We start from the raw sequence: 49,951 nt of genomic DNA, 5'->3' as shown, positions 1-49,951 counted from the left end.
CGCGGTCACTTTGTCAGTGGCGATGCATTCATTGCTTTCTTGGGGATGGATTTGCGTCCAAAAGATTCAGGGAAGAAGCACAGTCCTCGTCACTTGAGCAAAAAAGGGGACGGGGAGCTACGACGCCTGGCGCACAACGCCGCGATGGCGGCCTGTCGGTCTCCTGCCTGGAAACCTTACTATGAGGCCTTCTTGGCACGAGGCCTGGCCAGAACTCAGGCCTTGGTTATCCTCGCCCGCAAGTTGTGTCGGGTAGCATTCGCCCTGATGAAAAATCAGAGCGAATACCAACCAAATTCACGGTTGCAGGGTTCCCCTGCAACATAGAATCTCCCACAGAGGGCCTGTGTTGTGCTCAAATCTTCAGTTCACTCCATAACCCTGTGGGAGCGAGCCTGCTCGCGATGGGGCCGGCACATCCGAGATCACCTCTAACAGACCCACCGCTATCGCGAGCAGGCTCGCTCCCACAAGGGACTGTGTTGTTTGGCTTATTCCAGTGGCCCTAGTACTTGCCGATATTCCTCGACGCCTTGAGGTGTCTGGCGGGTCAGGCTGACCTCGATGCCCATCGGGTTTTCCTGGCGGTTGCCGCTGAGCTTGCGCCAACCTTTTTCCGTGTCCCAGAACCGCAGCCCGGCGTCGCTGACGTCACTGAGCACGGCCACGCCCGGGCCGGGCGCTGGCAATGGGTAGCGATCGCGAGCCTGGCCCTGGGCGCGGTAAAGCGTGTCGCCTTTGAGCCACCAGCGCACTCGCTGCAACTCGCCTTCCCGGGCCGCCGCCACGCGGATCACATCCAGGCGAAACCCCCGGCCTTCAGTGCTGCGCACGGTGAGGGCGGGCGGGGCGGTCGAGGGCTGGTCGTCGACGTCGGGTTTTACCGGTTCACTCAGTTCGATGCTGGCGCGCAAGGCGACGTCGCGTTCCAGTTGGTTCAACACCCGCAGTAAGGCTTCAGTCTGTTCGGTACTGGCCTGCAAGTGGCTGTCGGCACGGGTCACGCTGTCCAGCCCGCGCCAGGCGATCAGGCTGACCACCGCCATCAGCAGGATCGCCACCATCACTTCCAGCAAGGTGAAACCCGTCTGCCGCGTGCTCATTGGAGTTGCACCCGCCCGGCGGCACTGCGTTGCACAGTGAGACTGTTCTGGCCGTCCGACAGACGGATCTGCAAGGGTTCGCCGATCCATTCGGCATTCAACACCACCCGTTGCCTGGGCTCCACGCGAACCTCCATCGATGGGCTCTGCCAGCGCCGTGGATGCAGTTGCGGGTCGTCCTTGAAGCGATCCAACCCGGCGCCTTGATCGGAGCGGCGACTGAAGCCAAAGCCCTTGGCGTCCCAGCGCCAGGTAATCGGCCGCCCGTCGGTGCGCGCTTCGGTCTGGGCCAGTTGCAACAGTTGCACCAGCCGTTCGCCATCCTGACGCAGCAACTTCAACGGATCCGGCTTGATACTCAGGCTCACAGCGGCGCTGGCGATGCCGATGATCACCAGCACCACCATCAGTTCGATCAGGGTGAAACCGCGTTGCTTGCCGAGGTTCATGGGCGCTCCTTTGCGTGAGAGTCATCCTGCACGGTGAAGATGATAGGGATGTGAAATAAAACGGAGAGAATTGGCGCGTACGCTGCAGGCTGGAATCAAAAAGGAGATTCAGGCCATGGCGTTCATCGAGCGTGTGTCCCCGGCGCAAATCGTTCAGGCGGTGGGCCTGTTGGCGGCGTTGGCCGGGGTGGCGACCTGGTCTTCGCTGCTGCTGACATCGGCCGAGTCGCGCACGCCGGATGTCGCCCCGCAACGCCTGGCCGAGCGTTCCGATAACCCGGCGCTGCAATGGTTCTCCAACCAGCCGGCACCGGTGGACATCAAGGTCAGCGGCGTGATGGCCGGCACTCGCGCCCCCGTGGCGATCCTCAGCCTCAACGACGGACCGCCGCGCAGTTTCCTGGTCGGTGAGCGCGTGGCCCAAGGGGTACGGTTGGTGGCGATCGAGGCGCAGGCGGTGGTGATCGAGCGTGGCAACGAACAGACCCGGCTGGTCCTGGCCCGGTTGCCGGATTCAGTGAGCTTGCCTTCCCTGTGGGAGCAAGGTTTGCCCGCGATGAAGACGACGGAGTCTGCGAGGAAATGAGGCGCCTGTATCGCGGGCAAGCCTTGCTCCCACACAAGCCTTGCTCCCACAGATAAACCTCTCGCCACAAAGGATGTGTTAGCCCACACCGCTCAAGGTTTCTCTCGGCTGACCAACGTCTCCAATCGCGCCAACGGTGGCGCTTCGCGACTGCGGTCCGACACGGTCAGCTCAACCCGCAACATCCGGCCATTTTCCGCCGGGCGCAGGTTCTGTTCGCAACGCAGCAACAGTCGCCCCTGGTCACACTCGAACACTTTCGAACCCTGGGCAAACCGTCCTTCCAGGCGCAACTGTGCCAGTTGGCTGCGGGCGGCCAACAAGGCGATGGATTTGTCGCGCAGCAGGCCGTTGCTCTGGGTCATCACCGCGGCCACGCGCACAGCGGCCGACATGGCCACGGCGATGATCGCCAGGGCCACCAGCACTTCGATCAGGGTGAAGCCGGATTGTGGAGCAGGGCGTGGCATGGCGCGGGCTCGATGGGCGAAGGCAGCCCTCAAGGCTAGTTCACGTTCATGACCGATTGACGACGCAAGCTCCTGAGCAATTTCAATATCACTGACATATTTTCTTGCAACACTGCGCCTCGAATCGAATCCAGCGAAGGACCGTCGAGATGCAGATCGCCCGTTACAAAGCCCGTTCCCAAGGCCCTCGCGGGCAACTGGGGTTCACCCTGATCGAGATCATGGTCGTGGTGGTGATTCTCGGCATCCTGGCGGCGATGGTGGTGCCCAAGGTCCTCGATCGCCCCGACCAGGCCCGGGCAACGGCGGCGAAACAGGACATTGGCGGCCTGATGCAAGCCTTGAAGCTGTATCGCCTGGACCACGGCAGTTACCCGAGCATGAACCAGGGCCTCAAGGTGCTGGTGGAAAAGCCGGCCGATGCGAAAAACAGCACCTGGCGCTCTTATCTGGAGCGCTTGCCCAACGACCCATGGGGCCGTCCTTATAACTACCTCAACCCCGGCGCCAACGGCGAAGTCGACATCTTTTCCCTGGGGGCCGACGGCCAGCCTGACGGCGACGGCGTGAATGCCGACATTGGCTCCTGGCAGTTGTAAGGGCCGTGATGCGAACGGATTCGCCCCTCGCGGCGAAGCAGCGCGGCATGGCGGTCATCAGTGCCTTGCTGATTGCCGCTGTGGTAGCGGTCATCGCCGGTGGCATGCTGAGCCGCCAGACCCTGTTCACCCGCAGCCTGGAGGCCGAGCAGTTGCGCGTCCAGGGCTCGGCGCGGTTGCAGGGCGGCCTGCAACTGAGTCGCCAGTTGCTCTGGGACGCCCGTCAGCGCGATCCACTGACGCGCTTCGGCCAACCCTGGGCGAAACCTATCGTGATGCCGGAATCAGGCCAGATCGACACGCCGTTCGAAGGCCAGCTGGAAGATGAGCAAGGCAAGTTCAACCTGCGCAACCTCGTCGCCAATGAACAGGTGGATGAGGAACAAGTGCGCGCCTTCGAACGCTTGTGCGAGCAACTTGGGGTTGCTGCGACGGTCCGCAGGCGCATCGTCGAAAGGGTCGTCGAGGCTTATCCGCGCCTGTTGAATCCGCAGCGGGTGGAACAAGCGCCAAAGGGCAATACCTTCGACAGCGGCCGGGACACCTCGCCCCAGGCCGCCAACAGGGCGCTGGCGCCGACGCGCCCGATGCTGCGCACCTTGCAAGACCTGCGCAGCGTCAAGGGCGTCACGGCGCGGTTGCTGGAAACACTGGCGCCTTACGTGACGATCCTGCCGACCAACACTTGGCTCAATGGCAACACCGCCAGTGCTCCGGTGCTGGCCGCCTACGTGCCGGGGTTGTCGCTGCAACGGGCCGAGGCGCTGGTCCGGGAGCGCGACGGCGGTCACTGGTTTATCAATCGCGGCGATTTCGTCAATCGCCTGCGCATGCCGGAACTGGACACTGCCAGCGTCAAGGTCGGCATCACCAGCGACTGGTTCCGCCTGCGCGGCCAGGCGCGTAGCGGTCAGCGGCGGGTTGAACTGGAAGCCCTGCTGCAACGCACCCAGGACCGCTTGCCCCAGGTGATTTGGTCAAGGGTGGGCGTATGACGCGCTTGCGCATCGCCCTGGCGCCGCTGGGCAGCCTGGATCTCGACAGCGAGATGGCATTCGCCTGGCTGGATCGTCAGGGCCAGGTCCGCGAACAGGGCCGCGGCAGCCTGCGAGCATTGGGCCAAGGCGCCAAGAATATTTCGGTGGAATGCTTCCTTCATCCCCGCGACAGTTTGCTGACCCGCCTGGAGTTGCCACTGTTGCCAGCGGCCAGGATCACCGCAGCGGTGACGTGCGCGGCCCAGGCCCTGATGCTCGGTGCCAGCGAGCAGATGCAAGTGGCGCATAGTCCGCGTGGGACCGACGGGCAGGTACAAATCGCCTGGCTGGACCGTGAGTCGCTCGCCCACCTGGGCCGGCTTGTGCACCACGCCGGCATGAAGCTGCGCGGCCTCTATCCGGCGGCCTACGCCTTGCCGGTGCTGTCGGGGCCGGTGGCCTGTATCGAGGACGGTCACCTGCTGGTGCGCCATGACCTCCAACACGCCGTGGTGCAACCGTTGCAGCAAGAGGCGCTGGATGAATGGCTGCTGGAAATTGGGACCGGGCTGCATTGGGTCGCAGAGGCGCCGCCGCAACCGTCGATCAGTACCTTGGCCGACACCCAGCGCTGGACTGGTCCGGCGCCGGGCTGGGGCTTGCATGCCGGTCTTTCACGCAATGCAGTCGAGCGCGGCGGTTGGGGCCGGGCGGCGGCGATCTGCGCGACAGCGCTGACGGTCTGGGTGGTCGGGCTGAACCTCTACGCCGCCCGCGAAGCGGCCCAGGGCCAACGGCTCAAGGTGCAGATGAGCCAACGGGTGAAGCAGGCGTTTCCCGAGCTGCCGGTGATCCTCAACCCGTTGCAACAGGCGCGCCAGCAAATCACTGCGCGCCAGAGCGGTGCGGCGAGCGACCCGGCCCAACGCTTTGCCAGCCTGGTACAACAGGCGGGCAGTGCCATGCCGTTCATGAGCGGCAATGTCCAGGCACTGGTGTTCGAGAACGGTGAATTGCGCCTGAGTGTCGTGGCCGAGGCGCAGAAAACCACCGCCGAAGAGGATTGGAAAATTCCCCTGGCCCAGGCTGGCATCGACGTCGTTGCCATCGACCAGGGCTGGACCCTGCGAGCGGCAACGGTCGGCCAGGGCAGTCAGGACGCCCCCGACGAGAATCCGGACGCCGATGATGAATAAGCACTCCCTGGCGCTGGCGTGGGGGCGCTGGCAAACCGTTCGCACGCGATTGCGCACGTTCTGGCAGGGACTTGCCGTGCGTGAACAAGCCGCCGTGGCCCTGGCTGCGTTGGTGTTGGGCGGTTGCCTGGTCTGGCTCGCCATGATCCAGCCGCCGCTCAAGACCATCGCCTATTGGCAAGCCGAAACCCCGAAGCTGCGTTCACAGGCCGAAGCCCTCGAAGTGCTGTTGCGTGACGTTGCTGGGCCTGCACCAGGCCAGCCCCTCGAAGCCGCCTTGCGTCAGAGCCTGGAAGCCAGTGGCTTGAGCCAGCACTACCAACTGCAAGCCCCCGGCGCCGAGCGTCCCAACGCCTGGCAGCTCACGTTCGACAAGGCCCCCGCCGAGGCTGTGATCAGTTGGCTATTGGGCAACCCGCGGCAATTCTCCCTGGAAGTGATCGAGGCCCGCTTGCAGCGTACCCCGACCGATTCCGACTACCTCGCTAACCCCGACAACACCGCCGGCACACTGTCCGGAACCGTTCGCATGGATCAGGCGCAAGGCGCTAAGGAAGCTTCATGAAAGGGGCCAGATACCCACGTCATTGGCGCAAGGCTGCACCGTTGTTGTTGCTGGCGTTGAGTGCGTGCAACAGCACGCCGCCCGCGTCGCAACCACCGTTGCTGGTGGACAGTGAACTGGGCATTCCGCTGGGCAGTACCCAACGCAGTGGCGATGCACTGCTGGATCGCCAGCGGGCCCAGGACCTGCGTGAACGCAAGCCAGCGGTGCGGCATCAGGTCGATCTCACCGCCCGTGCCCGAGAGCCGCGCAGCAGTGCGCCAGTGCGCACGCCCCTGGGTGACCAACCGGTGACGCTGAATTTCGTCGAGGCGGATATCCAGGCGGTGGTGCGGGCCTTGTCCCGCTCCACCGGCCAACAGTTCCTGGTGGACCCGCGGGTCAAGGGCAACCTGACGCTGGTTTCCGAAGGCCAGGTCCCGGCTCACCAGGCCTACGACATGCTGTTGGCGGCGTTGCGCATGCAAGGCTTCAGCGTGGTGGATGTCGGCGGCGTCGCCCAGGTGGTGCCGGAGGCCGACGCCAAGCTGCTGGGCGGGCCGATCTACAGCGCCGACAAACCGGCCGGCAATGGCATGCTGACCCGCACCTTCCGCCTGCAATACGAAAACGCGGTGAACCTGATCCCGGTGCTGCGCCCGATCGTGTCGCCGAACAACCCGATCAATGCCTACCCGGGCAACAATACTATTGTCGTCACCGACTACGCCGAGAACCTGTCACGGGTGGCGCAGCTCATCGAAGGCATCGACACCCCGAGTGCCATCGACACCGACGTGGTACCGGTCCACAACGGCATCGCCGTCGACATCGCGCAAATGGTCTCTGACCTGCTGGAGACCCAAGGCGGTGACCAGACCCAGAAGATCAACGTGATCGGCGACCCGCGCTCCAATTCCATCATCATTCGCGCGGGGAGCCCCGAGCGTACGGAACTGGCGCGCAACCTGATCTACAAGCTCGATAACGCCCAGAACAACCCGAGCAACCTGCATGTGGTGTACCTGCGCAACGCCCAGGCCGGCAAACTGGCCCAGGCCCTGCGCGGCTTGCTCACCGGGGAAAGCGAAGGCGAGGGCAACGACAACTCGCGCTCGGTGCTCAGTGGCATGGGTGGCAACACCAATGGCCAGAGCGGGCAGGGCAGCAGTGGCGATGGCACCACCAGCACCACCAGCGGCAGTGCATCATCCAGCGGCAACGGTTACACCCAGGGCAGCAACGGTTCCACCACCACTTCGACGAATAACGAACAGGGCACCGCCTTCAGCGCTGGCGGCGTGACCATTCAGGCCGATGCCACCACCAACACCTTGCTGATCTCGGCGCCGGACCCGCTGTACCGCAACCTGCGGGAAGTCATCGACCTGCTGGACCAGCGCCGCGCCCAGGTGGTGATCGAGAGCCTGATCGTCGAGGTTGGCGAGGACGACGCCAGCGAATTCGGCGTGCAATGGCAGACCGGCAACCTCGGTGGCAGCGGGGTGATCGGCGGGGTCAACCTTGGTGGTACCGGGCTCAACCTCAACGGCAAGACCAGCATCGACGTGTTGCCCCAGGGCCTGAACCTTGGTGTGGTGAATGGCACGGTGGACATTCCCGGCATCGGCAAGATCCTCGACCTCAAGGTCCTGGCCCGGGCGCTGAAGAGCAAGGGCGGCACCAACGTGCTGTCGACGCCAAACCTGCTGACCCTGGACAACGAAGCGGCGAGCATTTTTGTCGGCCAGACCATTCCCTTCGTCAGCGGCAGCTACGTCACCGGTGGCGGTGGTACCAGCAACAACCCGTTCCAGACCGTGACCCGCGAGGAGGTGGGCTTGAAGCTCAATGTCCGGCCGCAGATTTCCGAGGGCGGTACGGTCAAGCTCGATATCTATCAGGAAGTCAGTAGCGTCGACAACCGCGCCTCGAGCACCACGGGGATTGTCACCAACAAGCGTGCCATCGACACCAGCATCCTGTTGGACGACGGGCAGATCATGGTCCTTGGCGGGTTGCTGCAGGATGGCTACAGCCAGAGCAACGACGCGGTGCCGTGGCTGTCGACCATCCCCGGTATCGGTGCGCTGTTTCGCAATGAGCGGCGACAGATCACCAAGACCAACCTGATGGTGTTCCTGCGGCCTTACATCATCCGCGACACGGCGGCGGGCCGTGGCATCACCCTCAACCGCTACGACTTCATGCGCCGCGCCCAGGGCCTGTTGCAACCGGATCGCAGTTGGGCGTTGCCGGACATGCAGGCGCCGCAACTGCCAGCCTCGGCCCGGGCGATCCCGGGGGCTGCGCCCGTGAGCCTGCAAACGCCCAGGGCGGTGATCAAGGCGGTGCCGATCGAAGGAGGCACTCGCTGATGGACACCAACTCTGTGGGAGCGAGCCTGCTCGCGATGACGGCGGCCCGATCGATATCCATGCAAGCTGACCCACCGCTATCGCGAGCAGGCTCGCTCCCACAAGGTGCAGATGCAACTTATGGACCTGAGGTGTCGACATGAACACCCTCCCATACGCCTGGGCCAAGGCCCAGCGCCTGGTGTTGCGCCAGTCCGACGAGGGCGCGGTGCTGATGGTGTGCCCGTCCACGCCGGGCTGGTCCATCAGTGAAGTGCGCCGGCAGTTCGGCGAGGTGCGGCTGGAGCGGGTACGTGACGAGGAACTCGACGGGTTGCTCAACACGGCCTATGCCGACACCGGCAGCGCCGCCGCCGTGGTGGGCGCGGCGGAAAACGAAGTCGATCTCGACCGGCTGATGCAGGACATCCCGGAAATCACCGACCTGCTGGACACCCAGGACGGCGCGCCAGTGATCCGCATGATCAACGCCTTGCTGACCCAGGCCGCACGGGACGAGGCCAGCGACATTCACATCGAACCCTACGAAAGCCATTCGGTGGTGCGCTATCGGGTCGACGGCACCCTGCGCGACGTGGTTTCGCCACGCAAGGCCCTGCACGGCGCGCTGGTGTCGCGGATCAAGATCATGGCCCAGCTCGACATCGCCGAAAAACGCCTGCCCCAGGACGGCCGCATCGCCTTGCGCGTGGCCGGACGTCCGATCGACATCCGGGTTTCGACGGTGCCCACCGGCCATGGCGAACGGGTGGTGATGCGCCTGCTGGACAAGCAGGCCGGGCGCCTGCAACTGGAAACCCTGGGCATGGACCCGGACGTGCTGGGCAAGCTCGACCACCTGATCCGCCAGCCCCACGGCATCGTGCTGGTCACCGGCCCCACCGGCAGTGGCAAGACCACCAGCCTCTACGCCGCCCTGGCCCGGCTGGACGCCAGCGTGCACAACATCCTCACCGTGGAAGACCCGGTGGAGTACGACCTGCCGGGTATCAGCCAGATCCAGGTCAACGCCAAGATCGACATGACTTTCGCCCTGGCCCTGCGCGCGATCCTGCGCCAGGACCCGGACATCATCATGATCGGTGAAATCCGCGACCTGGAGACCGCGCAAATCGCCGTGCAGGCCTCCCTCACCGGTCACTTGGTGCTGGCCACGCTGCACACTAACGATGCGGTGTCGGCCATCAACCGCCTGATCGACATGGGCGTCGAGCCGTTCCTGCTGGCCTCGTCGATGCTCGGCGTACTGGCCCAGCGCCTGGTTCGCAGGCTCTGCCCGCAGTGCAAACAGCCCGATCCGGCCACGCCTGGCACGTGGCGTCCGGTGGGCTGCCCGAGCTGCAACCAGACCGGCTACAGCGGGCGCACCGGCATCCACGAACTGTTCTGCATCGACGACGACATCCGCACGCTGATCCACCAGGGGGCAGGGGAGCAGGCCCTGCGCGCCGCCGCTCGCCAGGCCGGCATGTTCAGCATGCGCGAGGACGGTGAGCGCTGGGTGCGCAGCGGCGCCACCGCCCCTGAAGAAATCCTGCGCGTGACACGGGACGCCTGATGAATCGCTACCGTTTCGAGGCCGCCGACGCCCAGGGCAAGATCGAATCCGGACACTTGGAAGCCGACAGCCAGGGAGCCGCTTTCAACCTGTTGCGCAGTCGCGGATTGACCGCGTTGCAGGTGCAGTTGGAGCGCAACACGACGCAGGCCAATGGCGGTGGACTATTCAGCGCCAAGCTATCGGACAACGACCTGGCCTGGGCCACCCGGCAACTGGCGAGCCTGCTGGGGGCGAGCCTGCCGTTGGAGGCGGCGTTGAGCGCCACGGTGGAGCAGGCCGAGCGCAAGCACATCGCCCAGACCCTCAGCGCAGTGCGCGCCGATGTGCGCAGCGGCATGCGTCTGGCCGAAGCCTTGGCTGCGCGGCCACGGGATTTTCCGGAAATCTACCGGGCGTTGATTGCCGCCGGAGAGGAGTCCGGCGACCTGGCCCAGGTCATGGAGCGATTGGCGGATTACATCGAGGAGCGCAACAACCTGCGGGGCAAGATCCTCACGGCGTTCATCTATCCGGGTGTAGTGGGGTTGGTGTCGATCGCCATTGTGATTTTCCTCCTCAGCTACGTCGTGCCGCAGGTGGTCAGCGCGTTTTCCCAGGCTCGGCAGGACCTGCCCGGATTGACCGTGGCGATGCTGACCGCCAGTGACTTCATCCGTGCCTGGGGCTGGTTGTGTTTTGGCATTTTGGCCGGTGGGTTCTGGGGTTGGCGGATGTATTTGCGCAACCCGCAGGCACGCTTGAGCTGGCACGCAAGGGTGTTGCGCCTGCCGTTGATCGGGCGTTTCGTGCTGGGCCTCAACACCGCGCGCTTTGCCTCGACCCTGGCGATTCTTGGCGGCGCCGGGGTGCCGTTGCTGCGGGCCCTGGAGGCGGCGCGCCAGACGCTGTCCAACGACCGCCTGAGCCTGAGTGTCAGCGATGCCACGGCCAAGGTCCGCGAAGGGGTCAACCTGGCCGCAGCGTTGCGGGTGGAAAAAGTCTTCCCGCCGGTGCTGATCCACCTGATCGCCAGTGGCGAGAAAACCGGCTGCCTACCACCGATGCTTGAACGCGCCGCGCAAACCCTGTCCCGAGACATCGAACGCCGGGCCATGGGCATGACCGCGCTGCTGGAGCCGTTGATGATTGTGGTCATGGGCGGCGTGGTGCTGGTGATCGTCATGGCGGTGTTGTTGCCGATTATCGAGATCAACCAGTTGGTTCAATAAACCCACATATCTTGAGTCAGGCACAAACCCTGTGGCGAGGGGATTTATCCCCGTTGGGTTGCGCAGCGACCCCAAACAAGTTGCATGGGATCTGCCTGATGTACCGAGATGTCCGGGTTTGGGGCTGCTACGCAACCCAACGGGGATAAATCCCCTCGCCACAACAGCGGTAGTGCAAAAAAACTCTGCGGTGTCGTGGCATCTCCCGACCCTTGCCCGCGCCAAACTCGGGTTCCTCGTTCTGTCATGTTCGTTCGCCAGGCGACCACCCGCCGCGACCTTCACTGTCTCCTTATCCGGTTCGACCGCCAAACCAGCTCGAAACCCCAGTCCAGAGCCCTGGAACACCCGAGAAAAATGCCTTGAAAACAGCCCTCAGCTCCCGAGGTTTTTTCCTTTATCTGTCACCGGAAACTGCGAATTTCTAACCCATGGCCTCACCCCATCGCCATCGGCACAGGACCGAGCGCCATGACGGCAAGCACGCGTCACCCAACCTACGTACGAACACGATGAAAGGAGATTCTTCATGTTTAAGCGCAACGTTCTCGCGGTATCCCTGACCCTCGCCGGCCTCTGCGCCGCTCAGGCCGCCATGGCTGATGTCAATGGCGGTGGTGCTACCTTGCCTCAGCCGCTGTACCAGACTGCTGGTGTACTCACCACCGGTTTTGCCCCTTACATCGGTGTGGGCAGCGGTAACGGCAAACTGGCTTTCCTGAACAACGACTACACCAAGTTGGTGCCTGGCGACACCAGCGGCAAGAAAGTGCACTGGGCAGGCAGCGATTCGAAGCTCAGCCAGGCTGAATTGGATGGCTACGTTGCCAATCATGGTACCGCCTGGGGTCCGTTGATCCAGGTGCCTTCGGTCGCCACTTCGGTTGCCGTTCCTTTCAACAAGACCGGCACTGCTAACGTCAACTTGAGCGTTGATCAGTTGTGTGGCGTGTTCTCCGGCCGTCTGAACGACTGGAGCCAGATCACCGGTTCGGGCCGTACTGGCGCAATTACCGTGGTTTATCGTGCTGAGAGCAGCGGTACCACTGAGCTGTTCACTCGTTTCCTGAACGCCAAGTGCGCTGAACCTAACAACGCTAAGTTCGCAATCACCACCAACTTCGCGTCCAGTTTCAGCGGCGGGCTGCCCTCCGGTGCCGTTTCCGCCACTGGCAGCCAGGCTGTGATGACTGCTGTGAACGCTGCTCAGGGTCGTATCACCTACATGAGCCCGGACTACGCCGCCACCACCTTGGCCGGCTTGGACGACGCCACTAAGGTCGCCCGTGTTGCCGGTGTTTCCCCAGCCCCAGCTAACGTTTCGACTGCCATCGCTGCTGTTCCAGTACCAGCCGCCGCCAACCGCGCCAACCCGAACGCCTGGGTGCCGGTGTTCGCTGCAACCACCAACCCTAACGATCCGAGCGTCGTGGCTTACCCAACCACCGGCTATCCGATCCTGGGCTTCACCAACGTGATCTTCAGCCAGTGCTATGCCAACGCTGCCCAATCCACGCAGGTGCGTGACTTCTTCACCCGTCACTACAACGCCACTGCGGCCAGCAGCAACGATGCGGCTATCACCGCTAACCGCTTTGTACCACTGCCAGGTGCTTGGAAATCCGCCATCCGTGGCAGCTTCCTGACCACTTCCAGCGCGCAAAGCATCGGTAACACAAACGTCTGCAACGGTATCGGTCGTCCGCTGTAACACACCACGCCTGAGCGACACGCAATACCAATCAGCAACGGCGCAAGCCGTTGCTGATTTCCTCGTAGTTAATGGTGCTCGTTTCGCCCCTTTCAGCTGCGCTACAGCCCGAACGACTCGGATAGGGCGCAGCATTTCAAGACAGGAGTCTTGTCATGTCCAAGCATTTTTTCCGAACGGTTGCAGTGTTGTGCAGCGGCCTATGCGCGCCGTTGGCAATGGCGGATATCAATGGCGGTGGAACGACCTTGCCTCAGCCGCTTTACCAGACAGCCGGAGTGTTGACCGCTGGTTTCGCTCCCTACATCGGTGTGGGCAGCGGTGCGGGCAAGATCGCTTTTCTGAATAACGATTACAGCAAGTTCGTGGGTGGCATTACCACCAAGAACGTGCATTGGGTCGCCAGTGACTCAAAGCTCAGACCCGTCGAGTTGGACACTTATGCCTTCGCTCATGGCGCGGCCTGGGGTCCATTGATCCAGGTGCCTTCGGCTGCCACTTCAATCGCCATTCCGTTCAACAAGGCTGGCGCGGCAGGCATCGACTTGAGTGTCAACCAGTTGTGCGGTGTATTCTCCGGTCGTCTGATCGATTGGAGCCAGATCACCGGCTCTGGCCGTAAAGGTCCAATCACTGTGGTTTACCGTGCCGAGAGCAGCGGAACCACGGAGCTATTCACCCGCTTCCTGAACGCCAAGTGCGCGGAAACAGGCACCTTCTCCGTCACCACCAACTTTGCCTCCAGTTACAGCGGTGGGCCGCCGGCCGGTGCTCTATCGGCCGTTCATAGTGAAGGAGCCATGTATGCAGTGAGCGCGACTCAAGGTGCTATCACTTACATGAGCCCGGCGTATGCGGCATCGACCTTGGCTGGCCTGGATGACGCCACAAAAGTGGCCCGGGTTGCCGGTGTTTCTCCTGCGCCAGCGAATATTTCGGCAGCTATAGCCGCAATCGCTGTTCCTGCCACCGCTAATCGCTCGAATCCAAACGCCTGGGTGCCGGTATTCTCCGCGACTACCAGCCCAAATGACCCAAGCGTGGTGCCTTTCCCAATCACCGGCTACCCCATTCTTGGCTTCACCAACGTGATCTTTAGCCAGTGCTATGCCGACGTCGCCCAGAGCACACAGGTGCGTAACTTCTTTACCCGTCACTACAACGCTTTCCTTACCATCAATAACGACGCGGCTATCACCGCCAACCGTCTGGTGCCGTTACCAGCCGCCTGGAAAACCGCAATCCGCACCACTTTCCTGACAGCTGCCAACCCCTTAAGCATCGGTAACCCTAACGTATGCAATGGCATAGGTCGTCCGCTGTAAAACCATGCTGGGAGCAACTCAAAACATCGATCAGCAACGGCGCAAGTCGTTGCGGTCTTTGCCTGACATCCGTACCGACACAGCCACATGAAATTTTCATGACAAGCGTTCGGTCCCGCCCCTCTGTAACCGCCTATCCCCTATAACCAACGCTGGCAGCTTGATGGCACTGCGTTGCGCCCCTTAGAGCGAACCCGAAAGGATGAGTAGGATGCTGCGCTGCAAACCCCAGACGAACCTGAATGCTCCACGTCGCGATGACCAGTTGTCGATGTTGCGGCTCAAACCGCTGGCCCAGGCCATTGCCCTGCTGATGGTGGCCGGCAATGCCCACGCGGCCACGGCGTTCAGTTCGGCCTGGTTTGCCGCCAAGGGGGCGTCCCAGGCCGGTGGCGCGGGGCGGCCCACGACGGCGCAGCCAGGCATGCCGCCGCCCCTGGCGCAGCAGCAACGGGCCAATGCGCAGTTGCAGCGGTCGTTGACCAATCTCAACAACACCGTGGCCGCCATCGCGGCCCAGCAGGCGGCCCAGGCCGCGGGACGCCAAGCGGCGTTCGGGCAGGTGCAGACCGTGCCGGACGGCTTGGGCGAGGGAGGGCTCAAGGTCGACAACAGCCTGACCCAGGGTTGGCACAACGCCAAGGGACCGCAGCAGACCCAGGCCGGCGGCAAGACCACGGTGAAGATCGAGCAGACCGCCGACAAGGCGATTCTCAACTGGGAAACCTTCAACGTCGGGCGCAACACCACGGTGGATTTCCAGCAGCAGTCGGACTGGGCCGTGCTCAACCGGGTCAACGATCCCCAGGCGCGACCGAGCCAGATCCAGGGCCAGATCAAGGGCAACGGCACGGTGATGCTGGTCAACCGCAACGGCATCATTTTCAGCGGCAGCAGCCAGGTCAATGTGCGCAACCTGGCGGCGGTGGCGGCCAATGTCAGCGATGAGCAATTCAGCAAGCGTGGCTTGTACGTCGATGCCACCGGCAGCCAACCGACCTTCACCGACGCCGCCGGCAAGGTCGAAGTGCAGCAGGGCGCACTGATCGAAACCCATCGTGCCGCCACCTCCACGGCCGGGGGCGGCTATGCCTTGCTGCTGGGTAGCGAAGTGGAGAACGCCGGCTCCATCATCACCGCCAAGGGCCAGACCACCCTGGCGGCGGGTGACAGTTTTTATATCCGGCGCGGCCAGGGCACCAGCGGCAACCTGCGTTCTACTACCCGTGGCAACGAGGTCGCGACATCTCTCAAGCCCGGCAGCAGCGCCGGCACGGTGATCAACAACGGGCTGATCCAGGCCAGCACCGGCGACATCACCCTCACCGGGCACCGGGTCGAGCAGAACGGCGTGGTTGTCGCCACCAGCTCAGTAGACACCCGTGGCACCGTGCATCTACTCAATGCCTTCAACGACAGCACCGGCAGCGTGACCCTGGGGCGGGGCAGCGCCACGGCGGTGCTGCTCGATACCACGGGCGGCAGCGCCCTGGACAGCCAGCGCAATGCCGGACCGGCCGGCCTGGATGGCACACCGAACAACCTGATCACCGGCCAGTTCAACAACCTCAGCAGCGTGGTCGACCGCAGCGACCAGTCCCGGGTCGAGATCGTCAGTGGCGGCAGTGTCGACTTCCAGAACGGCTCCATCACCCTGGCCACTGGCGGACAGGTCGCGGTCAGCGCCGCCGGTCGCAGCCTGGTGCGCGATGGCGCGGTGATCGATGTGTCCGGCGCCATCGGCGTCAAGGTGGCGATGGAGTCCAACTCCATCAAGGTCAACGTCCAGGGCAACGAGCAGCGCGACGCACCGGTGAACCGCGACGGCGGCAAACTGACCAACAACGATGTCTGGGTCGACGTGCGTGACTTGATCTACGTGCCGGCGGGCACCAACGGCTACGCCACTGACCGTTGGTACACGGCGGGTGGGTTGCTGGAGGTCGGCGGTTACCTGGGCACTCGGGGCCACAGTGTCGGCGAATGGGCGGCACAAGGCGGTACGCTGACGTTCACTGGCAACGACGTGGTGACCCAGCAGGCAGCGCAGTTGAACCTGTCTGGCGGCACCTTGGATGTGCAGAGCGGCTACTTGCGCCAGTCCTGGCTCAAGGGCGCCGATGGGCGTTTGTATGAGTTGTCGAAGGCGCCGGGGGACATCCTCTACACCGGCATCTACAAAGGCTACGAAGACCACAGCCAACGCTGGGGCCAGACCGATTACTACTACAACCCGCTGATCGCCCCGCGCGAGCGCTTCGAGGCCGGCTACACCGTTGGCCGCGATGCAGGCAAGCTGGTGGTGTCGACCCGCAACGCGGTACTGGAAGGCCAGGTTGTTGGCGAGGTCTACCAGGGTGAACGCCAGACCCAGGCGCCGAACCTCAACCTCGACGGCTACCAGCAATCGCAAAACGCCTTGGCCCGACGGGCGCAGTTGTGGGTGGGCAGCTACACGCCGATCTATGGCAAGACCAGCGGCGTGATCAACAGTGGCTTGAACCCCACCTTCGATCAGGTCACCGTCGGCAAGGTCACCGAGAAGATTGCCGCAGGCCTGGACCTGACCTCGGCGGTCGGCAGCGACCGGCAAGGCAAGTTGGTGCTGGATAACGAACTGCTCAATGGCTTCCAGCTCGGCGCGGTCAAGGTGGCAGCGGCGCAAGGCATCAAAGTCGATGGCACGCTCAAGGTGGCCGATGGCGGGGATATCACGCTTTATGCGCCGCAGGTGGAAGTGAACGCCGACCTGACCGCCCGTGGTGGGCGTATTGCCTTGGGGGACGTACTTAAACAGGTCAGAGCCGATAACTTCCAGATGGGAGACGTCGTGCTTTCGCCTGTCACCGGTCAGCGTGCTGTGGTCACGTTGGGCGAGGGCGTGACGTTGAACACCGCTGGCCGGTGGAGCAACCTGCTACTCGACGGCAACGATCGCCAGGGCCTGCCGTTCCTCAATGGCGGCACTGTATCCGTGCGCAGCAGCGGCGACATCGATGTGCGCCAGGGCAGCCTGATCGACGTCAGCTCCGGTGCTGCGGTCATGGCCGATGGCAAGACCCGCGGTGGCAAGGGCGGTGACCTGACCCTGACCGCCAGTACCGGTACATTCTCCGGTAACGGCGCCTTGAACCTTGACGGTGAACTGCGCGGCACCGGCGTGAATGGCGGCGGGACCTTGACGCTGGCGGCCAGTAAAGTGCTGATCGGCAACAGCGGCTCGCCGCTTGAACCGGGTACCCTGCAACTGGGCGGTGATTTCTTCGACAAGGGTTTCTCCGCCTATGACATTACCGGTAACCAAGGCCTGACCGTGGCCGACGGAACCCAGGTCGATGTGACGATGCCGGTGTACCGTTTTGGCGAGCAGGCGTTGAGCACCGGCAGCGATGCAGAACCGGTCGAGGCTTTGCAGCGCTGGACGCCGGAGCTGTATCAGGAAGATGCGATCAAAGGCGTCCTGACCCAGCGTCGCGGCGCGAGCCTGAGCCTCACTGCCGGTTCCGCGAACGCCAGCGCCGCCGACATGGCCAGCACGGTGTTGAACCTGGGCAAGGGCAGCGTGATCAGCGTCGATCCGGGGCAGGGCATCGACGTGCGCAGCATCGGTCAATTGACTGCCAACGGTACCCTTAATGCGTGGGGTGGGCGGGTCAGCCTCACCGGGTTGAGCGTTATTGGTGCGGACGGCGAAGGGGCCAATGCCCAGGGCCACGGTCGTTCCATTTGGCTCGGCGAACAGGCGCTGATCGACGTCTCCAGTCGCGCCGTGACCGCCCAGGATATGCGCGGCCAGACGTACGGCCTGGTGCGCGACGGCGGGCAGATTGTCATCGGCGGCCAGATCGATGCCGCGAAGGGTTCGGCTTCCGCATCCGAACTGTTTGTCGTGGTGCGCGAGGGTGCGCGTCTGCAAGCGGATGGCAGCCAGGCCGTGCTGGATATCGCCGGCCAGGGCCGCACGGCGGTGGCGAGCAATGGCGGCAGTATTTCCCTGGCATCGGCCAATGGTTTGTACCTGGATGGCGAGTTCAGCGCTCGTTCGGGTGGGGCAGGGGCGGCGGGCGGCAAGTTGTCGGTGGCACTGGAAACACCTTACTACGTGAAAAATGCAGCCAGCGACCGAGTGATGAAAGTGCGTGAGCTGGTGCTGGGACAAACCGCGCCTGCGAGCTTGCTGGAAGGTAATGCCGAGACGGCGGCGGACTCGTTGGTCTACGGTTACGGGCGATTGGGCGTTGATCAGGTCCAGTCGGGTGGCTTCGACAGCCTGGCGCTGTTGAGCAACGGGCTGCTGAGCATCGAGGGTGACGTGTCGCTGTCCCTTGGCCAAAGCTTGAGCCTGTATGCCCGCAGTTTTGTAACGAGTGCAGACGCGCCAAATGCCCGGGCTCAACTCAATGCTCCCCATGTACTGCTGTCGGGCCCCGCGGCCAACCTTCTAAACAGGGACAACTATGTCCGGCCGGTGGTCGATGGCGGCGTATCGTTGCAAATGAACAAGGCCGTGTTTTCTGTCAACGCAGACCTGCTGGATGTGCAGGGTAACGTGACCTTCAGTAGCAAGGGGGCCGTGCGGCAGGCCGACGGCAGCACCGTCGAGTTGGAGCGCGCCGGTTTTGACCGGGTTCAGTTAAGCAGTCGGGGGGATGTGCGATTCCTGGCCGGGTTCTCGGGCGAAGGGTTGCCCGAAGGTTTCACCACTCAACTGGTGACGTCTGCGGACATGATCTTGCAGGCGGCCCAACTGTACCCAGCGACCGGTGTAGGCGCTCGTGTTTTGGCCGGGTATGGCTGGGGGCGCGATCCTGTTAGCAACATCCCCCTGTACGATCCGACGCGCAGCTTGGTGATCAGCCGTACCACCCAGGTCGTCCCCCAGGTACCTTATTCGGTGTTCGGTCGCTTGCAATTGGGCAGCGCGAAGATCGAACAAGGTGGGGTCGTACGTGCGCCGTTGGGGTTGCTTGAAGTCGGTACCAACAACAGCTTGGCGGGTGTGTCCGCCCGGGTGGACTTGCTGCCGGGCAGCTTGACGTCGGTCAGTGGCCAGGGTCTGGTCCTGCCTTATGGCGGCACGGTCGATGGCCAGAGTTATCAGTACGCTGGCAAGAAGGTTGTGTTGCTGGGGCAAGGCGCGGTGCCTTCCACCACTGGCGACCTTAACATCGGCGTGATTCTGGGCGGTAAGTCGGTGGCGGCCCAGGAAGGTTCGGTCCTTGACCTTTCGGGAGGCGGTGAACTGCTCGGCGCCGGTTTCATCTCTGGCCGTGGCGGTTCCACCGATGCGCGTTTCAACCCGTTGGTCCAGATTGGCGCCAACGGCGGCTTCACCCTGCCGGGACTGTCCACCAATCCGGTCTACGCCATCGTGCCAGGCAACCAGAGTGCTTATGCGCCCGTCGCCCCGGAAGGCGGTGCGGTGGATCCGCGGGTGGGCCAGCAGATCACCATCAGTGCCGGTGTTCCCGGGTTGGCGGCGGGTACCTATACCTTGATGCCTTCCACTTATGCTTTGCTGCCGGGGGCATTCCGAGTCGAGGTCAATGGCTTGGCGGGGCAAGGCTCCACAACGGGCGCGCAGCAGATGCGCAACGGCTCCTGGACCACCGCCGGGGTGCTGTCGGTCGCCAATACCGGGCAGCGTAACAGTTTGTCCAGCCAGGTCATCCTGACGTCGGGAGAGGTGCTGCGTCGTTACTCGCAATACAACGAAACCAGCTACGCACAATTCGCCATGGCCGACGCAGCACGCCTGGGCGTGCCTCGGGCGATGTTGCCGATAGACGCCAAGACCCTGAAGTTGAGTCTGTCCGCCGGGGCCGGAGACCAGGCGTTCTCCTTCAAGGGTATCGGTAAGTTCGCGCCCCAGAAAGGGGGCTACGGCGGTATCGTCGCAGTGGTTGGGAGCACCGGCAGCGCACTGGAGGTGGTTGCTGATGGACGAGGGGCCACGGCCGGTTTCGAGGGCGTGACCCTCAATGCCGAAAGCCTCAATGCGCTGAACGCTTCGCGTCAGGTGATCGGTGGGCTATTTTCGATTAGTTACGGCCAGAGCGGAAACTATGTCATCCCCCAGTTTGATATGTCGCGCAATGTGATTTTGCGGGAAGGGGCGACGCTGGCGGCGCCGGAGGTTTTCCTGCTTGCCAGTGGCGGTGAGGTGTTGGTGGAACAAGGCGCCGCCATCAATACCATTGGTCGTGGAGCAGCTGCTTACGATGCCCGTGATGGCTTTATTTATAGCTTGCTTAAAGACTTCAACATGCTGGCAGCCTCCAATGGCTTGCTCAATGTGTTGGCACCTCCGTCGGGTAGCAGCGGCTCTGTCAACATAGGCGGCTGTAGCCTGACGTCGTGCAGTGGCGTCACGCGGATTCACTCCGAAGGCAGCATTGTCGCCGCCACCGGCGGCGGTCTGCAGTTGAACGACCAAGTGCGCTACGGTACCCGCCACCTGACCCTGGCCCTGAGCAACATCAACGTCGGCACTGCCCAGGCACTCAGCGACGCGGCGACGCGTCAGGTCTTGCCGGCAGGTCTGACCCTGAGCCAGACCGTGCTCGATCGCCTGTTGCGCGGGGATATCCAATACGGTGCCCCGGCACTGGAAACCCTGGAACTGTCGGCCCGTGAGGCGCTGAATTTCTACGGCACCGTCAGTCTCGACACCTATGACCCGACAACAGGCAAGTCGCGCCTGAATAACCTGATGCTCAGCACTCCGGCCATTTATGGCGCTGGCAGTGCCAATGACGTGGCGACCATTCGCACCGCCAACCTGATCTGGAACGGCGCTGTCGGCGCGCCGGGGTCGGTGATTGCCGGTGGGGCCGGCACCGGCGCCGGTCGCCTGGACATCCAGGCCCAGCGGATCGAATTCGGCTATGGTGACTTTGCCCAGCCCAGCTCGGTCACCACCCTGAACCGCCTTGCCCTGGGATTCGCCAACGTCAACCTCAGCGCCAGCGAACGCCTGACGGCCAACCACAAAGGCAGCTTGGCGGTGTATCAAAGCCAGGGGGCCTATGACGCGAAAACAGGCTACGCCTACAACGGCGGCAACCTGAATATCCTCACCCCATTGCTGACTGGTGAAGCCGGCTCGGTCAACCGCATCACCGCGGGCGGCACGCTTAACGTGACGGGTGCGAGCGCTACGCCGAGCACCGTCTCCGGGCTTGGAGGCGAGTTGTCCCTCAAGGGTGCGAGCCTCAACCTGGCCAGTGCGGTGGTACTGCCCAGCGGCAAGCTGACCCTCAGCGCGACGGATGATCTGACCCTGGCCGATGAGGCGCTGATCGACGTGGCAGGCCGCACGGTCACCTTCAACGATGTGACACGCTACAGCGCCGGTGGCGAAGTGATCCTGCAAAGCCAGAACGGCAACATCCGCCAGGCGGATGGCTCAAGCATCGACCTTTCGGCCCGTAACAATCAGGCTGGCCGGCTCAGTGCCGTGGCCCTGGACGAGGCCGCCGGGATCGTTGATTTGCAGGGGCGGATTCTCGGCAGCAGCACGGGCGAATATGACGCCGGCGGCACCGCCATGCCGTACCTGGCCGGCGGTGTGGAGATCCAGGCCCAGCGCCTGGGCGGCAGCGGTAGCCTCAGTGAGCAGTTCGCGGCGTTGAACCAACGGCTGAACGACGGGCAGGTATTCGGTTCCCGTGGTTTTCAACTCAAGCAAGGCGACCTGGTGATCGGCAACGAACTCAAGGCCTCCACCCTCAGCGTGTCGCTGGACAATGGCAGCCTGCTGGTCAACGGCAAGGTCGACGCCAGCGGTGAGCGGGTCGGCAGTATTTATTTGGCCGCCCAAAATGCCCTGACTTTGGGCAGCGGCGCGGTGCTCGACGCCCATGGTCGACGCCTGCGGGTGGACAGCTACGGCAAGATCATCGAATCGCCGAACCGTGCCATTGTCGACTTGACCGCTCGGGAAGGCCTCCTGACCTTGGGTAACGGCGCCCGCATCGACCTGCGTCACGGTACCGAGGTCGCGCTAGGCGGTGCGCCCGGCATGAATGACGGTCGTGCTCGCGGCACGTTGCAGCTCAGTGCACCACGATTGGGTGGCGTGTCGGGTGGCGACGTGGCAGTCGATGCCAGTGGCGCCCTGGATATTCAAGGTGCCCGCTCGATCTCGCTGGTTGCCATGTGGCAATACAGCGACGCGCCGCTGATTGACGTGCCGGCGGCCAGCGGCAAGCCTTATCAGGTCATCAATCAAGCGTGGCTGGATGATGTGCATGACGACAACGCTGCTTTTATCACTAACGCCCTCGACAACGATGATCTGTTGCAGCGCAAACTCGTCGGGTTGAACAACAGCCGCTATCGCGACGTGTTGCATCTGCGCCCCGGTGTGGAGGTGGTGAGTGCGACGGCCGACGGTGACCTGGTGGTCCAGGGTGACCTGGACCTGTCGCGCTATCGTTATGAGAGCCTCAATCCGCATAGTGTCCTGAGCGGAGTCTACGGCTCTGGCGAATCCGGCAGCCTGACACTGCGGGCCGGGGGTGACCTGAACATCTACGGCAGCATCACCGACGGGTTCGCCCAGCCGCCCGGCACCAACGACGACAAGGGCTGGGTGCTGTTGCCGGGCATTGATTTCGCGGCGGGCGATATTGTCGTGCCCGGTACCGGTGTGACCCTGGCGGACGACACGGCGTTTCCGGCCGGCTCCGTGCTCAACTTCGACGTGCCGCTCAAGGGCGCCACCCTGGCGGCGGGAACACGTCTGCCTGTAGCCGCGACGCTGGATCAGCCCTTGGTGCTGCCGGCGGGCACTGTGCTGGCGGCGGCGGTACATGACGCCTCGGGTAACCTGTTGTTCGCGGCCGGCACGTTATTGGCTTCGACTCAAACCCTTGAAGCGGGCACAGTATTGGGGGCGGGCAGTTTGCTGGGTAGCAGTGCAACCATTGGCAGCCTGATCTGGCCCAAAGGTGTTGCCTTGCCAGGCATTGCGGACGCGAGCAATGGCTTGACCAATGTCCTGCGGCTCAACGGTACCCTGGCGTTGAGTGTGGGGTCGAAAATCCCGTCGGGTACCGACATCAAGTTGCCGGCCGGAGTGGAGTCGGTGCAGTTGCGCCCGGAAGTGGCGGGGAGCAACTGGGCCATCGCGCCGATGCTGGCCGAAGGTTCGCAGTCTTGGTCACTGCGACTGGTGGCCGGTGCCGATACGCGGGCGGCGGACAGTCGGGTCGTGCAGCCTGTGTTGGCGGGTGGTGATCTTCATTTGGCCGATAGTCACTACGGCATGTTTGGCAAGGCCGGGGCTGGGGGGTTGGTGTGGACCGAAGAAGGGGCGGAAAACTTCGGAGACCCGAGCCTGGCAGGCAAATTCATTGATTTTGAGAACGTTGCTTACCCGGGAATGTGTGAAGACAGCCCGTCATTTTGCAAGGCCAGTAGCGGTTTTGTCTGGACGGAGGAGGGGGCGGAAAACTTCCTGGGGGATCCGAGTTACGCGGGTCAGCCGATTGATTTTGAGAACGTTGCCTATCCGGGAATGTGTGATGAAACGCCATCGTTCTGCAAAGCTGTAGGGCAAACAGAATATAAGCCTGGCAGCCAACGTTGGAGTGTCATCCGTACCGGCGCGGCAGACCTTGAGCTGCTGTCGGCAGGTGATCTGAAAATGGATTCGCTGTACGGCGTTTATACCGCCGGTAGTTCAGCCAGCGAGACTTATGCCAACGACCCGTACAATCAGCCCAAGGCGCTGGGGGCGGCGGGTAAGGTGCTCAATGATGCGCTGGGTGAAAACGAGCAGTTTGTGGATGGCGGTACCAACAGTCTTTATCGTGCCTGGTACCCGGACTTCGGCGGCAACCTGACTTTGAATGTCGGCGGTAGTCTGACCGGCAATACAATGGATGTGCTGACTGGCAGCGGTAACACACGACCTAATCCCGGTGACTTGGGGTATGACACAGCCAGTGTCGGAAATTGGCTGTGGCGCCAAGGCAATGGTTCAGTCTCCACCGGTACCCAGGCACAACCCGCTGCCTGGTGGATCAATTTCGGGAGCTATACCGCAGCACAGAATGGCAAGGCTGACTTGATGGTCGGATTTACGGGGTTTGGTACCTTGGGCGGCGGTAACCTGAATGTTCAGGTCGCGGGCGATGCCGGGGTGCTTGAAAAAATGGCAGGGAGTCTCCTCGACCCGCGCAGCAACAGCCGCAGCCAAGGATTGGTGTTTGCCGTGGGCAGCACTGGTCGCGTGGGCACAGATGGCAGCCTGCAATTGACCGGCGGTGGTGATCTCAATCTGCGTGTAAGTGGCGCCTTGAACCCCAATAGCGTGTTCGCGACCGGGCACCTCAATGGCGCGGTCATCAATTTGCGAGGACACGCCCAAATCGATAGTGGCGCCATTGGTCGTATCGACCTGCTCTACGGCAACAGGGCCCCTGTGCAATCTCCTGGAGAAACGCGGGCCTACGACTCCTTCAAGTCCACACGAGGATCTGCAACCGGTGGACTGACCCTCATGCCAGGTGATGCTACCTTCGATCTGCGTACGTTGGGCGACCTGGTCGTGATGGACGTTGCCGACCCGGGCCGGGCGCCGATGATGAGCGTCTCACCCTTCAAAAGTGGTGCGACGAACGGATCGGGTACGAGTTGGTTTACTTTGTGGACCGCCAATACGGCGATTGATTTGTGGTCATCCGGAGGCAATCTGACCCCTTTGGTGTCAGAAATCGAGACGGACCTGGCGGTGGTTTATCCGTCGATCCTGCGAGCTGTAGCAGCCAGCGGCAGTCTTTATTATGGCGAGGCCATGCGTCTGGACAGGGGGAACTATGACGGCAGCAATCGCCCTGCGTTGTTGCTCGCACCCGGCATCAATAGTGAACTGCAGTTCCTCGCCGGCGATTCCATCTATGGCGGCGACCTGACGGTCAGTCGCTCCGGCGCCTCGTCTACAGCCATGGCCACACCGCTGCGACCAGCCTTTATGGGACGCGTCAATGGCAGCGTGGTGGTCAGCAATCTCTCCGCCGATGCTAATCGTGTTCCTCCAGACGCAAGTACGTTGCCCTTGTTTGCCTTTGACAGCAGCAGCGCCTCCAGCGAATGGGCCCTCAACTCCGATCCAGCTCGTTTCTACGCGATCAAGGGCGACTTGCTGGCCGTCAATAGCGGGCGGGCGATGACGTTTACCACCACGAGCGACAGCCGACTCGGACAGACTTATTACGAAGGCACAGGCTCTGTGCGAATGATGGCCGGACGAGACATCGTCAGCAGCGGTACACCGCTGAGTGGTGGTAAAGGAGGTCTTCCCGACGTAGGGGCCTACACCAGCGCCGGCAACCTCTTCATCCACAACAACCCCACCGACATCTCCATCGTGTCAGCCGGGCGCGACATCCTCTACAGCAACTTCAACGTCGCCGGCCCCGGCCTGCTGGAGATCACTGCCGGGCGCAATATCCTGATGGACGACAAAGTCAGCATCACCAGTATCGGCGCGGTGGTGCCAGGGGATTCGCGCTCGGGCGCGAGCCTGGTGCTGCAAGCCGGCGCGGGCCTCAACGGCGCGGATTACCAGCGCTTCGTCAAGGCTTACCTGGACCCGGCCAACCAGGCCTTGGCCGGTGTGCCCCTGGCGAACCAGGACGGCAAGGTCGCCAAGACCTACGAGGCCGAGTTGGTGGACTGGCTAGAGAAACGCTTCGGCTTCAGCGGTGACACCGAGCAGGCCCGCAGCTTCTTCGCGGCGTTGCCGGCCGAGCAGCAGCGGGTGTTTGCCCGCGATGTGTACTTTGCCGAACTCAAGGCCGCTGGCCGTGAGTACAACGAAGCCGGCGGTGTGCGCCAGGGCAGCTACTTGCGCGGGCGGGAGGCCATCGACTTGTTGTTCCCGAGCAAGGATGTGGCGGGTAACGCGATTACCTATAAAGGCGATATCACGATGTTCGGCGGAGCGGGTGTGCATACCGATTTCGGTGGCAGTATCCAGATGCTCACCCCGGGTGGCGGGCAAACCTTCGGCATCGAGGGCAACGCGCCGCCGTCCACCGCCGGGGTCATCACCCAGGGCGAGGGCGATATCCAGTTGTATGCGCATGACAGCATCCTGCTGGGGCAGAGCCGGATCATGACCACCTTCGGCGGTTCGATCCTCGGCTGGTCGGCCCAGGGCGACATCAACGCCGGCCGTGGTTCGAAGACCACCGTGGTGTACACGCCGCCCAAGCGCTTGTACGACACCTGGGGCAACGTGACCCTGTCGCCATCGGTGCCGAGTACCGGCGCGGGTATCGCCACCCTCAACCCGATTGCCGAAGTGGCACCGGGGGATATAGACCTGATCGCGCCGTTGGGCACCATCGACGCGGGCGAGGCGGGGATTCGGGTGTCGGGCAACGTCAACATTGCGGCGTTGACCGTGGTGAACGCGGCGAACATTCAGACCCAGGGCAAATCCACCGGCGTGCCGCTGGCGGCCTCGGTGAACACCGGGGCCATTACCTCGGCCAGTTCAGCGGCGTCTTCGGCGACGCAGGCGGCTGAAGACGTGGCCCGCCAGCAGCAGAACGCGGCGCGGCAGAACCAGGCGTCGGTGTTCACCGTGCAGGTGGTGAGTTTCGGCTCCGAGCAACTGGCCCCGTCCCGCGACGGCGCCAGCCGCGAGGCGCCTCGGGCCTACGACCCGGCCAGCCCGGTGCAGGTATTGGGCGCAGGACCTTTGGACGAGCAGAATCGCCAGCGGCTGACGGAGGAAGAGCGGGGGCGGTTGAGCTTGTAAGGGGATTGAGCTTGCAGCGAGGGTGGCTGTGCCGGCGTCATCGCGAGCAGGCTCGCTCCCACGGGGTACTTGAGGTGTTCATGAGTTTTGCATGCACCACAAGGTCCATTGTGGTAGCGGGCTTGCTCGCGAAGACGTTGGCACAGCCAACCTATATGCCAGCAGGTCCATTGCCTTCGCGAGCAAGCCCGCTCCCACAGGGTCATTGGGTGACCTCAGGTTTTGGGTCCGATACAGGCCCATTGTGGGAGCGAGCCTGCTCGCGATAGCGGTGGGAAGGTGAGTTACAGCCACCGTGGCGTGGTGAAGAACAAGGCCATTTCCGAGCGGGCCAGTGCCGCGCCGAAGTAGGGGCCCTGGACATGGTCGCAGGCTACGTTGCGCAGTTGGCTGAATTGTCGGGCGTTTTCGATGCCTTCGGCGGTGACCATGAGCCCTACGCTGCGGCTCAACCGGATCATCGCCAGGACGCCTTCCTTGTCGTCCTCCAGGCCCAGCTGCGAGAGGATGTTGCGATCGAAACGGATGCCATCGAACGGCTGGTCCAGTACCTCGCGAAGGGAGGCGATGCTGGTGCCGAATTTGTCGATGTTGATCCGCACGCCGAGGTCCTTGAGCGCATGGAGGGTGCTGGCGACGGTCTTGTGGTCGGCGAGCAGGACCCCTTCGGCCACTTCCAGGGTCAGCCGGTGAGGCTCCAGGCCACTCGCTTCGAGGGCCTCTTGCACCTGGTTGAGCAGGAAGCTGCTGTTGAACCAGCGGGGTGAAACCGCGATGGAGACATTGACGGCGCTCGGCCAGGTGGCGGCCTCTTCACAGACGTTGATCAACATCCAGGTGCCCAGTTCTTCGAGCTGGCCCGAGGTTTCGGCCACCGGTATGAAGTCGGCCCCACCCAGTTCACCTTTCTCGGGATGGTGCCAGAACGTCTGGGCTTCGAAGCCATGCAACTGCTCGGCGCTCACATCGAAGCGAGGCAGGTAACGCAGTTCCAGCTGGTCCCGTTGCATCGCATCGCGCAGTTGCTGTTCGTACCGCCGGCGGTCGCGGGCCAGGTTGCCCATCGCTTCAACATACACGCGCCAGGTATTGCGGCCGGCTGCCTTGGCCGCATACAAGGCGATATCGGCGCGGCGCAACAGTTCATCGGCACGTTCGTCACCGGGCTGTGACCAGGCGACACCGATGCTCACTCCCAGGTACAGCGTATTGCCGTCCAGGTGCATGGGCCGTTGCATGCAATCGATCAGTCGTTCACAGAGTTGATCGAGAGCGTCGGCATCGCCCGGATCGGGCATGATAATGACAAATTCATCACCGCCCAGGCGCGCTACCAGATCAGTGCCGCGCACGTTTTGCTGGAGGATATGCGCCACTTCCTTGAGCACTTTATCGCCCACGGCATGACCCAGGGAGTCGTTGACCGGCTTGAATCGGTCCATGTCCAGGTTCAGCAGCGCCAGGGGCGGGTGATCCGGGTGGCCCAGGTGTTCGCGCAGGCAATCGAACAGACGGTTTCGGTTCGCCAGCCCGGTCAGTGGATCATGCAGGGAAAGATGCTTGATCTGGGCCAGCGCCCGCAACTCATCGGTGATGTCGGTGGCGGTGCCGCGAAAGCCCAGGGTGCCGGCTTCGATGGCCCGTACCGAGAGTTTGCAGGTGCGGACGCGCTGGTTGCGCGCGGTGTACTCGCACAGCAGCGGCGCCGAAGAGAGGCTGTTGGCACCGCCGAGCAGCCATTGGGCAATCGAGATCGAGCCGCCATGGGGGTGGAGCAGCCGGTGCAGCGGTTTGCCCAGCCATTCCGTGGGGCTGAACCCGGTCACTTGTTCAAAACGTTCCGACAGGTAAGTCAGCGTTCCGGTCGAATCGACTTCCCACAACCAGTCAGAGGACACTTCGGCAATGTCGCGGAAACGCTCTTCACTGCGTTCCAATGCCTTGCGGTGGGCCAGCAGGCTGGCGTACTGGCGCTCCTGGGCGCGGAGCATGGCCAGGGCATGGCGTAGAACGGCCAGCGCCAGAATCCCCAGCACCAGTAACGCCAGGGCCAGCAAGGGCAAGAGGATCTTGCGCAAGTCCTGGCCCGGGGTTTGCGGTCGCCAGGCCAGGGCTTCCAGGGTCAGGTTGTCGAGCAGCAGTTGGGCGGTATCGGCCGGGCCCGGGGTCCTGGCGATATGGGCATCGGGCAGGGCGAAGTCCCGCGCCAGGTTTTGCAGGGAGGCGGGATCAAGCACTTTGACGAAGAGCATCAGGCTGGGCGGGCCGGGAATTTGCGCCACGCTGTTGTCCGTGCCGGTGGTGATGGCGGACACGGCGACGAACGCCGGGGCGTCCTGGTGGTGCAGCATCTCGACGACCACTTCGTCGTGATTTTCCGCAGTGCTGGCTTTGTTCCACAGGGCGCGCAGGTCGCCGGTCAGCCAGGTGTCGGCATCGACATCGCTCATCTGGCCATCGATCACCGAATAGACGGTCTTGCCAGTCGGAGAAATGACAAACACCGCCTGGTAACCGTAGAGCGAATACACGCTGCTACCGACGTTTTCCTGGTCATAGGCCCATTCCTTGTCGACCTCGACATGCAGGTGCCGGTAGGCGTCGCTCCACTTGGAATAGTCGCTCAGGTCCCGACCGATGCCGGTGCGGATCCCGTCGATGGCCCGCTGGGCGAAAAACAGGCTCTGTTCACGGGCGCGCCGGTCCTGGGCGCCGGTGATGTTGAGCAGTACGGCAATCGCCAAGGCGGACATGACAAACAGCAGAAGCATGATGGCCGGAAAAGTGCGACGGGTGAAGCTTCGGGTTGGCGAGCCCGGGGAAAGGACAGTCGAGTCATTGCCAGTATTTTCAATCATAAAGATAAGTCATCAGCCAAAAAGCGATTTCACCCGCACCTGTCTTATATCGGCGGGTAGGCTGAATTACTTAGTCGTGTTAACGAAGGGGCCGACAGGCTGTGTTGTCTTCGTCATGTGCGGGCCTTGAAGCGTGAGGCCCACTCGAGGGCGAGATCCCGTTGACGCAGGTAATTGACCCCGGCGGCGGCCAGTAGGGCGATGAATGCGGCAAGCGCGGCCAAGGCCATGTCCTTTTGCGAGTCCCACGGGTCTTGTTGGGCGCCGACAAAGGCCTTGGCGGTGTCGCCGCCGATATAGGCACCGCCCAACCACTCGATGATCTCGTAAATGGCCGACGACGCGAGGATCAGGCTCCAGGCCAGGAAATAGCCCCTGAATCCCGTTGCTGGCGCAACCCGCAGCAAAACCTCGCGCAGCGGATAGGCCAGCAGCAGGCCGTAGCTGAAATGCACCAGCCGATCGAATTGGTTGCGCTGGAAGCCCATGAGTTGGTCCAGCGACTGGCCCCCGGTCAGGGCCTGCCACCATTGGTTGTAAGGCACCTTGGCATAGGTGTAGTGGGCGCCGACTTCATGGATGCAGAGGAACACGAACAGCAGTGTGGCGGACAGCCGGGAAAAGCTGAATCGCCGATGAACGCTCACCAGGACGATCAATAACGCAATGACCAGCAGGTTCTCCGCCAGCCAGTCGCTGCGTTTCAGCGGCGCGATGGCCAGCCATCCCCACGGCACGCAGAACACCAGCAGCAGGGACCGTTCATAGCGACGATGCAGCTCAACGGTTGGCATCGCGTCACGCCTCACTTTTTCTCCGTGGGATGGTCCGGCAGCAGGCTGCTCAATACCTGCTTGGCGGTCTCGACCACGATGCCTCGCTCGTTCGGGTCGCCCTGGAGCAGGGTCGAGGCAAACTTCTTCGCCTGTTCCAGCTTGATGTGCGGCGGCAGCGGTGGCACGTCGGGGTCGGTGCGAAACTCGATCAGCACCGGACGGTCCGCCGCCAGCGCGGTTTCCCAGGCGGTGGCCACGTCGTCCTCATGCAGCACCAGGATGCCCTTCAAGCCAATGGATTCGGCGAACAGGTGGTAGGGCACGTCGGGGATGTCCTGGGAGGCGGCGAATTTCGGATCGCCCTCCATGACCCGCTGTTCCCAGGTGACCTGGTTCAAATCCCGATTGTTGAACACCGCGCAGATCCAAGTGCCGTTGGCCCAGGTGCGCCAGTATTTGGCGACGGTGATCAGCTCGGCCATGTTGTTCATCTGCATGGCGCCATCGCCCACCAAGGCGATCACCGGTCGCTCTGGATGACAGAACTTCGCCGCGATGGCATAGGGCACGGCCGCCCCCATCGACGCCAGGCCACCGGACAGTGAACACATCATGCCGCGACGAATCTTCAGGTCGCGGGCGAACCAGTTGGCGCAGGAGCCGGAATCGCAGGTGATGATGGCGTGTTCCGGCAGCCGTGGCGACAGTTCGAAGGTGACCCGTTGCGGGTTGATCGGCTTGGCGGATACTCGGGCGCGTTTTTCCAGGGTCCGGTCCCAGCGTTCCCGCCAATGTTCGATTTTCTTGCGCCAGCTGCGGTCGGTTTTTTCCTCGATCAACGGCAGCAGGGCGCGCAAGGTATCGACGCTGTCGCCGTGCAGGTTGACCTCCATGGGATAGCGCAGGCTGAGCATGTCCGCCTGAATGTCGATCTGCACGCCCCGGGCCTGGCCTTCAGGGGGCAGGAATTCGGCGTAGGGGAAGCCGGAGCCGATCATCAGCAGCGTGTCGCAGCCGGCCATCAGGTTGTCGCTGGGCTCGGTGCCGAGCAGGCCGATGGTGCCGGTGACCCAGGGCAGGTCATCCGGTAGGGCGGCCTTGCCCAGCAGCGCCTTGGCCACGCCGGCGCCAAGCTTTTCGGCGATGGCGATCACTTCGTCGGTGGCATGCAGCGCTCCGGCACCGACCAGGATGGCGACTTTCTTGCCGGCATTGAGGACCTCGGCGGCTTTGCGCAGGTCCTCTTCGTAGGGGACGATGCTGGGTTTGCGATAGCCGACGCCGGAGTGAACCGTCCCATGCTTGTGAGGTGGCGGGGTGTATGCCATGTCCTGGAGGTCGTTCGGCAGGATCAGTGCCGTGACCCGGCGCTCGCCCACCGCCGTGCGTACGGCGCGGTCCACCAAGTGACGCACCTGGGCGGGCACGCTGGCTTGCTGTACGAACGCCCCGGCCACGTCCTTGAACAGGCTGACCAGGTCCAGTTCCTGCTGGTAATGCCCGCCCAGCGCGGTGCGGGCCTGCTGGCCGCAGATGGCGAGCACGGGCATGTGGTCCATCCGCGCGTCGTAGAGGCCGGTCACCAAGTGGGACGCGCCGGGACCGGAGGTGGCGATGCAGACCCCCAGCTCGCCGGTGAACTTGGCGTGGGCACAGGCCATGAACGCGGCCATTTCCTCGTGGCGAGCCTGAATGAAGCGGATTTTTCCCTGGGCGCGGTTCAAGGCGCCAAAGACGCCGTTGATGCCATCGCCCGGATAGCCATAGATACGGCGAACCCCCCATTCATAAAGACGTTCCACCAGAAAATCACCGACGGTCATGCTCATGTCTGTCCCTCGTTTCGGGCCTCAGTCGCTTGGCGCGACCTGCAGCGGTTGACGTTCATACAGGACTTGACCGGTGCAGGCCTGCCAAGGTTTCGATTTTTTCAACGTCAAGGACCTGAGGCCGGGCAGGCGTGTATCGCAGTGTGTACCGCGCGGGCCCGGATACATCGGCTTGAGGAAGACCCGGAGCGGCGACACAGGCCGGATACACATCGGCGATTAACTACGCCAGCCAGCCGGCACCGAGCCTCGGTGCGGGTGACTGGCGTATTGATCGTTCGAGGACTACCCCATGCTCAACTTCTCCCGAAATTCGTCCCTTGCACTCGGCCTGGCCCTGGTCGGCGGCCTTGGTCTTTCCACGGCGGCTTCGGCCTTGACCATGAACGACCTGGCCCAGGGCTACACCCTGGCGGCAGCCGATACCGTGAAGAAACCCGCCGAAGGCAAGTGTGGCGAGGATAAGTTCGCCAAGACCGATACCAGCCACGATGGCAAGGTCTCGCGCGACGAGTTCATCGCCGCGGCACCGGAGCGCGCCGCTGAATTCGACAAGATCGACGCCAACCACGACGGCGGTATCTCGTTGCCGGAAGCCAAGCAATACCTGTCGGCCCAGGCGAAGACTGCGGAAGGCAAATGCGGCGAAGGCAAGTGTGGGGCGGCTATCGAGTCCTGATTCGCCCGGTGGTGAGCCTGATGAGCTGATGCCAGCCCACTGATGCGGCATCGGACAAAGGACCCGTGGCGAGGGAGCTTGCTCCCGCTGGACTGCGCAGCAGGCCCAAAAAACCGGGGCCGCCGCGCGACCCAGCGGGAGCAAGCTCCCTCGCCACGGGTGTTCGGTTTCCATCGAGTGGTGGGGGATCGCTCCATGAGGCTCTCCACATCTCGTTTCCCAGGAGATGTGTCATGTTGAATTTACCTCAACCCTCTGCAGGCCTTGGCCTGCGCCGGGCCTTGCTCGCTGAACTGCGCCAGGCGCCGGCCGGGGATTTCGACTTTCTCGAAGTCGCCCCGGAAAACTGGATCGGAATCGGCGGCGCCCATGGCGCCGCCTTGCATTCGCTGGCCGAACGTTATCCGTTGACGTGCCATGGCCTGTCATTGTCCCTGGGTGGACCGGCACCGCTGGACTTGGCGTTTCTCGGCCAGGTGCGTGCTTTCCTCGAACGTTTCAACGTGCCGTTGTACAGCGAGCACTTGAGCTACTGCGGCGATGAAGGGCATTTGTACGACCTGCTGCCGCTGCCTTTTACCGAGGAAGCGGTGCATCACGTGGCGGCGCGGATCCGTCACGCCCAGGATGTACTGGAGCGGCGCCTGGCGGTGGAAAACGTCTCCTATTACGCCGCCCCCCAACACGACATGAGCGAGCTGGAATTCACCCGGGCGGTGTTGCGCGAAGCCGATTGCGACCTGTTGCTGGACGTCAACAACGTCTATGTCAACTCGATCAATCACGGTTTCGATCCCCAGGCGTTCCTGCAGGGCCTTGAACCGGGGCGCGTGGTGGCGATGCATGTGGCCGGGCACTACGACGAGTCCGACACATTGAAGATCGACAGCCATGGCGCGCCGGTCAAACCGGTGGTCTGGGCACTGCTGGAGCAGGCCTATGCCCGTTTCGGCGCGCAGCCGACCTTGCTTGAACGGGATTTCAACTTCCCGCCCTATGCCGCGCTGGTGGCTGAGTTGCAGACGATTCGCCAGTTGCAACACCAGGCCGTCACCCGGCAAGCGGTGACCCATGACTGAAGTCCGGCAGACGCTACACCAACAGCAACAGGCGTTGACCCGTTACCTGCGCGATCCTGAACAGTGCCCGGCTCCGGCCGGCATGGATGTGGCGCGGGCGCAGGTGTACCGCGACCTGATCTTCGAAAACATGCGCTCGCTGCTCAGTGGCACTTTCCCGGTACTGGTGAGCGTGCTGGGGCAGGACAAGTGGCGTGCCTGCGTGCGGCGTTTCTTGCGCGAGCACCGCTGCGTCACGCCCAGGTTCGGTGAAATCGCCCAGGAGTTCGTGGGCTACCTCGCGGCCCACCCGTCGCCGGACTGGCCGTCATTCGTGGCGGAGCTGGCGCACTATGAGTGGGTCGAGATGGTGCTGTTGCAAGCCGAGGCCGAGCCGCTGTCGAGCCATGACGAGGCCTCCTTGCTCGACTCACCGCTGCGTGTCTCGCCCCTGGCCTGGCCGCTGGCGTACCAGTGGCCTGTGCATCGCCTGGCGCCGAACTACCAGCCCTCGACGCCACCGGCCGAGCCGACGCTGTTGCTGGTGCGGCGCACGCCTGGGTTTGAGGTGCGCTTTTCCGAACTCAGCCTGTTGGCCTGGCGGCTTCTGCAGCGCATCGAGGAGTATCCCGGGTTGGCGGGGCGAGAGCAGTTGCGGGCGTTGGCGCAGGAGGCGGGGGTGGATTCGCTCTCGTTCATGGACAGCGCCGTGGCACTGTTGCGGCGGATGCAGGCGGAAGGGGTTGTTGGTGTGCAGCAGTAGTCTGCCCATTGAAATGCTAGCCCTTGTGAGGGGCTGCTGTGGGAGCAAAGCTTGCTCGCGATGGGTCGCCCTCGGCCTGACTGACTGACCGAGTCGTCTGTATCGCGGGCAAGCCTTGCTCCCACAGCAAGCTCGCTCCCACAGGGATTTTGTCAGGCCTTGTTTGGGTGATGCAGGCCAGTCCTCAGCACAGCATCCACACTCAACTTCCCCGCCCCCTGCAACACCAACGGCAACAACGCCACCAGGTAGATCAACGGCAGCTTGAAGTTGCCATGGCCTTTATTGGTGATCGCATAGCCCTGGGCCAGTTCGCTCAAGCTCGACCAGTCCGCCGGCCAATGCACGGCAGCAGTCGCCACCACGGTGACGATGATCAACACCAGCGCCGACAGGCGCGTGCCCAGGCCGATCAACAGGGCGATGGCACAGACCAGTTCGGCCCACATCGACAGTTCCCAGTTCCAATGGGCCGGTACATGGTTGAAGGGGAAAGGGAAGGCGGACTGGATTTCGGCGAACCAGTTCGTGCCGTTCCATTTCTCCAGGCCGGACTCGAAGAACTCCCAGGCCAGGAACAAGCGCAGGCCCAACGGCGCGAGCCATGCTCCAGCGTGATCGAGCTGGATGGGCAGGGTTTTCAGGCTTCTTGCAGACATGATGATCTCCCAGGGCTCAGGCCGCACGTTGCGGGGTGTGGAGGCGCTTGTTGGCCTGGGCCAGCTTGCCCACCAGGCGGATGGCGGTGGCGGCGCAGATCAGGCCGAAGGGCAGCACATACCAGGCGCTCATGGGGATGCGTTTGAAATTGGAATAGGCAAAGATCGCCGCCAGCACCCACATACCGGTGACATGCAGGCGTTTCCAGGCCTTGAAACCGATCAGGCGCGTGGTGCTTTTGAATGAGGTCAGGGCCAGCAACAGGATGAACACGTAGCCCACGGTGCCGGGCACGTTGCCGAGGGTGGTGCGGCCGGGCCAGAACTCGGTGTTGAGCTGGCCGTAGCTGTAGATCAGTACCGCGTGGACCAGATGGGAGAAGGCAAAGGCCAGCCCGATGAAGCGTCGTTCACGCACCAGCGACCGGCTCAGGGGCGCGGGAACCAGTACCGCGAAGGCCGAGGCGGTGAAGGCCAGCAGGAACAAGGCGAAGGACGAGCGAGCCGTGGCGCGAATGGCACTGCGTACGCCTTCGGTCAGGTCCGGATTGAGGACCAGGATCAACCCGGTCATCAGCAGCACCAGGGCGGCGAGCAGGCTGAACAGCGACCAACCCTGGAAACGAAAGGGGGATGCAGTTGCGGTAGGCATGTAAAGGCTCCTTGGATGTCTAGGCCCGGTCGTGATAGTCGCCGGGGATACGAGGGAGTCTTTCAAGCCGGTGTAAGTGGGGTGTGTCCGCAATGCAGGACTGTGCAAGTTTGTGTATGCCGATTAGCCGCAGACACACTGGCATACAAACCCGCATCCAATTAAATACCCAACCCCTGTGGGAGCGAGCCTGCTCGCGATGGCGTCAGGTCAGTTGAATGGATGCCGGCAGACACACCGCTATCGCGAGCAGGCTCGCTCCCACAGGGGGATTGGGTGAAGCATCAATATTTGTAGCGCCCCGGAACAGTGTGGGAGCGAGCCTGCTCGCGATGGCGCCAGGTCAGTTGAATGAGTGCAGGCTGACACACCGCTATCGCGAGCAAGCTGAACTCCCACAAGAGGCTGTGTCAGCTTGCGAATGCCAGGCGCAACTCGGCGCACAGGCCGCCGCCGTCGCGGTTGCTCAGGGTCAGTGAGCCGCCCATGGCGATCGCCAATTGCTGGGCGATGGCCAAGCCCAGGCCGGTGCCGCCGGTTTCCCGGTTGCGCGAGCTCTCCACCCGGTAGAACGGCTTGAGCACCTCGGCCAGCTCCTGCTCGCTGATGCCGGGGCCATGGTCCAGCACCTGGATCGCCAGTTGCCCGTTGTCGGTCTGTTGCACCTGGATCTGCGCTGCGCCGCCGAATTTCAAGGCGTTGTCCACCAGGTTGACCAGCACCCGGCGCAAGGCATGGGGGCGGGTGTCGATCACGGCGGCGTTTTTCCCGGACAGTTGCACGTCCTTGCCGGTGTCCTGGTAGTCGAACACCAGGCTGTCGAGAAATGCATCCAGGCTGATCCGGCAACTGGCCTCGGTGGCGCCGTGAATGCTACGGGCATAGGCCACGCCTTCACGCACCAGATGTTCCATTTCGCTCAAGTCGCTCCACAATTTGTCCCGTTCGATCCCTTCGTCCATGAATTCGGCGCGCAATTTCATGCGCGTGATGGGCGTCTGCAAGTCATGGGAAATCGCTGCCAGCAACTGCATGCGCTCCTTGAGGTAGGCGGCGATGCGGTCCTGCATGGCATTGAACGCCTTGGCCGCGTGCACCACTTCGGTCGGGCCTTTTTCGTCCAGGCGCACGCTATGGGCGTTCGGGTCGAGGGTTTCCACCGCCTGGGCCAGCCGGGTCAGGGGACCGACGGCGATGCGCACGGCCAGCCAGGTGCAGCCGATCAGCAGCGCCAACTGCCCCAGCAACACCATCGGCAGCCAGGGAGAGAGGGGTGTCATCGCCGGGCGTACGTCGATGGTCAGCGGGCTGCCGTCCCTCAGGCGCAAATGCGCCTGATAGTGCATTTGCGGCCCGGGGATCTGTTGGAAGGTCAGGCCATAGGCCTGCCCGATGGCTTCCTGGATCGAACTGACCGAGATCGGCGCGTCGGCCAGGTCCATCGGTTGGCCGGGCTGGCCTTCACCGAGCAGGTAGCCGTAGTTGCGCCGGGCGAGTTTTGGCAGCCAGGCCGGGCGCTCGGCGGCAGGCAGGCGGTCGAGAATGGCGACGGAGGTCGAGACGTCGGTTTCCAGGTTGCCGAGCATGGTCGATCTGGCGCTCTGGTAGCGCTCGTAGTACTGGACGCCGAAGGACAGCCCCTGGGCCAGGATCAGGCCGATCAGGAAGATCAGCGACAGCCGGGAGGCGAGCGTCCGCGGCCAGCGCAGCGACAGGCTCATACCGATGCCTCAAGGATCTCCACCGGCAGCGAGAACACGTAGCCTTCGCTGCGCACGGTCTTGATGTAGGCCGGCTCCCGGGCATCGTCCAACAGACGCTGGCGCAGGCGGCTGACCAGCAGGTCGATGGAACGATCGAACAGGTCGGCGTCCCGGCCCTGGGTCAGGTTAAGCAATTGGTCGCGGTTGAGCACCCGTTGCGGATGGTCGAGAAACACCCGCAGCAAACGATATTCGGCGCCGCTCAAGGCCACCATGGTGCCGTCAGTGTCCAGCAGGTGGCGGGCGGTGGTGTCCAGGCGCCAGCGCCCGAACGCCAGCAGGCGACCGCTTTCGGTGACCACCAGGTTGGGCGGCAGCATGCGGGTGCGGCGCAGCACGGCATTGATGCGCGCCAGCAGCTCGCGGGCGGCGAAGGGCTTGACCAGGTAATCGTCGGCGCCCATCTCCAGGCCGATGATGCGGTCGGTCTCGTCGTTGCGGGCGGTGAGCATCAGCACCGGCGTGGCCTTGTGCTTGCCGGCACGCAGTTCCCGACACAGCACCAGGCCATCATCGCCGGGCATCATGATGTCCAGCACGATCAGGTCCACCGGGGTGGTTTCCAGGAAGGCGCGCATCTGCCGGCCATCGGCAACCACGGTGGTGCGCAGGCCGTTCTTTTTCAGGTAATTGCCAACCAGCTCTCTGATCTCGCGATCGTCATCCACTATCAACACGTGATCGACATGATCCATGGTGTTCAGCCCCCTCGGCGTTTCGTTGTGATCAGTCTACAGACGCCGGCCGGCCCGGCTCGCGACGGTTTGTATTGCAGTGTATCTGTCGCGCGGTGGATACACAGCGATGCAAAAAGCCCCCTGGCTCGATACAGGCGCGATACCTGCGCGGCATTCAATGGCACCCATCGAGGCGACACAACAGGCCTCGGCAGATAAACACCCATTGAATCGAGGAATCGCCATGAACACCAAAGCCATCTACGCCGCCTGCCTCTTCGCTGCACTGAATATTTGTACGCTGTCGGCCCGGGCCGAAAGCAACGTGCCGGCGCAAACCTACACCTACGGCACCCACCTGGACATCCAGAAAGTGCTCTCCCTTAGCGAAGACGCCCAGCCGACCTGCGGTGTGGTCAACGCCCACATGACCTATCTGGACTCCACGGGCCACAAGCAAGCGCTGAACTATCGCAAGCTTTCCGATAACTGCAGCAACCAGAACTGACCTGTTTTTGTGGCGAGGGAGCTTGCTCCCGCTGGGGCGCGAAGCGGCCCCCTGTATGGGTCTGACACACCGTGTTGTCAGTCACTTTCGGGGCCGCTTCGCAGCCCAGCGGGAGCAAGCTCCCTCGCCACAGGGTTTGCGTCGGCCTTTTATAGTGAGGTATTGCCATGCTTCTGATCGCTTTTCTCGGCGGGATCCTGACGATCCTCAGCCCCTGTATTCTTCCGGTGGTGCCGTTTCTGTTCGCCCGGGCCGATCGCTCTCGCGGCTCGGTGCTGCTGACCCTCGGCGGCATGGTGCTGACGTTTGCCCTGGTCTCCAGCCTGGCGGTGGTCAGCAGCGAGTGGGTGGTGCGCGCCAGCAGCGTCGGCCGGCAAGTCGCCTTGGCGGTGATGGTGGTGTTCGCCTTGTCGCTGATCTTCAGCCGGGTCGGAACCTGGCTGGCTCGGCCGCTGGTCAGCCTGGGCAATCGCCTGGACGCCGGTGCCGGGCGCATGGCCGGACCGGTGGCGTCAGTGCTGATCGGGGTGGCCACCGGGCTGCTCTGGGCTCCGTGCGCCGGACCGATACTCGGAGTGATCCTGACCGGCGCCATGTTGCAAGGCGCCAGCACACAAACCAGCCTGCTGTTGCTCGCCTACGGCCTGGGCAGTGCCTTGTCCCTGGGGACGTTGATCCTGGCAGGGCGGGGACTGGTCGGTCGCCTGAAACTCTCGCTGCCGATCACCACCTGGCTGCGCCGGGGAACGGGAGTGGTGGTGTTGCTGGCGGCCGTGGCGATTGGCACCGGGACGGATGACCGGTTGTTGGCGGCGACTTCATCTCAACAGTCGACCACCTTGGAAAAAAGCTTGCTGGAAAACGTGCCCAAGGCCATCGACTATGTGGTGAGCAAGGCCGGGGCGAGTTCCATGCCGACCCTCGAATCCCAGGGCACCATGCCCGCGTTGGACGGTGCGGTGCAGTGGTTGAACTCGCCGCCGCTGAGCAGCGAGTCACTGCGGGGCAAGGTGGTGCTGGTGGATTTCTGGACCTATGACTGCATCAACTGCCAACACACCTTGCCCTATGTGAACGGTTGGGCGAAGAAGTATGAAAAGGACGGGCTGGTGGTGATCGGCGTCCATACCCCGGAATACGGCTACGAGAAGATCATCGACAACGTGCGCGAGCAGGTGCGCAAGCTGGACATCCACTACCCGGTGGCGATCGACAATCAGTATGCGATCTGGCGTGCCTTCAACAACCAGTATTGGCCAGCCCATTACTTCATCGATGCCAAGGGGCAGGTGCGCTACAGCCACTTTGGCGAGGGACGTTATGACGAGCAGGAGCAGGTGATCCAGCAACTGCTGCAGGAAGCGAAGGCGGGCTGATGAACCGTGGCGAGGGAGGTTGTCCGCTGCTTATCTGACATATCGAGTTGTCAGTGCTTTCTTGGGGGCTGCTTCGCAGCCCAGCGGGAGCAAGCTCCCTCGCCACAGGATAGGTATTTTTCATTAAAGTTGTTTTATTTCAATTTGTTAGTCATTTTCTCTCTACCATTTTCTAGATTTTCGCGTCACTAGGGTAGGTAGTTGGAATTCAATTTAAATTTGTTTATTTTCAATAAGTTAATCTAATAACCTCTACCTGTTTGTAGGATGGCTATCGCCTGGGCAGCCATTGCAGTGGATGAAGGCAAGCCAATACCCGTGGCGAGGGAGCTTGCTCCCGCTGGGCTGCGAAGCGGCCCCAGGAACGCAACGCCAACGCGGCGTGCCAGGCAGATAGGGGGCCTGTTCAAATGCTGGCCCCTTGCTCATTTGTATACGGTCAAACTTCTTTCCTTTCAGAAAGTTGGGCGACAAACCTATGCGTATTTCTATGTGGGTCGTAACGACGTTTCTCCTGGCCGCCGTCTCGCTTGAGGCCCAGGCCAGGGCGCTGACGCAGAACCAGCAATCGGTGTGCCGCTGGGGTTCGGACATTGCGGCGGGCGCGCAGGCGTCGAAGCTGTCTGGCGTCAGCCTGTACGGCGCGCGGAAGAAGCTGCAAGTGCGCAAGTTTCCCCGGCCCTGGATGCGCATGACCGCCCTGGGCATTACCGAGCAGACCTACAACAGCGCCTCGCGCCTCAAGCCGGTCGCGGTCAAGCAGACCTACTACGAACAATGTGTCCGGCATGAACTGGCGCGACGATAGGTTCTCAGGCGGGGCTGCGGCCAGGCATTTCGATGCCGTGCTGGTGCACCCGTCGATACAGGGTCGCCCGGGAAATGCCCAGGGCCCGGGCGGCGGCGGTGGGTTTCCAGCGATGGCGCACCAACGCATCGAGCAAAGCCTGGCGTTCCGGGCTGGCGCTTGGCTCCGGCCCATGATCGGTGGCGTCGGCGCTGTGCATTGATTCGGGCAGGTGGCTGAGTTGGATCACGCTGGCTTCGCACACCGCGCAGGCATAGCGCAGCACATGGCGCAACTGGCGGACATTGCCCGGCCAGTGGTAACCGAGCAGACATTCCAGGGCTGCGCCGCTCAATTGCACCGTTTCTCCGCACAGCGCTGACTCCTCGACAAGAATCCGATTGATCAGCGCCAACCGATCGCTGCGTTCGCGCAACGGTGGCAGTTGGAAGCGTGCGCCACCCAAGCGGAAATACAGGTCCTCGCGAAACTCGCCGGCGGCCACCAGTGTTTCCAGGTCGCGGTGGGTGGCGCAGATCACCTGGATGTCCACGGCCTTGCGGCGCGATGCCCCCAGCGGCGCCACTTCACCCTCGGCCAGTACCCGCAGCAGGCGGGTCTGCAAGGCCAGCGGCATGTCACCGATTTCATCCAGGAACAAGGTACCGCCATCGGCCTGTTGCAACAGGCCCTGCATGCCTTTGGCCGAGGCGCCGGTGAAAGCGCCGGCGACGTAGCCGAACAATTCGCTCTCGATCAGGCTTTCGGGAATGGCGGCGCAGTTCAACGCCACGAATGGACGATCACGACGCTGGCTGGCCTGGTGCAACTGGCGGGCGAAGACTTCCTTGCCGGAACCGGTTTCGCCCTGGATCAGCACCGGCAGGTTGCGATCCTTGACCCGCACCGCCAGACGCAGGCTGTCGGCCAGGCGCGGGTCGATCTCGGACGGGTTCAGCGCAACCCGCGGACGCGTACTGGCCCGATGGCGTGGCGCGCTCAAGCGGCCATGCATGGCGTGGTCGAGCGGGCAGAGGCTTTCGTCCCGGGCACGGTGCAGCAGTTGCTGGTCGAACACCTGGCCGATGTGTTGCGGCAACTGCCCGTAATGTTGCAGCAGGTACTGGCGGGCGGCGGGGTTCAGGGCTTGCAGGCAGCCGTCGTCGTCCCAGGCGAACAGGAAGTCCGGCTGGCTGTCGACGTAGCCGGGGTTGCGATGGGCCCGCAGCACCCAGTAGCCCTGGGCGCTGCTCATGAAAAACGCCTGTTCGATCTCTCGGGCGCTCTGTACCACCATTTGCCGTATCAGGTGCTGCGAGCGTCGATCGTCCGGCGAGCGCACCGCCGAGACGTCCAATACCCCGAGCAATTCACCCTGGGGGTCGAACACCGGCGCGGCGGAGCAGGTCAGGCCAATGAACGCCGCGCGGAAATGGTCGCGCTTGTGCACCGTCACCGGGGCCTTGGCCGTGAGCACCGCCGCCACGCCACAGGTGCCTTCTTCGCCCTCCGACCAACAGGTGCCCAGGTACAAGCCGGCCTTGCGGCAGTCGTTGCGGATCGTGGTTTCCACTCGATAGTCGATGGTCTGGCCCTGGGCATCGGTCAGTAGCACGCAGTAGTCGGCATCGCGCACTCGGCCATGCAGGCGGGCGACTTCTTCGCTGGCGATATTGAGGAACAGCTCGGAGCGTTCGCGGCATTGCTTGAGCACGTCCTGGGACAGGATGCGCGGACCCTGCAACGAACCGGGGTCCAGGTGATGTTGCTCCAGGGACCGGCGCCAGGAATCGAGGATCAGGTCCGGGACGGGCAGTTGTGGCAATTGGTTCGCGTTTTTCACCACGCGACTGACGCAATCCACGTGCGCCCGGGAGTGAGCGGAAAGCATAGGGGCCTCCGATTCAGCTTCTTATCGTTGTGCGCACATTAAGCGCCGTTCGCCGGGGACAGACAAGCTCGACCGGTTGTTCGGCCCGTGTGAGACGCCACGTCTCAGGGTCTCGCCGAAGCCTCGTGCAACCTGACATGGAGCGTCTCACCAGAGCTCGCTCCGCTGCATTGAACAAACCGATGGGACCGCTCTGGTCCGGGCTTTTCGAAGACTTTTTTCGTTACTGGCACCGCCCTTGCTCTACCTCTGCAACCCGCTCGACGGGGCATCCAATAATAACAACGAGGTGCCTATGTTTTCCTGCCCAGGGTCTGGCTGCCCAGACCGTTCGCCTATCCCCGCCACGGTGGCGCCATGAGTCGCCGGCCACTGACCGTGGGCATCATCGCCAACCCCGCCTCGGGCCGTGACGTGCGGCGCCTGACCGCCAATGCCGGGCTGTTTTCCAGCACCGACAAGGTCTCGGTGATCCAGCGCCTGCTGGCCGCGTTCGGCGCCACCGGCATCGAGCAGGTGTTGATGCCCACCGACATGATCGGCATGGCCGCCGCCGTGCTGAAGAACAGCCACAGCCGGCAGGCCCGCAGCAGCCATTGGCCGGCCCTGGAGTTCCTCGACCTGACCCTGCGCCAGACCGTCGAAGACACTCGTCGGGCCGCGCGGCTGATGGCCGAACGCGAGGTGGCGCTGATCGCCGTGCTCGGCGGCGATGGCACTCACAAGGCGGTGGCCGCCGAAGTGGGAGACATCCCGTTGCTGACTCTGTCCACCGGCACCAATAACGCCTTTCCTGAATTGCGCGAGGCCACCAGTGCCGGACTGGCCGGCGGGTTGTACGCCAGCGGACGGATACCGACGCAGATCGGTCTGCGACGTAACAAGCGCCTGCTGGTCTGCGATGCCGGCCGTGGCTTGCGCGAAGTCGCCTTGGTGGACGTGGCCGTGTCGCCGCTGCGCTTTGTCGGCGCCCGGGCCATCAGCCGGGCACAGGACCTGGCCGAAGTGTTCGTGACCTTCGCCGAGCCGCAATCCATCGGCCTGTCGGCGCTGTGCGGGTTGTGGTTCCCGGTGTCACGCCAGGCACCGGGTGGTGCCTGGATGCGCCTGGACCCGCAATCGCCCGAAGCGCTGTTGGTGCCACTGGCTCCCGGCCTGTTGCAAGGCTGTGGCGTGCTCGCCGCCGGCCCCTTGGAACCCGGCGTCGCCCACGGCCTGTCGCTCTCCAGCGGCACACTGGCCCTGGATGGCGAGCGGGAAATCGAATTCAACGTCCATGACCGGCCCACGGTCACCCTCGATGCCGGCGGCCCGCTGAGCATCGATGTCAATGCGGTACTGGCCTACGCCGCGCAACAGCGTTTGTTGGCCATTGGCCGTGAACACCCGCAACACCCTCTGAATCTTCAAGAAGACACCTCGGGAGAATAAAAATGTCGACACCGCTCACCCACGATCAATTGCTGCACGCCTACCAGGTGATGCGCACCATCCGCGCTTTCGAAGAGCGCTTGCACGTGGAGTTCGCCACCGGCGAGATTCCCGGTTTCGTCCACTTGTATGCCGGCGAAGAAGCGTCGGCCGCCGGCGTCATGGCCCACCTGGGCGATGACGATTGCATCGCGTCCAACCACCGTGGCCACGGCCATTGCATCGCCAAGGGCGTGGATGTCTACGGGATGATGGCCGAGATCTACGGCAAGAAAACCGGCGTCTGCCAAGGCAAGGGCGGCTCGATGCACATCGCCGATTTCGAGAAAGGCATGCTCGGTGCCAACGGCATCGTCGGTGCCGGCGCGCCTCTGGTGGTCGGCGCTGCCCTGGCGGCCCGGCTCAAGGGCACCGACAGCGTCGCTGTGGTGTTCTTCGGTGACGGCGGCTCCAACGAGGGCGCGGTGTTCGAAGCCATGAACATGGCCTCGGTGTGGAACCTGCCGTGCCTGTTCATCGCCGAGAACAACGGCTACGCCGAAGCCACCGCTTCCAATTGGTCGGTGGCCTGCGATCACATCGCCGACCGCGCCGCCGGGTTCGGCATGCCTGGGGTGACGGTGGATGGCTTTGACTTCTTCGCCGTCCACGAAGCCGCCGGGGCTGCTGTCGAACGCGCCCGTGCCGGGGAAGGGCCGTCGCTGATCGAGGTCAAGCTGACGCGCTACTACGGCCACTTCGAGGGCGACGCCCAGACTTACCGGGCCCCCGATGAGGTCAAGCATTTCCGCGAGAACCAGGACTGCCTGATGCAGTTCCGTGAGCGCACCACCCGGGCCGGGCTGCTGTCGGCCGAGCAGTTGGACCAGATCGATAAGGAAGTGGAGCAACTGATCGAAAACGCCGTGTACAAGGCCAAGTCCGATCCCAAGCCCACCGCGGCGGACCTGCTCACTGACGTCTACGTCTCCTATCCCTGAACGCCCTTTATAAAACAAGAATAGAGAATCCCATCATGGCGAGAAAAATCAGCTATCAGCAGGCAATCAACGAGGCCCTGGCCCAGGAAATGCGCCGCGACTCCAGCGTCTTCATCATGGGCGAGGACGTGGCTGGCGGTGCCGGCGCGCCTGGTGAAAACGACGCCTGGGGCGGTGTGCTTGGTGTCACCAAGGGCCTTTACGACCAGTTCCCCGGCCGCGTGCTCGACACGCCGCTGTCGGAAATCGGTTACGTCGGTGCGGCTGTGGGAGCCGCCACCTGCGGCGTGCGTCCGGTGTGCGAACTGATGTTCGTCGACTTCGCCGGGTGCTGCCTGGACCAGATCCTCAACCAGGCGGCGAAGTTTCGCTACATGTTCGGCGGCAAGGCCTCCACGCCCCTGGTGATCCGCACCATGGTCGGTGCCGGCCTGCGCGCCGCCGCCCAGCATTCGCAGATGCTCACATCCTTGTGGACGCACATTCCGGGGCTGAAAGTGGTGTGCCCGTCATCGCCTTACGATGCCAAGGGCTTGCTGATCCAGGCGATCCGCGACAACGACCCGGTGATCTTCTGCGAGCACAAGTTGCTCTACAGCATGCAGGGCGAGGTGCCCGAAGAGCTCTACACCATTCCCTTCGGCGAGGCCAATTTCCTGCGTGACGGCAAGGACGTGACCCTGGTGTCGTACGGGCGCATGGTCAACACCGCCATGGACGCCGCGCGCAGCCTGGCTGGGCGTGGCATCGACTGTGAAGTCATCGACTTGCGCACCACCAGCCCGATGGACGAGGACAGCATCCTCGAAAGCGTCGAGAAGACCGGGCGCCTGGTGGTGATCGACGAGGCCAACCCACGCTGTTCCATGGCCACCGATGTTTCGGCCCTGGTGGCGCAAAAAGCCTTTGGCGCGCTCAAGGCCCCGATTGAGATGGTCACCGCACCGCATACCCCGGTGCCGTTCTCCGATTCGCTGGAAGACCTGTACATCCCCGACGCGGCGAAGATCGAGCAAGCCGTGCTCAACGTGATCGAGTGGAGCAAGCGCTGATGAGCCAGATTCATACCCTGACCATGCCCAAGTGGGGCCTGTCGATGACCGAGGGCCGGGTCGATACCTGGCTCAAGGAGGAGGGCCAGGCCATCACCAAGGGTGATGAAGTGATGGACGTGGAAACCGACAAGATTTCCAGCAGTGTCGAAGCGCCGTTTTCCGGAATCCTGCGCCGACAGATTGCCCGGCAGGACGAAACCCTGGCGGTCGGCGCCTTGCTCGGGATTGTCGTTGAGGGCGAAGCCAGTGACGCCGAGATCGATGCGGTTATCGAGCAGTTCCAATCAACTTTTGTCCCCGGTGACGCGGCCGATGAAGACAGCGGACCGAAACCGCAGAAAGTCGAGTTGGACGGGCGGGTCATCCGTTATTTCGAGCGTGGCGAGGGCGGCACGCCGCTGTTGCTGGTACATGGTTTCGGTGGCGACCTGAACGGTTGGTTATTCAACCATGAAGCACTGGCAGCCGGGCGTCGGGTCATTGCCCTGGACCTGCCGGGCCATGGCGAGTCCTCGAAAACCCTGCAACGCGGTGATCTGGACGAGCTGAGCGGCGTGGTGCTGGGCCTGCTCGATCACCTCGACATCAACGCTGTGCATCTGGTGGGGCATTCCATGGGTGGGGCGGTGTCGCTGAACGCCGCGCGCCTGATGCCCCAGCGAGTCCGCTCGCTGACCTTGATCGGCAGCGCCGGGCTGGGCGCGCAGATCAATGGCAGCTACCTGGAAGGTTTCGTCGAAGCCGCCAACCGCAACGCCCTCAAGCCGGCACTGGTGCAACTGTTCTCCAATGCCGAACTGGTCAACCGCCAGATGCTCGACGACATGCTCAAGTACAAGCGCCTGGAGGGGGTGGACGCTGCGCTGCGGCAACTGTCAGCGACGCTCTTCAAGGACGGTCACCAGCAGGTGGACCTGCGCGAGGTCGTGCAGGCCGGCCACGTACCGACGCTGGTGATCTGGGGCAGCGACGACGCAATCATCCCGGTGGCCCACAGCGAAGGGTTGAGTGCCCAGGTCGAAGTGCTTTCCGGCCAGGGCCACATGGTGCAAATGGAAGCAGCCGAGCAGGTCAACCGGCTGATCCTCGGGTTCATCGAACAGCGCTGATCAAGCGGGCGGCGAGGTGGTTCGTCGCCCCGACAAACTTCTGGAGGCAACGTCATGAACGTTTCAATCAAGCCTACCCGCAGCATGCGCGCCGCCGTCTGGCATGGCCGCAACGACATCCGCGTCGAAGACGTGCCACTGCCGGTTTCGCCGCCCGCCGGTTGGGTGCAGATCCGTGTGCAATGGTGCGGTATCTGCGGCTCCGACCTGCATGAATACGTGGCCGGGCCGGTGTTCATTCCGGTGGACGCGCCGCACCCGCTGACCGGGATCAAGGGCCAGTGCATCCTCGGTCATGAGTTCTGCGGCGAGATCGTCGAACTGGGGGCCGGCGTCGAAGGCTTCAGTGTCGGTGAGCCGGTGGCGGCTGATGCCTGCCAGCACTGCGGCACCTGCTATTACTGCACCCATGGGCTGTACAACATCTGCGAGAACCTGGCCTTCACCGGGCTGATGAACAACGGTGCATTTGCCGAACTGGTCAACGTACCGGCCAATTTGCTCTACAAGTTGCCTGCTGATTTTCCGGCCGAGGCCGGTGCGTTGATCGAGCCGTTGGCGGTGGGGATGCACGCGGTGAAGAAGGCCGGCAGCCTGTTGGGCCAGAACGTGGTGGTGGTTGGCGCCGGTACGATAGGGCTGTGCACCATCATGTGCGCCAAGGCTGCCGGCGCGGCCCAGGTGATCGCCCTGGAAATGTCCGGGGCACGCAAGGCCAAGGCCCTGGAGGTCGGGGCCAGTCATGTGATCGATCCGAACGAATGCGACGCTCTGGCCGAAGTCCGCCGCCTGACCGGTGGCCTGGGGGCCGATGTCAGTTTCGAATGCATCGGCAACAAGCACACCGCGAAACTGGCCATCGACCTGATCCGCAAGGCCGGCAAATGTGTATTGGTGGGGATCTTCGAGGAGCCCAGCGAATTCAATTTCTTCGAGCTGGTGTCCACTGAGAAGCAGGTGCTCGGCGCGTTGGCCTACAACGGCGAGTTTGCCGATGTGATCGCTTTCATCGCCGATGGGCGCCTGGACATCTCGCCACTGGTGACCGGCCGCATCCAGCTGGAGCAGATTGTCGGCCAGGGCTTTGAGGAACTGGTCAACAACAAGGAGCACAACGTGAAAATCATCGTGTCTCCCGCACGGATCTGAGAGCGCCCGGGTGGGCGATTTGGCGATGGTCGGCAGCGGCCATCGCATTTTTTCACACGGAGTATCGATTCAGTCAGGTAGATAGTCCCGCCAGACATGCCCTTCGTTGAGCCGCAGTTGTCGTTCTTCCTGTTGCCGGAACGGGCGGTCGCAATCGAGGAAAAATTCATCGAGCTGCGGCGGCTTGATGCCGGTGCCACTGAGCATCCCGTGGACTTGGCCACGGTGGTGGATCTGGTGTTCGAACAGGTGCAGCAACAGCCGGTCGATCCGCTCACGCACCACGCCGTCCACGCGTACCAGCTCAACGCAGCGGGCGAGGTCTCTTTCTCGCAGGCTTTCGCACAATGCCAGCAGTTGCCGGTCGGCTCGGGTTTGGCTTTCCTTCAGTTGGGCAAACGCCAAGGTTTCGGAAAAGTCCTTGATCTGGCCGTCCCGGTCACCTTCCAGAGCGGTCAGGTAATAGCGGTCCACTTCCAGAATATGGCAGAGCGTGCCTTGTATGGATGGGAAGAACGCCGTGCGCGGCGCCGCGTATTCGGCTTCGCTCAACTGCGCGCAGGCAGTGAGCAGTCGGTGATTGGCCCACTGATTGTTCAGGGCCTGGGCCAGGAAATAGTTCATGGGACACCTTGAATCCCTGTGGGAGCGAGCTTGCTCGCGATGATGGCGGCACATCCAGCATAGTCGATTCAGACAGACCGCTATCGCGAGCAGGCTCGCTCCCACAGTTTTATTGCGTGTGTTCACGATTCGGTATTCACCACCAATCCTGTGGGAGCGGGCTTGCTCGCGAAGACGGCGGCACATGCAGCATAGTCATATCAGACAGACCGCTTTCGCGAGCAAGCCCGCTCCCACACAGGGTGCCCTTGCTTCAGGGGGAAGTCCTAAAGCCCCACATCCGGCAACATCGGCCGATTCGCCAAAGCCTTGGCCATGATCTGCTCCACAAACAGCCGGTCCGCTTCCGGCAGGGCCAGGCGCGGCGGGCGGGTGAGGGCGCTGCCGCGGCCGGCGATGGCTTCGCACAGCTTGATGCATTGCACCAGGTCGGCGCGGGCGT

The 49,951-nt window shown here is 63.2% G+C and carries 36 protein-coding genes (1 of these 36 cut by a window edge); 23 read left to right on the top strand and 13 right to left on the bottom strand.

Features of this window, described 5'->3' with window-relative positions:
• Nucleotides 1-327, top strand: a 327-nt coding sequence (locus DTP52_RS27675) for a transposase (RefSeq protein ID WP_146206889.1), incomplete at its 5' end; no start/stop codon positions are given.
• 164 nt (nt 328-491) lie between these two features.
• Here DTP52_RS27675 and DTP52_RS27670 read toward each other — a convergent pair.
• Both DTP52_RS27670 and gspH read right to left on the bottom strand, forming a co-directional pair.
• Nucleotides 492-1,103, bottom strand: a complete 612-nt coding sequence (locus tag DTP52_RS27670) for a type II secretion system protein GspJ (protein ID WP_109756217.1) — start codon at nt 1,101-1,103, stop codon at nt 492-494.
• On the bottom strand, nt 1,100-1,552 hold the full coding sequence (gspH, locus tag DTP52_RS27665; protein WP_109756216.1) for a type II secretion system minor pseudopilin GspH: 453 nt from the start codon (nt 1,550-1,552) through the stop codon (nt 1,100-1,102). Before gspH ends, DTP52_RS27670 begins: the two co-directional genes overlap by 4 nt.
• Before the next feature lie 115 nt (nt 1,553-1,667).
• Here gspH and DTP52_RS27660 point away from each other — a divergent pair, with 115 nt between their 5' ends.
• Nucleotides 1,668-2,138: a type II secretion system protein N gene (locus tag DTP52_RS27660; RefSeq protein WP_109756215.1), complete on the top strand. Its 471-nt coding sequence runs from the start codon at nt 1,668-1,670 to the stop codon at nt 2,136-2,138.
• Nucleotides 2,139-2,230: 92 nt separating this feature from the next.
• On the opposite strand, the gene gspI is transcribed toward DTP52_RS27660, so the two are convergent.
• Nucleotides 2,231-2,608, bottom strand: a complete 378-nt coding sequence (gspI, locus tag DTP52_RS27655; protein WP_109756214.1) for a type II secretion system minor pseudopilin GspI — start codon at nt 2,606-2,608, stop codon at nt 2,231-2,233.
• Between the two features lie 149 nt (nt 2,609-2,757).
• Between gspI and gspG the strand changes: the two genes are divergently transcribed.
• The 10 genes from gspG to DTP52_RS27605 all read left to right on the top strand — a co-directional run bounded on the left by gspG (nt 2,758) and on the right by DTP52_RS27605 (nt 26,885).
• Nucleotides 2,758-3,207 (top strand): type II secretion system major pseudopilin GspG, encoded by a 450-nt coding sequence (gene gspG / locus DTP52_RS27650; protein WP_109756213.1) that lies wholly within the window; start codon nt 2,758-2,760, stop codon nt 3,205-3,207.
• Between the two features lie 8 nt (nt 3,208-3,215).
• Nucleotides 3,216-4,202, top strand: a complete 987-nt coding sequence (gene gspK / locus DTP52_RS27645; protein ID WP_109756212.1) for a type II secretion system minor pseudopilin GspK — start codon at nt 3,216-3,218, stop codon at nt 4,200-4,202.
• Complete coding sequence (gspL, locus tag DTP52_RS27640; RefSeq protein ID WP_109756211.1) at nt 4,199-5,380, top strand: type II secretion system protein GspL; 1,182 nt, start codon at nt 4,199-4,201, stop codon at nt 5,378-5,380. The genes gspK and gspL overlap by 4 nt, the downstream gene beginning before the upstream one ends.
• Nucleotides 5,373-5,945 (top strand): type II secretion system protein GspM, encoded by a 573-nt coding sequence (gene gspM, locus DTP52_RS27635; protein ID WP_109756210.1) that lies wholly within the window; start codon nt 5,373-5,375, stop codon nt 5,943-5,945. Before gspL ends, gspM begins: the two co-directional genes overlap by 8 nt.
• Nucleotides 5,942-8,302 carry a type II secretion system secretin GspD gene (gspD, locus tag DTP52_RS27630; protein WP_109756209.1) on the top strand — a complete coding sequence of 787 codons (2,361 nt, stop codon included), beginning with the start codon at nt 5,942-5,944 and terminating at the stop codon, nt 8,300-8,302. The genes gspM and gspD overlap by 4 nt, the downstream gene beginning before the upstream one ends.
• Before the next feature lie 139 nt (nt 8,303-8,441).
• Nucleotides 8,442-9,860 carry a type II secretion system ATPase GspE gene (gspE, locus tag DTP52_RS27625; protein WP_109756208.1) on the top strand — a complete coding sequence of 473 codons (1,419 nt, stop codon included), beginning with the start codon at nt 8,442-8,444 and terminating at the stop codon, nt 9,858-9,860.
• Nucleotides 9,860-11,071: a type II secretion system inner membrane protein GspF gene (gene gspF / locus DTP52_RS27620; RefSeq protein WP_109756207.1), complete on the top strand. Its 1,212-nt coding sequence runs from the start codon at nt 9,860-9,862 to the stop codon at nt 11,069-11,071. Before gspE ends, gspF begins: the two co-directional genes overlap by 1 nt.
• Before the next feature lie 529 nt (nt 11,072-11,600).
• On the top strand, nt 11,601-12,782 hold the full coding sequence (locus tag DTP52_RS27615) for a substrate-binding domain-containing protein (protein WP_109756206.1): 1,182 nt from the start codon (nt 11,601-11,603) through the stop codon (nt 12,780-12,782).
• A gap of 155 nt (nt 12,783-12,937) precedes the next feature.
• Nucleotides 12,938-14,107 (top strand): substrate-binding domain-containing protein, encoded by a 1,170-nt coding sequence (locus DTP52_RS27610; RefSeq protein WP_109756205.1) that lies wholly within the window; start codon nt 12,938-12,940, stop codon nt 14,105-14,107.
• A 211-nt stretch (nt 14,108-14,318) separates the two neighbouring features.
• Nucleotides 14,319-26,885: a filamentous hemagglutinin family protein gene (locus tag DTP52_RS27605; RefSeq protein ID WP_109756204.1), complete on the top strand. Its 12,567-nt coding sequence runs from the start codon at nt 14,319-14,321 to the stop codon at nt 26,883-26,885.
• Nucleotides 26,886-27,169: 284 nt separating this feature from the next.
• On the opposite strand, the gene DTP52_RS27595 is transcribed toward DTP52_RS27605, so the two are convergent.
• From DTP52_RS27595 to DTP52_RS27585, 3 genes are all read right to left on the bottom strand, one after another.
• Nucleotides 27,170-29,743 carry an EAL domain-containing protein gene (locus DTP52_RS27595; protein ID WP_109756202.1) on the bottom strand — a complete coding sequence of 858 codons (2,574 nt, stop codon included), beginning with the start codon at nt 29,741-29,743 and terminating at the stop codon, nt 27,170-27,172.
• Nucleotides 29,744-29,856: 113 nt separating this feature from the next.
• A complete protein-coding gene (locus DTP52_RS27590; protein ID WP_109756201.1) occupies nt 29,857-30,537 on the bottom strand; it encodes a DUF2238 domain-containing protein in 681 nt (226 codons plus the stop codon).
• Between the two features lie 11 nt (nt 30,538-30,548).
• Entirely contained in the window at nt 30,549-32,348 is a 1,800-nt protein-coding gene (locus DTP52_RS27585) for a thiamine pyrophosphate-requiring protein (protein WP_109756200.1), read from the bottom strand.
• A 292-nt stretch (nt 32,349-32,640) separates the two neighbouring features.
• On the opposite strand from DTP52_RS27585, the gene DTP52_RS27580 reads away from it, so the two are divergent.
• From DTP52_RS27580 to DTP52_RS27565, 3 genes are all read left to right on the top strand, one after another.
• Nucleotides 32,641-33,027: an EF-hand domain-containing protein gene (locus DTP52_RS27580; RefSeq protein WP_109756199.1), complete on the top strand. Its 387-nt coding sequence runs from the start codon at nt 32,641-32,643 to the stop codon at nt 33,025-33,027.
• Nucleotides 33,028-33,260: 233 nt separating this feature from the next.
• Nucleotides 33,261-34,106 (top strand): DUF692 domain-containing protein, encoded by an 846-nt coding sequence (locus DTP52_RS27570; protein ID WP_109756198.1) that lies wholly within the window; start codon nt 33,261-33,263, stop codon nt 34,104-34,106.
• On the top strand, nt 34,099-34,848 hold the full coding sequence (locus tag DTP52_RS27565; RefSeq protein WP_109756197.1) for a DUF2063 domain-containing protein: 750 nt from the start codon (nt 34,099-34,101) through the stop codon (nt 34,846-34,848). The genes DTP52_RS27570 and DTP52_RS27565 overlap by 8 nt, the downstream gene beginning before the upstream one ends.
• Nucleotides 34,849-35,000: 152 nt before the next feature.
• Here DTP52_RS27565 and DTP52_RS27560 read toward each other — a convergent pair whose 3' ends face one another.
• The 4 genes from DTP52_RS27560 to DTP52_RS27545 form a co-directional block, all read right to left on the bottom strand.
• Entirely contained in the window at nt 35,001-35,507 is a 507-nt protein-coding gene (locus tag DTP52_RS27560; protein ID WP_109756196.1) for a DoxX family protein, read from the bottom strand.
• A 16-nt stretch (nt 35,508-35,523) separates the two neighbouring features.
• Nucleotides 35,524-36,159 carry a ferric reductase-like transmembrane domain-containing protein gene (locus DTP52_RS27555; protein ID WP_109756195.1) on the bottom strand — a complete coding sequence of 212 codons (636 nt, stop codon included), beginning with the start codon at nt 36,157-36,159 and terminating at the stop codon, nt 35,524-35,526.
• Nucleotides 36,160-36,569: 410 nt separating this feature from the next.
• Nucleotides 36,570-37,880 carry an ATP-binding protein gene (locus DTP52_RS27550; RefSeq protein WP_109756194.1) on the bottom strand — a complete coding sequence of 437 codons (1,311 nt, stop codon included), beginning with the start codon at nt 37,878-37,880 and terminating at the stop codon, nt 36,570-36,572.
• Nucleotides 37,877-38,617: a response regulator gene (locus DTP52_RS27545; protein WP_003202589.1), complete on the bottom strand. Its 741-nt coding sequence runs from the start codon at nt 38,615-38,617 to the stop codon at nt 37,877-37,879. The genes DTP52_RS27550 and DTP52_RS27545 overlap by 4 nt, the downstream gene beginning before the upstream one ends.
• A gap of 226 nt (nt 38,618-38,843) precedes the next feature.
• Here DTP52_RS27545 and DTP52_RS27540 point away from each other — a divergent pair, with 226 nt between their 5' ends.
• The 3 genes from DTP52_RS27540 to DTP52_RS27530 all read left to right on the top strand — a co-directional run bounded on the left by DTP52_RS27540 (nt 38,844) and on the right by DTP52_RS27530 (nt 41,291).
• Nucleotides 38,844-39,107, top strand: a complete 264-nt coding sequence (locus DTP52_RS27540; protein ID WP_109756193.1) for a DUF2790 domain-containing protein — start codon at nt 38,844-38,846, stop codon at nt 39,105-39,107.
• 167 nt (nt 39,108-39,274) lie between these two features.
• On the top strand, nt 39,275-40,483 hold the full coding sequence (locus DTP52_RS27535) for a cytochrome c biogenesis protein DipZ (protein WP_109756192.1): 1,209 nt from the start codon (nt 39,275-39,277) through the stop codon (nt 40,481-40,483).
• 478 nt (nt 40,484-40,961) lie between these two features.
• Nucleotides 40,962-41,291 carry a hypothetical protein gene (locus tag DTP52_RS27530; protein ID WP_046062717.1) on the top strand — a complete coding sequence of 110 codons (330 nt, stop codon included), beginning with the start codon at nt 40,962-40,964 and terminating at the stop codon, nt 41,289-41,291.
• Nucleotides 41,292-41,295: 4 nt separating this feature from the next.
• On the opposite strand, the gene DTP52_RS27525 is transcribed toward DTP52_RS27530, so the two are convergent.
• Nucleotides 41,296-43,161, bottom strand: coding sequence for a sigma-54-dependent Fis family transcriptional regulator (locus DTP52_RS27525; RefSeq protein ID WP_109756191.1), 1,866 nt, complete (start codon nt 43,159-43,161; stop codon nt 41,296-41,298).
• A gap of 357 nt (nt 43,162-43,518) precedes the next feature.
• On the opposite strand from DTP52_RS27525, the gene DTP52_RS27520 reads away from it, so the two are divergent.
• From DTP52_RS27520 to DTP52_RS27500, 5 genes are all read left to right on the top strand, one after another.
• Nucleotides 43,519-44,592 (top strand): ATP-NAD kinase family protein, encoded by a 1,074-nt coding sequence (locus tag DTP52_RS27520; protein ID WP_109756190.1) that lies wholly within the window; start codon nt 43,519-43,521, stop codon nt 44,590-44,592.
• A 2-nt stretch (nt 44,593-44,594) separates the two neighbouring features.
• Nucleotides 44,595-45,572, top strand: coding sequence for a thiamine pyrophosphate-dependent dehydrogenase E1 component subunit alpha (locus tag DTP52_RS27515; RefSeq protein ID WP_109756189.1), 978 nt, complete (start codon nt 44,595-44,597; stop codon nt 45,570-45,572).
• A gap of 35 nt (nt 45,573-45,607) precedes the next feature.
• Nucleotides 45,608-46,624 (top strand): alpha-ketoacid dehydrogenase subunit beta, encoded by a 1,017-nt coding sequence (locus DTP52_RS27510; protein ID WP_109756188.1) that lies wholly within the window; start codon nt 45,608-45,610, stop codon nt 46,622-46,624.
• Entirely contained in the window at nt 46,624-47,736 is a 1,113-nt protein-coding gene (locus DTP52_RS27505; RefSeq protein WP_109756187.1) for an acetoin dehydrogenase dihydrolipoyllysine-residue acetyltransferase subunit, read from the top strand. The genes DTP52_RS27510 and DTP52_RS27505 overlap by 1 nt, the downstream gene beginning before the upstream one ends.
• 84 nt (nt 47,737-47,820) lie before the next feature.
• Entirely contained in the window at nt 47,821-48,885 is a 1,065-nt protein-coding gene (locus DTP52_RS27500) for a 2,3-butanediol dehydrogenase (RefSeq protein WP_230152698.1), read from the top strand.
• Nucleotides 48,886-48,954: 69 nt separating this feature from the next.
• Here DTP52_RS27500 and DTP52_RS27495 read toward each other — a convergent pair whose 3' ends face one another.
• Nucleotides 48,955-49,509, bottom strand: coding sequence for a DinB family protein (locus DTP52_RS27495; RefSeq protein ID WP_109756186.1), 555 nt, complete (start codon nt 49,507-49,509; stop codon nt 48,955-48,957).
• Between the two features lie 266 nt (nt 49,510-49,775).
• Nucleotides 49,776-49,951, bottom strand: the final stretch of a protein-coding gene (locus DTP52_RS27490; protein WP_109756185.1) for a dihydrodipicolinate synthase family protein. It continues 742 nt past the right edge of the window; 176 of the gene's 918 nt are visible here — the last part of the coding sequence; its start codon lies beyond the right edge, outside the window; it ends in the stop codon at nt 49,776-49,778.

The organism is Pseudomonas sp. 43mfcvi1.1 (genome assembly GCF_900115935.1).
In the GTDB taxonomy this organism is placed as follows: Bacteria; Pseudomonadota; Gammaproteobacteria; order Pseudomonadales; family Pseudomonadaceae; genus Aquipseudomonas; species Aquipseudomonas bijieensis.
The sequence above is the reverse complement of the archived record's forward strand: the minus strand, read 5'-3'. Positions and strand labels throughout refer to the sequence as shown.

Excerpts from the sequence above, each read along its gene's own strand:
- gspL (WP_109756211.1), top strand. The coding sequence starts at position 4,199 with ATGACGCGCTTGCGCATCGCCCTGGCGCCGCTGGGCAGCCTGGATCTC.
- DTP52_RS27505 (WP_109756187.1), top strand. The coding sequence starts at position 46,624 with ATGAGCCAGATTCATACCCTGACCATGCCCAAGTGGGGCCTGTCGATG.
- DTP52_RS27565 (WP_109756197.1), top strand. The coding sequence starts at position 34,099 with ATGACTGAAGTCCGGCAGACGCTACACCAACAGCAACAGGCGTTGACC.
- DTP52_RS27495 (WP_109756186.1), bottom strand. The coding sequence starts at position 49,509 with ATGAACTATTTCCTGGCCCAGGCCCTGAACAATCAGTGGGCCAATCAC.
- DTP52_RS27585 (WP_109756200.1), bottom strand. The coding sequence starts at position 32,348 with ATGAGCATGACCGTCGGTGATTTTCTGGTGGAACGTCTTTATGAATGG.
- DTP52_RS27520 (WP_109756190.1), top strand. The coding sequence starts at position 43,519 with ATGAGTCGCCGGCCACTGACCGTGGGCATCATCGCCAACCCCGCCTCG.
- DTP52_RS27535 (WP_109756192.1), top strand. The coding sequence starts at position 39,275 with ATGCTTCTGATCGCTTTTCTCGGCGGGATCCTGACGATCCTCAGCCCC.
- DTP52_RS27615 (WP_109756206.1), top strand. The coding sequence starts at position 11,601 with ATGTTTAAGCGCAACGTTCTCGCGGTATCCCTGACCCTCGCCGGCCTC.
- DTP52_RS27550 (WP_109756194.1), bottom strand. The coding sequence starts at position 37,880 with ATGAGCCTGTCGCTGCGCTGGCCGCGGACGCTCGCCTCCCGGCTGTCG.
- DTP52_RS27660 (WP_109756215.1), top strand. The coding sequence starts at position 1,668 with ATGGCGTTCATCGAGCGTGTGTCCCCGGCGCAAATCGTTCAGGCGGTG.
- DTP52_RS27610 (WP_109756205.1), top strand. The coding sequence starts at position 12,938 with ATGTCCAAGCATTTTTTCCGAACGGTTGCAGTGTTGTGCAGCGGCCTA.
- gspH (WP_109756216.1), bottom strand. The coding sequence starts at position 1,552 with ATGAACCTCGGCAAGCAACGCGGTTTCACCCTGATCGAACTGATGGTG.
- DTP52_RS27500 (WP_230152698.1), top strand. The coding sequence starts at position 47,821 with ATGCGCGCCGCCGTCTGGCATGGCCGCAACGACATCCGCGTCGAAGAC.
- DTP52_RS27560 (WP_109756196.1), bottom strand. The coding sequence starts at position 35,507 with ATGTCTGCAAGAAGCCTGAAAACCCTGCCCATCCAGCTCGATCACGCT.
- gspK (WP_109756212.1), top strand. The coding sequence starts at position 3,216 with ATGCGAACGGATTCGCCCCTCGCGGCGAAGCAGCGCGGCATGGCGGTC.
- DTP52_RS27545 (WP_003202589.1), bottom strand. The coding sequence starts at position 38,617 with ATGGATCATGTCGATCACGTGTTGATAGTGGATGACGATCGCGAGATC.
- gspE (WP_109756208.1), top strand. The coding sequence starts at position 8,442 with ATGAACACCCTCCCATACGCCTGGGCCAAGGCCCAGCGCCTGGTGTTG.
- DTP52_RS27670 (WP_109756217.1), bottom strand. The coding sequence starts at position 1,103 with ATGAGCACGCGGCAGACGGGTTTCACCTTGCTGGAAGTGATGGTGGCG.
- DTP52_RS27605 (WP_109756204.1), top strand. The coding sequence starts at position 14,319 with ATGCTGCGCTGCAAACCCCAGACGAACCTGAATGCTCCACGTCGCGAT.
- gspD (WP_109756209.1), top strand. The coding sequence starts at position 5,942 with ATGAAAGGGGCCAGATACCCACGTCATTGGCGCAAGGCTGCACCGTTG.
- gspM (WP_109756210.1), top strand. The coding sequence starts at position 5,373 with ATGAATAAGCACTCCCTGGCGCTGGCGTGGGGGCGCTGGCAAACCGTT.
- DTP52_RS27540 (WP_109756193.1), top strand. The coding sequence starts at position 38,844 with ATGAACACCAAAGCCATCTACGCCGCCTGCCTCTTCGCTGCACTGAAT.
- DTP52_RS27595 (WP_109756202.1), bottom strand. The coding sequence starts at position 29,743 with ATGATTGAAAATACTGGCAATGACTCGACTGTCCTTTCCCCGGGCTCG.
- gspF (WP_109756207.1), top strand. The coding sequence starts at position 9,860 with ATGAATCGCTACCGTTTCGAGGCCGCCGACGCCCAGGGCAAGATCGAA.
- DTP52_RS27515 (WP_109756189.1), top strand. The coding sequence starts at position 44,595 with ATGTCGACACCGCTCACCCACGATCAATTGCTGCACGCCTACCAGGTG.
- gspG (WP_109756213.1), top strand. The coding sequence starts at position 2,758 with ATGCAGATCGCCCGTTACAAAGCCCGTTCCCAAGGCCCTCGCGGGCAA.
- DTP52_RS27510 (WP_109756188.1), top strand. The coding sequence starts at position 45,608 with ATGGCGAGAAAAATCAGCTATCAGCAGGCAATCAACGAGGCCCTGGCC.
- DTP52_RS27590 (WP_109756201.1), bottom strand. The coding sequence starts at position 30,537 with ATGCCAACCGTTGAGCTGCATCGTCGCTATGAACGGTCCCTGCTGCTG.
- DTP52_RS27525 (WP_109756191.1), bottom strand. The coding sequence starts at position 43,161 with ATGCTTTCCGCTCACTCCCGGGCGCACGTGGATTGCGTCAGTCGCGTG.
- DTP52_RS27555 (WP_109756195.1), bottom strand. The coding sequence starts at position 36,159 with ATGCCTACCGCAACTGCATCCCCCTTTCGTTTCCAGGGTTGGTCGCTG.
- DTP52_RS27530 (WP_046062717.1), top strand. The coding sequence starts at position 40,962 with ATGCGTATTTCTATGTGGGTCGTAACGACGTTTCTCCTGGCCGCCGTC.
- gspI (WP_109756214.1), bottom strand. The coding sequence starts at position 2,608 with ATGCCACGCCCTGCTCCACAATCCGGCTTCACCCTGATCGAAGTGCTG.
- DTP52_RS27580 (WP_109756199.1), top strand. The coding sequence starts at position 32,641 with ATGCTCAACTTCTCCCGAAATTCGTCCCTTGCACTCGGCCTGGCCCTG.
- DTP52_RS27570 (WP_109756198.1), top strand. The coding sequence starts at position 33,261 with ATGTTGAATTTACCTCAACCCTCTGCAGGCCTTGGCCTGCGCCGGGCC.